General features: G+C 56.8%; 58 protein-coding genes and 3 tRNA genes. 20 read left to right on the top strand and 41 right to left on the bottom strand.

Annotation, left to right across the window (positions count from 1 at the left end; translation table 11 throughout):
• Positions 1-252: 252 nt before the first annotated feature.
• From EKM04_RS14210 to EKM04_RS14235, 6 genes are all read left to right on the top strand, one after another.
• Positions 253-2,016, top strand: coding sequence for a hypothetical protein (locus tag EKM04_RS14210; protein WP_183895665.1), 1,764 nt, complete (start codon positions 253-255; stop codon positions 2,014-2,016).
• Between the two features lie 212 nt (positions 2,017-2,228).
• Positions 2,229-2,513: a hypothetical protein gene (locus EKM04_RS14215; protein WP_183895663.1), complete on the top strand. Its 285-nt coding sequence runs from the start codon at positions 2,229-2,231 to the stop codon at positions 2,511-2,513.
• A complete protein-coding gene (locus EKM04_RS14220; protein ID WP_183895661.1) occupies positions 2,510-2,770 on the top strand; it encodes a hypothetical protein in 261 nt (86 codons plus the stop codon). The genes EKM04_RS14215 and EKM04_RS14220 overlap by 4 nt, the downstream gene beginning before the upstream one ends.
• 306 nt (positions 2,771-3,076) lie before the next feature.
• Positions 3,077-3,580, top strand: coding sequence for a hypothetical protein (locus tag EKM04_RS14225; protein WP_183895659.1), 504 nt, complete (start codon positions 3,077-3,079; stop codon positions 3,578-3,580).
• 2 nt (positions 3,581-3,582) lie between these two features.
• Entirely contained in the window at positions 3,583-3,747 is a 165-nt protein-coding gene (locus EKM04_RS14230; protein ID WP_183895657.1) for a hypothetical protein, read from the top strand.
• A 330-nt stretch (positions 3,748-4,077) separates the two neighbouring features.
• The gene (locus tag EKM04_RS14235) at positions 4,078-4,893 is read left to right on the top strand and encodes a site-specific integrase (protein ID WP_183895655.1); all 816 of its coding nucleotides are present in this window, start codon (positions 4,078-4,080) and stop codon (positions 4,891-4,893) included.
• 41 nt (positions 4,894-4,934) lie between these two features.
• Here EKM04_RS14235 and EKM04_RS14240 read toward each other — a convergent pair.
• Both EKM04_RS14240 and EKM04_RS14245 read right to left on the bottom strand, forming a co-directional pair.
• Positions 4,935-5,011 (bottom strand) — tRNA-Arg (locus EKM04_RS14240).
• 15 nt (positions 5,012-5,026) lie between these two features.
• Positions 5,027-5,332, bottom strand: a complete 306-nt coding sequence (locus EKM04_RS14245; RefSeq protein ID WP_183895653.1) for an ETC complex I subunit — start codon at positions 5,330-5,332, stop codon at positions 5,027-5,029.
• Between the two features lie 242 nt (positions 5,333-5,574).
• Here EKM04_RS14245 and EKM04_RS14250 point away from each other — a divergent pair, with 242 nt between their 5' ends.
• Complete coding sequence (locus tag EKM04_RS14250; RefSeq protein ID WP_174153322.1) at positions 5,575-5,721, top strand: hypothetical protein; 147 nt, start codon at positions 5,575-5,577, stop codon at positions 5,719-5,721.
• Positions 5,722-5,825: 104 nt separating this feature from the next.
• Here EKM04_RS14250 and EKM04_RS14255 read toward each other — a convergent pair.
• Positions 5,826-5,902: transfer RNA gene (locus tag EKM04_RS14255), tRNA-Pro, on the bottom strand.
• A gap of 271 nt (positions 5,903-6,173) precedes the next feature.
• Here EKM04_RS14255 and EKM04_RS14260 point away from each other — a divergent pair.
• From EKM04_RS14260 to EKM04_RS14280, 5 genes are all read left to right on the top strand, one after another.
• A complete protein-coding gene (locus EKM04_RS14260; protein WP_183895651.1) occupies positions 6,174-7,460 on the top strand; it encodes an efflux RND transporter periplasmic adaptor subunit in 1,287 nt (428 codons plus the stop codon).
• Positions 7,461-7,474: 14 nt separating this feature from the next.
• Positions 7,475-8,194, top strand: coding sequence for an ABC transporter ATP-binding protein (locus EKM04_RS14265; RefSeq protein ID WP_183895649.1), 720 nt, complete (start codon positions 7,475-7,477; stop codon positions 8,192-8,194).
• Positions 8,184-9,392 carry an ABC transporter permease gene (locus EKM04_RS14270; RefSeq protein WP_183895647.1) on the top strand — a complete coding sequence of 403 codons (1,209 nt, stop codon included), beginning with the start codon at positions 8,184-8,186 and terminating at the stop codon, positions 9,390-9,392. The genes EKM04_RS14265 and EKM04_RS14270 overlap by 11 nt, the downstream gene beginning before the upstream one ends.
• Before the next feature lie 64 nt (positions 9,393-9,456).
• Complete coding sequence (greA, locus tag EKM04_RS14275; protein ID WP_183895646.1) at positions 9,457-9,939, top strand: transcription elongation factor GreA; 483 nt, start codon at positions 9,457-9,459, stop codon at positions 9,937-9,939.
• 81 nt (positions 9,940-10,020) lie between these two features.
• Entirely contained in the window at positions 10,021-10,938 is a 918-nt protein-coding gene (locus EKM04_RS14280) for an MYG1 family protein (RefSeq protein WP_183895644.1), read from the top strand.
• A gap of 88 nt (positions 10,939-11,026) precedes the next feature.
• Here the strand turns inward: EKM04_RS14280 and sufA are convergent, their stop codons facing one another.
• From sufA to EKM04_RS14320, 8 genes are all read right to left on the bottom strand, one after another.
• Positions 11,027-11,416: a Fe-S cluster assembly scaffold SufA gene (gene sufA / locus EKM04_RS14285; RefSeq protein ID WP_174153328.1), complete on the bottom strand. Its 390-nt coding sequence runs from the start codon at positions 11,414-11,416 to the stop codon at positions 11,027-11,029.
• An 86-nt stretch (positions 11,417-11,502) separates the two neighbouring features.
• Positions 11,503-11,886, bottom strand: coding sequence for an SUF system Fe-S cluster assembly protein (locus EKM04_RS14290; RefSeq protein WP_174153329.1), 384 nt, complete (start codon positions 11,884-11,886; stop codon positions 11,503-11,505).
• Between the two features lie 12 nt (positions 11,887-11,898).
• Positions 11,899-13,149, bottom strand: coding sequence for a cysteine desulfurase (locus EKM04_RS14295; protein ID WP_183895642.1), 1,251 nt, complete (start codon positions 13,147-13,149; stop codon positions 11,899-11,901).
• A complete protein-coding gene (sufD, locus tag EKM04_RS14300; protein ID WP_183895640.1) occupies positions 13,142-14,413 on the bottom strand; it encodes a Fe-S cluster assembly protein SufD in 1,272 nt (423 codons plus the stop codon). Before sufD ends, EKM04_RS14295 begins: the two co-directional genes overlap by 8 nt.
• 21 nt (positions 14,414-14,434) lie before the next feature.
• Positions 14,435-15,190 (bottom strand): Fe-S cluster assembly ATPase SufC, encoded by a 756-nt coding sequence (gene sufC, locus EKM04_RS14305; protein ID WP_174153332.1) that lies wholly within the window; start codon positions 15,188-15,190, stop codon positions 14,435-14,437.
• Between the two features lie 12 nt (positions 15,191-15,202).
• Positions 15,203-15,832 carry a hypothetical protein gene (locus EKM04_RS14310; RefSeq protein ID WP_183895638.1) on the bottom strand — a complete coding sequence of 210 codons (630 nt, stop codon included), beginning with the start codon at positions 15,830-15,832 and terminating at the stop codon, positions 15,203-15,205.
• 53 nt (positions 15,833-15,885) lie between these two features.
• A complete protein-coding gene (sufB, locus tag EKM04_RS14315) occupies positions 15,886-17,355 on the bottom strand; it encodes a Fe-S cluster assembly protein SufB (protein WP_174153333.1) in 1,470 nt (489 codons plus the stop codon).
• 179 nt (positions 17,356-17,534) lie between these two features.
• Entirely contained in the window at positions 17,535-18,704 is a 1,170-nt protein-coding gene (locus tag EKM04_RS14320; protein WP_183895636.1) for a cysteine desulfurase family protein, read from the bottom strand.
• Positions 18,705-18,916: 212 nt separating this feature from the next.
• On the opposite strand from EKM04_RS14320, the gene EKM04_RS14325 reads away from it, so the two are divergent.
• The gene (locus EKM04_RS14325; RefSeq protein ID WP_174153335.1) at positions 18,917-19,594 is read left to right on the top strand and encodes an alpha/beta hydrolase; all 678 of its coding nucleotides are present in this window, start codon (positions 18,917-18,919) and stop codon (positions 19,592-19,594) included.
• A gap of 173 nt (positions 19,595-19,767) precedes the next feature.
• Here the strand turns inward: EKM04_RS14325 and EKM04_RS14330 are convergent, their stop codons facing one another.
• Positions 19,768-20,889, bottom strand: a complete 1,122-nt coding sequence (locus tag EKM04_RS14330; protein WP_183895635.1) for an anhydro-N-acetylmuramic acid kinase — start codon at positions 20,887-20,889, stop codon at positions 19,768-19,770.
• A 149-nt stretch (positions 20,890-21,038) separates the two neighbouring features.
• Here EKM04_RS14330 and tyrS point away from each other — a divergent pair, with 149 nt between their 5' ends.
• Entirely contained in the window at positions 21,039-22,292 is a 1,254-nt protein-coding gene (gene tyrS, locus EKM04_RS14335) for a tyrosine--tRNA ligase (RefSeq protein ID WP_183895633.1), read from the top strand.
• A gap of 76 nt (positions 22,293-22,368) precedes the next feature.
• On the opposite strand, the gene EKM04_RS14340 is transcribed toward tyrS, so the two are convergent.
• The 5 genes from EKM04_RS14340 to EKM04_RS14360 all read right to left on the bottom strand — a co-directional run bounded on the left by EKM04_RS14340 (position 22,369) and on the right by EKM04_RS14360 (position 28,485).
• The gene (locus tag EKM04_RS14340; RefSeq protein WP_174153338.1) at positions 22,369-23,130 is read right to left on the bottom strand and encodes an ABC transporter permease; all 762 of its coding nucleotides are present in this window, start codon (positions 23,128-23,130) and stop codon (positions 22,369-22,371) included.
• A complete protein-coding gene (locus EKM04_RS14345) occupies positions 23,127-24,065 on the bottom strand; it encodes an ABC transporter ATP-binding protein (protein WP_174153339.1) in 939 nt (312 codons plus the stop codon). The genes EKM04_RS14340 and EKM04_RS14345 overlap by 4 nt, the downstream gene beginning before the upstream one ends.
• Positions 24,066-24,177: 112 nt before the next feature.
• Positions 24,178-25,365, bottom strand: coding sequence for an extensin-like domain-containing protein (locus tag EKM04_RS14350; protein WP_183895631.1), 1,188 nt, complete (start codon positions 25,363-25,365; stop codon positions 24,178-24,180).
• 184 nt (positions 25,366-25,549) lie between these two features.
• A complete protein-coding gene (locus tag EKM04_RS14355) occupies positions 25,550-26,479 on the bottom strand; it encodes a hypothetical protein (protein WP_234910918.1) in 930 nt (309 codons plus the stop codon).
• A gap of 188 nt (positions 26,480-26,667) precedes the next feature.
• Positions 26,668-28,485: a methyl-accepting chemotaxis protein gene (locus tag EKM04_RS14360; protein ID WP_183895629.1), complete on the bottom strand. Its 1,818-nt coding sequence runs from the start codon at positions 28,483-28,485 to the stop codon at positions 26,668-26,670.
• A gap of 317 nt (positions 28,486-28,802) precedes the next feature.
• On the opposite strand from EKM04_RS14360, the gene EKM04_RS14365 reads away from it, so the two are divergent.
• A complete protein-coding gene (locus EKM04_RS14365; RefSeq protein ID WP_183895627.1) occupies positions 28,803-29,126 on the top strand; it encodes a DUF1883 domain-containing protein in 324 nt (107 codons plus the stop codon).
• Positions 29,127-29,133: 7 nt separating this feature from the next.
• Here EKM04_RS14365 and EKM04_RS14370 read toward each other — a convergent pair whose 3' ends face one another.
• A complete protein-coding gene (locus EKM04_RS14370; protein WP_183895625.1) occupies positions 29,134-30,450 on the bottom strand; it encodes a replication-associated recombination protein A in 1,317 nt (438 codons plus the stop codon).
• Positions 30,447-31,853, bottom strand: a complete 1,407-nt coding sequence (locus EKM04_RS14375; protein WP_183895623.1) for a DegQ family serine endoprotease — start codon at positions 31,851-31,853, stop codon at positions 30,447-30,449. The genes EKM04_RS14370 and EKM04_RS14375 overlap by 4 nt, the downstream gene beginning before the upstream one ends.
• Positions 31,854-32,018: 165 nt before the next feature.
• Here EKM04_RS14375 and EKM04_RS14380 point away from each other — a divergent pair, with 165 nt between their 5' ends.
• Positions 32,019-32,372 carry a lysozyme inhibitor LprI family protein gene (locus EKM04_RS14380; RefSeq protein WP_183895621.1) on the top strand — a complete coding sequence of 118 codons (354 nt, stop codon included), beginning with the start codon at positions 32,019-32,021 and terminating at the stop codon, positions 32,370-32,372.
• On the opposite strand, the gene EKM04_RS14385 is transcribed toward EKM04_RS14380, so the two are convergent.
• Both EKM04_RS14385 and EKM04_RS14390 read right to left on the bottom strand, forming a co-directional pair.
• Positions 32,369-33,361 carry a serine hydrolase domain-containing protein gene (locus EKM04_RS14385; protein ID WP_183895619.1) on the bottom strand — a complete coding sequence of 331 codons (993 nt, stop codon included), beginning with the start codon at positions 33,359-33,361 and terminating at the stop codon, positions 32,369-32,371. The genes EKM04_RS14380 and EKM04_RS14385 overlap by 4 nt on opposite strands.
• A gap of 146 nt (positions 33,362-33,507) precedes the next feature.
• Positions 33,508-34,185, bottom strand: coding sequence for an SDR family NAD(P)-dependent oxidoreductase (locus EKM04_RS14390; RefSeq protein ID WP_183895617.1), 678 nt, complete (start codon positions 34,183-34,185; stop codon positions 33,508-33,510).
• A 132-nt stretch (positions 34,186-34,317) separates the two neighbouring features.
• On the opposite strand from EKM04_RS14390, the gene EKM04_RS14395 reads away from it, so the two are divergent.
• Positions 34,318-34,803 carry a GNAT family N-acetyltransferase gene (locus tag EKM04_RS14395; protein WP_210290066.1) on the top strand — a complete coding sequence of 162 codons (486 nt, stop codon included), beginning with the start codon at positions 34,318-34,320 and terminating at the stop codon, positions 34,801-34,803.
• A gap of 66 nt (positions 34,804-34,869) precedes the next feature.
• Here the strand turns inward: EKM04_RS14395 and ilvD are convergent, their stop codons facing one another.
• Positions 34,870-36,705, bottom strand: a complete 1,836-nt coding sequence (gene ilvD / locus EKM04_RS14400) for a dihydroxy-acid dehydratase (RefSeq protein ID WP_183895614.1) — start codon at positions 36,703-36,705, stop codon at positions 34,870-34,872.
• 148 nt (positions 36,706-36,853) lie between these two features.
• Positions 36,854-37,822 (bottom strand): LysR family transcriptional regulator, encoded by a 969-nt coding sequence (locus tag EKM04_RS14405; protein WP_183895612.1) that lies wholly within the window; start codon positions 37,820-37,822, stop codon positions 36,854-36,856.
• A gap of 134 nt (positions 37,823-37,956) precedes the next feature.
• Here EKM04_RS14405 and EKM04_RS14410 point away from each other — a divergent pair, with 134 nt between their 5' ends.
• Positions 37,957-38,571, top strand: a complete 615-nt coding sequence (locus EKM04_RS14410; protein ID WP_174153351.1) for an FMN-dependent NADH-azoreductase — start codon at positions 37,957-37,959, stop codon at positions 38,569-38,571.
• Positions 38,572-38,640: 69 nt separating this feature from the next.
• Here the strand turns inward: EKM04_RS14410 and EKM04_RS14415 are convergent, their stop codons facing one another.
• Both EKM04_RS14415 and ilvA read right to left on the bottom strand, forming a co-directional pair.
• Complete coding sequence (locus EKM04_RS14415) at positions 38,641-38,952, bottom strand: HlyU family transcriptional regulator (protein ID WP_183895610.1); 312 nt, start codon at positions 38,950-38,952, stop codon at positions 38,641-38,643.
• 68 nt (positions 38,953-39,020) lie between these two features.
• Positions 39,021-40,271 carry a threonine ammonia-lyase gene (gene ilvA, locus EKM04_RS14420; RefSeq protein WP_183895609.1) on the bottom strand — a complete coding sequence of 417 codons (1,251 nt, stop codon included), beginning with the start codon at positions 40,269-40,271 and terminating at the stop codon, positions 39,021-39,023.
• Positions 40,272-40,384: 113 nt separating this feature from the next.
• Between ilvA and EKM04_RS14425 the strand changes: the two genes are divergently transcribed.
• Positions 40,385-41,845, top strand: a complete 1,461-nt coding sequence (locus tag EKM04_RS14425; RefSeq protein ID WP_183895607.1) for a TrkH family potassium uptake protein — start codon at positions 40,385-40,387, stop codon at positions 41,843-41,845.
• A gap of 6 nt (positions 41,846-41,851) precedes the next feature.
• Here EKM04_RS14425 and EKM04_RS14430 read toward each other — a convergent pair.
• From EKM04_RS14430 to EKM04_RS14465, 8 genes are all read right to left on the bottom strand, one after another.
• Positions 41,852-41,937 (bottom strand) — tRNA-Leu (locus tag EKM04_RS14430).
• Positions 41,938-42,003: 66 nt separating this feature from the next.
• A complete protein-coding gene (locus tag EKM04_RS14435; RefSeq protein WP_183895605.1) occupies positions 42,004-42,711 on the bottom strand; it encodes a nuclease in 708 nt (235 codons plus the stop codon).
• Positions 42,712-42,919: 208 nt separating this feature from the next.
• A complete protein-coding gene (locus tag EKM04_RS14440; RefSeq protein WP_174153424.1) occupies positions 42,920-43,450 on the bottom strand; it encodes a MerR family transcriptional regulator in 531 nt (176 codons plus the stop codon).
• 161 nt (positions 43,451-43,611) lie between these two features.
• Entirely contained in the window at positions 43,612-43,950 is a 339-nt protein-coding gene (locus EKM04_RS14445; protein ID WP_174153425.1) for an integration host factor subunit alpha, read from the bottom strand.
• Between the two features lie 144 nt (positions 43,951-44,094).
• Complete coding sequence (locus EKM04_RS14450; protein ID WP_174153426.1) at positions 44,095-45,066, bottom strand: beta-ketoacyl-ACP synthase III; 972 nt, start codon at positions 45,064-45,066, stop codon at positions 44,095-44,097.
• Positions 45,067-46,131: a phosphate acyltransferase PlsX gene (gene plsX, locus EKM04_RS14455; protein WP_174153427.1), complete on the bottom strand. Its 1,065-nt coding sequence runs from the start codon at positions 46,129-46,131 to the stop codon at positions 45,067-45,069.
• 100 nt (positions 46,132-46,231) lie between these two features.
• Positions 46,232-46,795 carry a YceD family protein gene (locus EKM04_RS14460; protein WP_183895603.1) on the bottom strand — a complete coding sequence of 188 codons (564 nt, stop codon included), beginning with the start codon at positions 46,793-46,795 and terminating at the stop codon, positions 46,232-46,234.
• 10 nt (positions 46,796-46,805) lie between these two features.
• Positions 46,806-47,342 (bottom strand): ubiquinol-cytochrome C chaperone family protein, encoded by a 537-nt coding sequence (locus tag EKM04_RS14465; RefSeq protein ID WP_234910926.1) that lies wholly within the window; start codon positions 47,340-47,342, stop codon positions 46,806-46,808.
• A gap of 228 nt (positions 47,343-47,570) precedes the next feature.
• Between EKM04_RS14465 and EKM04_RS14470 the strand changes: the two genes are divergently transcribed.
• On the top strand, positions 47,571-48,110 hold the full coding sequence (locus tag EKM04_RS14470; protein WP_174153429.1) for an outer membrane protein assembly factor BamE: 540 nt from the start codon (positions 47,571-47,573) through the stop codon (positions 48,108-48,110).
• A gap of 70 nt (positions 48,111-48,180) precedes the next feature.
• On the opposite strand, the gene EKM04_RS14475 is transcribed toward EKM04_RS14470, so the two are convergent.
• The 8 genes from EKM04_RS14475 to glyA form a co-directional block, all read right to left on the bottom strand.
• Positions 48,181-50,319 carry a sodium-translocating pyrophosphatase gene (locus EKM04_RS14475; protein ID WP_183895601.1) on the bottom strand — a complete coding sequence of 713 codons (2,139 nt, stop codon included), beginning with the start codon at positions 50,317-50,319 and terminating at the stop codon, positions 48,181-48,183.
• A 200-nt stretch (positions 50,320-50,519) separates the two neighbouring features.
• Positions 50,520-51,743 carry an MFS transporter gene (locus tag EKM04_RS14480; protein WP_183895599.1) on the bottom strand — a complete coding sequence of 408 codons (1,224 nt, stop codon included), beginning with the start codon at positions 51,741-51,743 and terminating at the stop codon, positions 50,520-50,522.
• 15 nt (positions 51,744-51,758) lie between these two features.
• Positions 51,759-52,259, bottom strand: coding sequence for a transcription antitermination factor NusB (gene nusB, locus EKM04_RS14485; RefSeq protein WP_183895597.1), 501 nt, complete (start codon positions 52,257-52,259; stop codon positions 51,759-51,761).
• Positions 52,260-52,263: 4 nt separating this feature from the next.
• The gene (gene ribH, locus EKM04_RS14490) at positions 52,264-52,710 is read right to left on the bottom strand and encodes a 6,7-dimethyl-8-ribityllumazine synthase (RefSeq protein ID WP_113492760.1); all 447 of its coding nucleotides are present in this window, start codon (positions 52,708-52,710) and stop codon (positions 52,264-52,266) included.
• Positions 52,711-52,858: 148 nt separating this feature from the next.
• Positions 52,859-53,476: a riboflavin synthase gene (locus EKM04_RS14495; protein WP_183895596.1), complete on the bottom strand. Its 618-nt coding sequence runs from the start codon at positions 53,474-53,476 to the stop codon at positions 52,859-52,861.
• The gene (gene ribD, locus EKM04_RS14500; protein ID WP_183895694.1) at positions 53,476-54,564 is read right to left on the bottom strand and encodes a bifunctional diaminohydroxyphosphoribosylaminopyrimidine deaminase/5-amino-6-(5-phosphoribosylamino)uracil reductase RibD; all 1,089 of its coding nucleotides are present in this window, start codon (positions 54,562-54,564) and stop codon (positions 53,476-53,478) included. Before ribD ends, EKM04_RS14495 begins: the two co-directional genes overlap by 1 nt.
• Before the next feature lie 4 nt (positions 54,565-54,568).
• Entirely contained in the window at positions 54,569-55,048 is a 480-nt protein-coding gene (gene nrdR / locus EKM04_RS14505; RefSeq protein ID WP_045228943.1) for a transcriptional regulator NrdR, read from the bottom strand.
• Positions 55,049-55,062: 14 nt separating this feature from the next.
• Positions 55,063-56,352 carry a serine hydroxymethyltransferase gene (gene glyA, locus EKM04_RS14510; RefSeq protein WP_183895594.1) on the bottom strand — a complete coding sequence of 430 codons (1,290 nt, stop codon included), beginning with the start codon at positions 56,350-56,352 and terminating at the stop codon, positions 55,063-55,065.
• Positions 56,353-56,440 lie beyond the last annotated feature (88 nt).

The following is a 56,440-nucleotide window of genomic DNA, read 5'->3' on the forward strand; positions in this document are numbered from 1 at the left end:
TGAACCTGGCCCATAGTGCATCCTTCCATTCACTGGAAAATATCGCACCATCAAATGCCGGGATCAAACACCTAGAGCCATTTTACCTGCGCACCGATATCGTTGATTGTGCCGATCGGGCAAAGAAAAAAACAAACACGCGAGCGGCGTTAGTTAGCAGTTGGCAATTACACGTTGCGCTGGTAGTGGGGGCGTATGCTAACATCCCTACTCTTCGTGGCTCCTGCCATCGTCATGCTTGCGATAAAGTTGATGGCGATTACCCTCTACTCACGTCCGCTTGTAAAAATTGCGGGCAACCCTTCAGCCGCTTGGTTGATGGCGTGGGTTTTTCTCCAAGCCGTTTTGATCATCTTTGTTCTTGTTGCGTCCGCTTTCGACGCCCTGACAACAACCACCGTTTGGATCGCATTGCTGGTCATTGTCGCGACTTCGTTACGATGGTCAAAGCCGCGCATCGAACTCGGGAAAACTGTCACGTTTGGATCGGTACTTTTCTCGGCATTCTTTGCGTTTCAGCTTTTTAAGTGCGTCTTTTTCCAAGAGTTTACATTGGATGCGCAAACCTATGGGCTACCGCGCCTGGGCCTCTGGATGAACTACCAGTCGGTACTAATCCACATGCCGACAGAGCAAATCAATATCTTCTCGAACGAATGGAATGGTGAGATAAACGCCCTTCTCTACGGCATCGCGGCTGGAAATGTTCAAGGCCTTATGTTTGGCAACTTAGAGATTTTTCTGGTTGCCTTTTTGTCGATTTGCCTTCTTTCGAGGCAACTTGGTGCTAGTCGTCAGTGGTCGGCAATGGTGGCTGCTGTGCTTTCAACTGCGCCGGTCTGCCTTGGGGTCGCAGGAACTTTGAAGGGTGATCTCCTCGCTGTTCCTGCTGTCGCAATGGCAGCGTCTTGGATTGTCATCTACTGCCGGAAGCAAACGGCGGTGTCTGCCGCAATGGTGATCGCCTGTTGCGCCTTGGCAGTTGGCGCTAAGATAACAGCTGTGTTTCCAGCAGCGATGATCAGCATCATTCTTGTCTATCTCTCTATCAGAGGCAGAAGCTTTCTAACGCTCGTCAATGGGGCGCTTCTTAGCCTCGTTATCTCCCTGGCGTTTATGAGTCGATACATCGCCAACATCTTCGTCTACGGCACCCCTCTTAAAAGGACCGCCAATGAGACAGTGCAGGCCGGGGTAGCCACTTTCCTTGATAGCTCACGGTTTGTCGCAAGAATGTTCATTCGAAGCAGCCCCGATAGTGGACAACAGTTCGGTTGGCTGTTGGCCGGCGGCTTTGGCTTTTCGGGTATTCTTTGCGCTGGTCTCTTGATTTATCAGGTCAAGGGAAAATGGATCGACGGCATGCGAACCGCGCTTGCACTTGGCGCGCTGGCTGCGCTCGGTATGGCGTGCTTCATGATTCCAGCGCCGCCTTGGTCATTCAGGTACTTCGTTCCATCTGTGATCATAGGCGTCACTGCGATCGCATCAATTTCATTCAGATCAAAGATCGCGGCGATAGTGTTATCTGTCGGCGCGGTCTTAGTGATTTTCATGAACTCACAATATCTGATACGCGTGGGTGAAATTAACGCCAACTCGTCATTTGGAAAGAGTCTGCAAAGAGCAAAACATACATCGCCTGTCGAAAGGATATTCTTAAGCTACCCACCCCTTCGGAAAGAGTTCGGTTTCGGAAAGATTGACATCGACGGAGAAACTCCGCTTACGATCGCTGTTCACGCGTTTCTCAACCGACCATCAGGCGCACTAGTCGGGTCAAGAGCGCAGAACAGGCTCATCTATTTTTCAACAGAACGAGACCTGTTTGAGGCTGTGAAAGCTCAATGTTTTGACGTCATTGCGCTCACAAAATTTAAGCCGATACCTTTAGAGAATACGGCGCGTTCAGCTTTACTGGAAAATGGCTATTCAATCATAACCGATGGAGAGCTTGTTTCTGTGTCCAAACGCAACGTGTCTTGCGCGGTCTCAACTACAACCGAGCGATCTTGACCTTCCCGGCTACTGATCGGATTTGCATATCAACATATCCACCAGCCGAAGTTGGGGTGAATGCCAAGTTTACGCGTGCGCCGTAACTCGTCCCCACCACAGAGATCGAGAAAAAGCCAGCCGTATCTGGGTTTCTCGTCTGCTCAAGCCGCGGCCGAACTCCGGGCCATCGAGGAGCACTATGCATCCCTTATGTCCCAGGGCGGTGACGCATGAGCAGTCAAACCCCAATCAGCCCAGCGATGTACAGCAAACTAACCGAGCGCGAATGGATCGGCCGCAACGTGATGACGCTTGCTGACATCACAACTGCTGGAGGCATCGTTTACCCAAATGGAAGCCTAGCGAAGGTGACGCGCAAGTTTGGAGGCCTTCATATCGAGGGCGAGAAATGCTTGTGCTGCGGCGTCAAACTTTTGATCCGGCAAATTTCGCCAAGCAAATTGTCACTCGTTGATGATGCACCCTTGCTGCCTCAGGAAGGCGGTGAAGCATGAGCATCCGTCACACCATCAACGAACTGCAGAAAGTCGCCAGCGTGCAGGATGAGCTTATGCGCCAACTGGAGGACGATCTGCGCGAATTGCAGGCCGCACGCGACGAGATCGACACCTATCTCCACAAGGCCATCGCCGTGGGTGCCGACCGTACCGCCATGATGGTGGAAGCACAGGCAATTCTCAAGGAGGCGCATTCGAAAGGTGGCGTTTTCCGCTTCCCCTCTGCCGTGCCGCGTTTGAGGGTTGTGCAATGACCACCACTCAGCTCGCGCTGACGATCGGCTCCATCCTGTTTGCTCAGGCCGTCACCTTCTACCTTTTCTGGCGCACCTACCGCCGCAAGTGATTGCTTCGTGCCAGCCGCCCTGGCCGTAAGCAGACGGAGCGGAAAGAGTATTGACCTCCTCTTTCCGCTCCAAACCATCCCCACGGCTCCAAAGCTCCCTGGAGCCGTTCCCGGCAAGTAGCAACGGATCAGCACGCCGATGCGAATACCGGGCTTGCCTGGCGGTCTTTGTTTCGCGTGACCGCCGGGCTTTTTCATTTCAGAGGATCCAGCCATGGGCACCATTACAGCCGAACTCTACGTCCACCCCAAACTCAAATGCTTTCGGGCACGCGTCGGCAGCGTTTCAAACACGGGCCACCACATCACGGAAGACAGCGGACGGTTCACCGTCAAGAGCATCATCACCAAAGATGCTTGGCTTTGCCGAGACAACACGCGCGCCGACGCGGAAGACGAGATCGCTCGTGAGTGGGCCGACCTTGTCAGCCGGCACACGCCACAAACCTCACGCGAGCACGAGCAATCCGATTTCGAAGCCACGAGCATCGAGCAGCGCGTGGCCCTCAGCCAATTGCGCAATCATCTCGCCGACGTCGCCTTGCGACCGCTCCTCAAGCCAGGCGATCGCATCCGCGCAACGAAGGCAGAGTGCTGCGCCCACGAGGCCAACTTCACTTATTCTCATTTTTACGGCGGCTGGATCATATCCAACGGTGGAGCCAGCATCGCTCCCGGCTCCGTCTACTCCATCAACGGCAAAGTGTTTCGAGTATAGCCATGAAAAAACCTCAACCAAAAATTCCCTACATCACATGGCGCAATGGCCGCCCACGTTTCGAACCGTCGAAGACGCTGCGCGATCGCGGGTATAAGGGGCAGGATCTCCGCAACGAGACGGACCAAAGCTGGATGACGGCAGGCCAGGCAATGGACTGGTCGTAGCAATTCGCGCGCCAGCTCGAGGCGGACAAGCGGGAACAGGCACGAGCAAAGCCGAAGGCCGCAGCACCAAAGCCGCACCAGGTCGCGCAGATCCTGCCAACCTATCCGCTCGAGCGCCTTTATGAAGACTGGCTGCATCCGGAGAAAAACCCGGCCGTCGCGGATCTCTCTGCAAAAACTCGCTATGATTATCGGCTGAACGGCAAATCTATCGAAAAGCACATGCCCGACGTCTAGAGCGCCGAGGCTGCCGCTCTGACCAAGCCGATCTGCATGGGCATGTATGACCTGCTACGGATCAAGAGCGGCATATCGCAGGCCTCGGCGACCATGCGCCAGCTTGGCACGGCCCTGCAATGGGCGATGGATCGCGGCAAGCTTCCGGAGCTGCACGTCAACCCGGCTCACAAACTGCGCATGAAGGTTCCGCCTCCCCGGATCCGCGCCGGCACGCCGGCCGAGATCGAGCAGATGATTAAGGCTGCCGACGCGATCGGCCTCGAGGAGATCGGCGACATGATCGCCCTGGGCGTCTGGACAGGCCAGCGCCAGAACGATCGGCTGTTATTCACCTTCCTCGGCCGGGACAGGGGCAGCGTCGATTTTCGCCAGATGAAAACCGGCGCCATCGTTTCCATTCCGGAAGCGCCGGAGCTGACAAGCCGTATCAAATTGATGCAGGAGCGCCGCAAGAAGGCACAGATCGTTTCTCCGCACGTCGTCCTCGATGAGCGCAGCTGGTCCCAGTTCGACAAGTTCAGCTATTACAAGCGCTATAAGTTGGTGCAGATGGCAGCAACCAAGGGCATGCCGAGCCAGGGAAGCCGAACAGAGATCCAACCCATGCCAAGCTGCGCGGATCTCCGCGACCAGGACTTACGCGATACAGCGGTCACCTGGCTGGCAAGAGCGGGCTGCACCATTCCCGAGATCTGCGCCATCACAGGCCACAACTTCAACAGCGCAAACGAAATCCTGAAACACTATCTCGCAATGCACCAGGAGCTAGCATACAGCGCCATGCGCAAAATGATCAGCTGGCACGAAACCGATGGGAAAACCTATGATCAGGCACAGGATGACGGAAGCCGTATGACGAGCAATGTCGGACGAATGTCGGAAGTGTCGGACGGAAGTCGGAAATAAGTCGGACGGAAAATCTAAGTAATTGATTTTAAACGGGAAAGTGGCGACCCCTGCAGGACTCGAACCTGCGACCTACTGCTTAGAAGGCAGTTGCTCTATCCAGTTGAGCTAAGGGGCCTTCGGTCTAACCGAATTAGTGTGTCCACGGCTGCGTGCGGTTGTATTTGAAGTTGTCCGTGTAGGAAACAACCTTGCGGCTTGCCTCCTGCGGAGGGATGACGCGGTATTCGATGCCCTTGCGCTGAGCGTAGGCTTCAGCCTGCTCTTGCGTTTCGAAGAAAAGCTTCACCTGCTGGTTCATATCGGACGACGACGTGTAGCCCATGATGGGGTCGATTTTGCGAGGAACTTCGGCATCGAATTCGAGCACCCAAAGATTCGTCTTGGCCTTGCCGGATTGCATGGCAGTCTTTGCTGGACGATAGATTTTTGCAGACATCTCAAACTGCTCCGGTCTTGCGATCACGCTGCTTCCGTTTATCCTGCTTGTCGCACATCATAGATTGATAACAACGCGATAGCAAAACTCAATTGGACCGACTCACTCTCGAAGTCAAGCCGCCCGCAGCGCCCATATTGCGGAAACCATAAAACCCATAGATCAGGAAAACACCTATCGACATCTTGCACCTTGCAAGCGAAGCATATTTTATCGGCTCGCAACGCAATTGGATGTCACACATGAACGAAAACGTCATAAAATTCCGCAAACCGGAACCACCAAAGCAGCCACGCAAACCCAATCCGCAACTGCGCAAACTCGCCATCGTCATCGGCGTCATCGCATTTTTCGCCGCAGCCTGGGCCTACTTCCAGTATCTGGGATAATTGCGAACAACACAGGGCGCCGAAGCATTGCGCACGGCACCTAAGATTTGAACTTATTTATGAGGGAAACTGTAGAAGTCATTGGAAAAATTGACTTCTGAAAGTGGTCGGAGTGGAGAGATTCGAACTCCCGACCCTCTGGTCCCAAACCAGATGCGCTACCAGACTGCGCTACACTCCGTCTTTCGATGGTGGGGAGATACACGGTTCACCCGTGACCTGCAACAGATAAAATCATCTTTCTTTCTTTTTTTCCACGGGGCTGCATTCGCGATGGAATGGCGTGAACCCGTACCCCAACGGGGACAATATTACGAAGTTTTCACTTCACCCCGTGCAAAACCTATGCGAAGCCGGACCGGAGAGACGGATACAGCGCCAAAAACCTCAATGACCCGCAAAAACTATTTTTGCAGGCATAAGCCACGGCGTTGTCTTGATAGGTAAACAGAATGAACTCCGGAAACGACCTGAAGCAGCCATCAGAGCAACCCGATCTGCGTGATATTCTGGTTTCGGCCAAAACCGGTAAAAAGAAGTCCCGCCGATTTCTCTATACGACGGTGGTGATCTTTGTGTTGCTGGGCTCGGGTGCCTATTATTACGTCGCTGGCAAATCCGGTGTCGCTTACACCTACACAACACAGGATGCCAAGAAGGGCGACCTCGCGGTTATCGTCACCTCAACAGGCTCAGTGCAGCCAACCGATCAGGTCGATATATCGAGCGAGCTTTCCGGCACCATTCGCAAGGTCAACGTCACCTATAACAGCCCAGTCAAAGCGGGTGACATATTGGCAGAACTGGATACCAACAAGCTGGAGGCCGATGTTCAGAGCGCCCGGGCCAAGCTTGCATCCGCCAAAGCCAGCGTCCTGAAGGCGAAAGCCGATCTGGGTTCCGCCAAATCATCGATGGACCGATTGAGGTCGCTGGTTCAAAGCAAGGTTTCCAGCCAGCAGGATCTGGAGGTGGCACAGTTCACCTATGATGCAGCCGCCGCAACGCTCGAAGTCAACAGTGCGTCGGTTCTCTCGTCAGAGGCCGATCTGCGGCTTGCGGAACTCAATCTCGGCAAGGCCAGGATCATCTCGCCCATCAATGGCGTGGTTCTGACGCGTGATGTTGACCCGGGCGCAACGGTTGCGTCCTCCCTGAATGCACCAGTCCTGTTCACCATCGCTGGTGATTTACGGCATATGGAGCTGCAGGTCGCCATCGACGAGGCCGATGTCGGCAAGGTGGATACCGGGCAGACGGCAACGTTCAACGTCGACGCCTATCCCGAAAAAAGTTTCCCAGCCACCATTGAAACGGTCCGTTTTGCTTCCGAAACCGTTTCGAACGTCGTGACCTACAAGGGTATCCTGACGGTGGACAATGCCGAACTGCTGTTGCGGCCCGGCATGACGGCAACAGCCAACATTGTCGTTGAAGAGGTAAAGGACGCGATCCTCGTTCCCAATGCTGCCCTTCGCTATACGCCTCCGCGCGAATCAGCCTCCCGTGGTGGCGGGTTGATGGGACTGTTTCGCCCGCCCCGCATGGGGCGTCAGCGCGGCGGCAGCGGTGGTGAACCAGAAACGACGAAACGCAGCATCTGGGTATTGCGCGACAATGCCCCTGTTGCCGTGCCGGTCGAAACGGGTGCGACCGATGGCCAGTTTACGGCCATCAAATCCGGCGAGATCAAGCCCGACGATCAGATCATCACTGACGCCAACCAACGCAGCAGTTGAGGCGGGAAACGCGCATGGCAGGTCAACCACTCATCGAATTTCGCACTGTCGTCAAACAATATGGCATCGGTGAAGCAAAGATTCGCGCACTGAACGGCGTCAGCCTGTCGATCCACGAAGGGGAGTTCGTCGCCATCATGGGCCCATCCGGCTCCGGCAAATCGACTTCTATGAACATCATCGGCTGCCTCGATACCCCAACGGCGGGGGAATATCTGTTTCAGGGCGTGGCGACGAGCGGATTTGAGAGTGCACAACTGACGCTTCTGCGTCGGCATATGCTCGGCTTCGTGTTTCAGGGCTTCAATCTCTTGCCGCGCACCTCGGCAGTCGAAAATGTCGAGTTGCCCCTGATCTATCGAGGCATGAAAACAGCGGAGCGGCGACCTCGTGCCATGGAAGCATTGGCGCAGGTGGGCTTGGCCGGACGTGAACACCACACCACGCAGGAACTATCCGGCGGCCAGCAACAGCGCGTAGCCATTGCCCGCGCCATCGTGACCCGCCCTGCCCTGCTCCTGGCCGATGAGCCGACCGGTAACCTGGACACAAGGACCAGCACGGAAATCATGGAGTTGATCACATCGCTCAACCGCGACAAGGGCATCACAGTGGTCATGGTCACGCATGAAGAAGACATCGCGGCCTACGGGAACCGGCTGCTGCGGTTCAAAGATGGGCATCTCGAATCAGATAGTGCCACCGAGCGACAGGAGGCGGCAGATGTTTCTTGAAACTGCGCGTCTTGCCCTGCGCGCCATCAGCCGCAACATCCTGCGCTCATTTCTGACCGTTCTTGGCGTCGTGATCGGCGTTGCCGCCGTGATCGCCATGGTGACGATCGGCAACGGCACGACAGCACAGGTGAAATCCGAGCTGTCGCGCCTTGGCACCAACATGCTGTTCGTGCGACCCGGCCAGTTCGGCCCCGGGCGGGCGAGCACCGAGGCCAAACGTTTCAACGACCATGATGTTGAGGCCATGCGAGACCAGCTTGGCGGCATCAGAGCTGTCGCTCCCGTCAACAGAAGCTCAGCCGCCACCGTCATTTATGGTGGCAAGAACCATTCGACCAGCGTCGTGGGTACAACCAACGATTATCTGGTCACTCAGGACTGGACATTGGCGCAGGGCCGCTCATTCCTTCCGGCGGAGGATCGCGGTGGCCAGATTGGCTGCATCATCGGCGAGACCGTGCGTCAAGAATTGTTCGGCGCCGCCAATCCGGTCGGCCAGACCATTCGCGTCAGCAATATTTCCTGCCCTGTTATTGCCGTTCTGGCCCGCAAGGGACAATCCGGCCTGGGCGACGATCAGGACGACACCATCATCATGCCGCTGAAAATCCACCAGCGGCGTATCGGGGGCACCACCACCATTTCCAGCATCATGGTGTCGGCGCAGGACGGCGTATCGACCGCGAAGGTTCAATCCGACATCGAGAACCTGCTGCGCGAGCGTCGTCGCATTGCGCTCGGTCGCGATGACGATTTCACCGTCAACGACATGGCCCAGATTGCTTCGGCCATGACGGGCACGACAACGCTGCTGACCGGCCTGCTGGGTGCTGTGGCAGCCGTTAGCCTGCTGGTGGGCGGTATTGGGATCATGAACATCATGCTGGTATCGGTCACGGAGCGCACGAGAGAAATCGGCATAAGGCTGGCCATCGGCGCGCTGGAAAAGCAGGTCCTCACGCAGTTTCTGGTAGAAGCGGTGATGCTGTCTGCCTTCGGCGGCGTGGCAGGCATATTGTTCGGCCTTGGGCTTGCCTACAGCGTCGTCAGTTTTCTGGGTGTTCCCTTCGTCACCAGTCCCGCCATCATTGCGCTCGCCTTTGCGTTTTCCGCCGCCATCGGCGTCATCTTCGGCTACTTCCCGGCACGAAGGGCGGCAAGTCTCAGCCCCATAGAAGCGTTGCGGCACGAGTAGGCCGCTCATTGCCATTGCTCCATCCCTTCTCCATATAAGGAAGATGTGAAAGAGGAGTTTTGAAGTGAGCGTCGCATTTGTCAAAGAAGAGAGTGCCGAAACCGCAGCAGAAACACAGCTGCCGGATCGCCCTGTTTCACCACATCCGAACCTTGTCACCGAGGCTGGGCTGAAAGCTCTTGCGGCACACGTAGAAAAAGCCCGAAAAGCCATCGATGAGGCAAGCACCATCGATGACATCAACGAGCGCAGACGCGTGGCCGCACCGCATATGCGCGACCTTCGCTATTTTTCCGAGAGGCTTCACACGGCCCAGCCCATGCCAGCCCCCGAAAACAATGATACCGTCGCATTCGGCAGCACTGTGACCTTCGAGAGAGATGACGGGCGGGTGCAAACATTCCGTATCGTCGGAGAAGATGAAGCGGACCCTAAAGCAGGGTCGATGTCCCATGTCTCACCTGTCGCCCGCGCCCTTTTGGGCAAGGCAGTGGGAGACCTCGTGCAAGTTGGCGATCAGGAGCTGGAAATCACCGTAATCGCCTGATTGGCGGGTTGCAGCACTGCCGCACACACGGTATCTGAGCGATCAAACACGCTCTTTCCGAACAATAAGGCCGGTCCTCCCATGTCAGTGGATTTTCTCGTCACCCATTCCGGTGGCTTCCATGCCGATGAACTGTTGTCCAGCGTCATCCTCACCCGGCTGTTTCCCGACGCGCAGATTGTTCGCAGTCGCGCGCCGGAGTGGATCACCCCAGGCGAGGATCGCATCATTTACGATGTTGGCGGTGCCTATGATGCCGATATCAGCATTTTCGACCACCACCAGCGCGGCGCACCACTTCGCGAAGACGGCCAGCCTTACAGCTCTTTCGGGCTGATCTGGAAGCATTACGGCCACGAGTATCTCGCCGCCTATGGCGTTCCGCACGACCACATCGACACAATCCATCTGTCGTTCGACAAAGGCTTCGTCCTGCCCATCGACCTTACGGATAATGGTGCTCTCAGCCCATCGATAGCCGGTCCACTTGCGGGCCTGACCCTACCGTCGTTGCTGGAAACACTGAAACCCACCTTCGACAATGAAGACCCAAAAGCGGACGATCTCGCGTTCCATACAGCCCTTTCGATCGCCCGCAGCTTCGTCGAAGCCAGCATTGAGAAAAAGGCTGCGAAGTTGCGCGCGGAAACGCAGGTCCTCCGTTCCATCGAGATTGCAGGCCAAAGCCGCGTTCTGGAACTTACCCGCGGCATGCCGTTCCGTCCCGCCATCATCAAGGCAGGTGCAGACCACCTGCTCTTCGTGGTCCACCCCCGCGACAAGGACTGGTGCGTTACCGGCATCCGCCGCGCCGATGAGGGTTTTGAGCTCCGTGCCGATCTGCCAGCCGCATGGGCCGGTTTGACGAATGGCGATCTGGAGACGGCATCCGGCGTTGAAGGCGCGACCTTCTGTCACAACGGACGATTTATTGCTGCCGCGAAGACACGAGAAGCAGCATTGGCCTTGGCTGAGATTGCTGTGCGGGAAGCCGTCTAATACGACAGAAGGACATTATTAAACGCCCAGCGCTTCACTCGTTCGTCATCCTCGGGCTTGTCCCGAGGATCTGCTCACGTGGCGAGTCCTAAGCCCCGACCGCCTCTTGGCGCTGCTTGGCCAGCACGGCCAGATCAGCAGGCTTCAACTCGACCGACTCCCCGCAACCGCAGGCCGACGTCTGGTTCGGGTTGGTGAATATAAACCCGGCGCGCATTTTCGTGGTCTCGAAATCCATCTGTGTACCAAGCAGATAAAGCACGGCGGAAGGTTCGATCCAGACCTTGGCATCCTGGAACTCGATGAGATCGTCCTTGGCGGATGGTTCTGTCACCAAGTCGATGGTGTATTCCATCCCCGCGCAGCCGCCTTTTTTGATACCAACACGAAGGCCCTTGGCGTCCGGCCCGGAATTCCCGACGATTTCATTGACGCGTGAAGCGGCTGCCTCTGTCATCGTCATCACTGCAAAGCCCATGGGCCTATTCTCCTTCGACAAGCGGGTTCAAGGCCCGATGCTTTCATGGATTCAAATCTAGTCTCATCGTTCGCCGGTATCAAGGCTTAGTACCAGCCGACAGCAACCTGCGCTTCTTCCGACATGCGGTCCGGCGTCCATGGCGGGTCGAAGGTCATTTCGACGGTCACGCCGGACACACCTTCGACGGCACCTACCGCGTTTTCCACCCATCCCGGCATTTCGCCAGCAACGGGGCAACCGGGCGCTGTCAGCGTCATCATGATTTTGACCATGCGGTCATCTTCGACATCGATCTTGTAGATCAGGCCCAGCTCGAAAATATCCGCTGGAATTTCCGGGTCGTAGACAGTTTTCAACGCCGCGATCACGTCATCGCTGATGCGCGCCAGTTCGTCCGGCGCGATGGTCGAAGACGTCGCGACGACGGCGCTTACATCAGTATTCGGTTCAGTTGTCTCGGTTGTCATGGTCCTGATCCTTCAGGCAAAAAATGTGCGGGCGTAATCGAGAGCTTCGACCAGGGCGTCCACTTCCGCGCGCGTGTTGTAAAGGCCGAATGATGCACGGCATGTGGAGGTCACGCCGAAGCGTTTCAAGAGCGGCATCGCGCAATGGGTGCCAGCGCGCACGGCTATGCCGCGCCGGTCGATCACCATCGAGACGTCATGGGCATGGATGCCTTCGAGCTCGAACGAGAAAATCCCGCCCTTACCGGGTGCATTGCCGATGATGCGCAGCGAGTTGATGTCGCGCAGACGCTCCGCAGCGTATGCCGCCAGATCCGCCTCATGGGCAGCAATCGCAGCACGTCCCACGCCTTCCATATAGTCCAGCGCGTAACCGAGGCCGATAGCCTGCACGATGGGCGGTGTGCCCGCCTCGAACCGGTGCGGTGGCTCGTTGTAGGTAATCTCGTCTTCGGACACGTCGAGGATCATCTCCCCACCGCCCTGAAACGGGCGCATGTCCTTCAACCGGTCGGCCTTGCCGTAGAGCACGCCGATACCCGACGGGCCGTAAAGCTTGTGGCCGGTCATCACATACCAGTCGCAGTCGATATCGCGAACATCGACCGGCATGTGAACAGCAGCCTGAGAGCCATCGACAAGCACCGGAATGCCACGCTCATGCGCGATGCGGCAGATTTCCTTGACGGGGACCACAGTGCCGAGCGCATTGGACATATGCGTGATGGCAACCAGCTTGGTCTTTTCCGTCAGGCTTTTTTCAAAATCCTCGATGTGAAACGCACCGTCATCATCCACCGGCACCCAGACGAGCTTCGCACCCTGCCGTTCACGGATGAAATGCCATGGAACGATATTGGAATGGTGTTCCATGATCGAAAGGACGATCTCGTCGCCCTCGCCGATCTTCGGCATGCCATAGCCGTAAGCCACGGTATTGATCGCCTCGGTCGAGGATTTCGTGAAGACGATCTCGTCCACCGAACCTGCGTTCAGGAAGCGGCGCACCTTTTCACGCGACGCCTCATAAGCATCGGTTGCGGCATTCGAGAGAAAATGCAGGCCGCGGTGGACGTTGGCATACTCGTTTGCGTAAGCATTCGAAATAGCGTCGATGACCACCTGCGGCTTTTGTGCGGACGCGCCGTTGTCCAGATAAACCAGCGGCTTGCCATAGACTTCGCGCGAAAGGATGGGGAAATCCTTCCGAACGGCTTCTACGTCATAAGGGGCAGCCAATACGGCGCGTTCGCTATCAGGCATGACGGTCCAACCAGTCGGCAATGATGCCCTCGAGCGCTTCTACCAGATGTTCGTCTTCCAGTTCTTCCACGATCTCATCGACAAAAGCATTAACGAGCATCGCCCGCGCCTTCGCCCGTGGCACGCCACGCGCCATCAGGTAGTAAAGATGGTTGTCGCTGATATCGGCAACGGTCGCACCATGGCCACACTGCACGTCATCGGCAAAGATTTCCAGTTCCGGCTTGGCCGAGAACTCGCCATCATCAGACATGAGCAACGTATTGCAGGCCATCTTGGCATCGGTCTTCTGCGCATCGGGCGCAACCCGGATCATGCCCTGGAAAATGCCCTTGGCGCGGTCGAACACCACGTTGCGGAAGACTTCCGTCGACGTCGTGTTCGGCACGTTATGGCCAAGAACCATGGTGACATCGGTATGTGTTTCGCCACCCAGCAGGTTGACACCACGGATCGACAGGTCGGAACCCTCACCCTCGACATCGACGCGCAATTCCTGCCGAACCAGCTTGCCACCGGCATTGATGACGAACAGGCGCAGATGGGCGTCCGCACCGATCTTGATCCGCAACTGGCCCAGATGCGTATCGGCGGCACCCTGCGTTTGCAAAATGATGTATGTCGCCTGCGCACCGTCATCGACAGTGATGTCACTGACGGAAGACACGAACGCAGCCTCATCCGTCACAGACAGATGGCGCTCGATGACCGTAGCCTTCGCGCCTTTTCCGAAGTGCACCGGGAAACGGGTGTGAACCTGCCCTGCTCCATGGATGACCTGAAGCTCCAGCGGCGTTTCAAGTTGTGCCTCATCCGGAACGACGACAGAAACGCCATCGCGAACGAAGCTGCCATTGATGCGACCAATGGCATCGTCCTTGCTGGCGGCAACCAGAGCGGAGGCGGCGGTGCCGTCCAGAAGGTTGTCGGCATAGCTGGCGATATCGAAGCCTTCGACCTCGCTATCGATTGCCTTGCCGTGCAGCACATAGGCCACCGGCGAGCCGGCAACGAGTGTCGCACGCTTTTCGATCATCGGTGCTGGCGCATCTTCGGGGATGGCACGCAGCAGGGTCTTCAGATCGGTATAATGCCAAGCTTCGACGCGGCGCGTCGGAAGACCGCCGGTTTTCAGATCGTCGAACAGCACATCACGTGCGGCAACCACGTTGCCATCACCCGGCAGTTCGCCAAACTTTTTCGTAAAGGCTTCGGCCAGCGCTGTTTCCGCTGGGGTCTGCCGGTTGGTTGTTTGCATGTTCATCACATCACCCTTCCCAGCCAATCAGGCTGCTTCACCGATGATGTCGGCGTAACCGTTGGATTCCAGTTCCAGTGCCAGAGCCTTGTCACCGGAACGGATGATCTTGCCCTTGTAGAGGACATGAACGCTATCCGGCACGATGTAGTCGAGCAGACGCTGGTAGTGGGTGATGACGATGGTCGCACGATCGGGAGACTTCAGCGCGTTGACCCCATCGGCCACGATCTTCAGCGCGTCGATATCGAGACCAGAGTCCGTTTCATCGAGAACGCAAAGCTTTGGCTCAAGCAGCGCCATCTGCAGGATTTCCGCACGCTTCTTTTCACCACCGGAAAAACCGACATTCAGCGGACGCTTCAGCATATCCATGTCGATCTTCAGATCGCCAGCGGCTTCCTTGACCTTTTTGATGAAGTCAGGCGTCGTCAGTTCAGCTTCGCCACGTGCCTTGCGCTGCTCGTTCATGGCAACCTTCAGGAACTGCATGGTAGCAACGCCGGGAATCTCGACAGGATACTGGAAGGCAAGGAAGATGCCCTTGGCCGCGCGCTCGGCAGCGTCCAGTTCCAGAATGCTTTCGCCGTTATAGAGAATGTCACCGGAGGTGACTTCGTAATCTTCACGGCCCGACAGAATGTAGGACAGCGTGGACTTGCCAGAGCCATTGGGCCCCATGATAGCCGCCACTTCACCAGCCGCAACCTTCAGGTTCAAGCCCTTGATGATCTGCGTGTCGGTATCGGCGATCTTTGCGTGCAGGTCGATGATTTCAAGCATGTTGTGATCTCTCTATTCTTCAAGATTTTCTGGTGGCGGAAGCAATTTCTGCTCCTCATCGCTTTTCGGGAGACCGCGCATCTCGCGACTTCCAAGACCAACCGCTTTCATTACCCGCTCAAATAAATCGACAGCGGGACCAAGCTTCTCTGCGGCCTCTCCGACACTACCGCTTACTTGAACAAATGCTGCCATAAGTGCTGTCAGCTTCGTTCGCTCGTTATCTAATTCTTTCAGAAAGAGGTTGAGCTTAATAAACAGACTTTCCTGCTTTTGAGTACCTAGATCCGCACTATCAATACGTACTTTTATTTTGTTCACTAGATTGCGGATACTGTCTTTGTAGTCATCCCTGATAACCACGGTATCAAAGACGGCAGATGTCCTACTTCTCGAATCCGCCAACATTTTGAAATCAAATAGCCCATCAATCGAAGACAAATACTCTCGTGCTTCAGCAAACGAACTTAAGGTGCCACCACCGTTGATGGTGTCAATTATTAACGGCGTTAAATCAAACGTCTTAGATGCCTGTATCAAACGACCTCGATAAAGACGCACATCCTCGACCTGCGGGTCACCGTCGTTATCATATCTTACAAGTTTGGATCGTAACCTGCCGCTGTAGATAACGAACGCCATTTCGTCATCCTCAGGCAAATCGTCGTATACGCTCGCGTCATTCGTAAAAGTCATCAACCCACGCTACCTTCCAGCGAAATTCCGATCAGCTTCTGCGCTTCAACCGCAAACTCCATCGGCAGTTGCTGAATGACGTCCTTCACAAAGCCGTTGACGATCAGCGCGATGGCTGCCTCTTCGGGAATGCCGCGTTGCAGGCAGTAAAACAGCTGGTCCTCAGAAATCTTCGAGGTCGTTGCTTCATGCTCGAACTGGCAGGACGAATTCTTTGCTTCGATGTAAGGCACGGTATGGGCGCCGCACTTGTCGCCGATCAAAAGCGAGTCGCACTGCGTGAAGTTGCGCGTATTGGTCGCCTTGCGGTGAGCCGACACCTGGCCGCGATAGACGTTTTCCGAGAAACCGGCAGCGATGCCCTTGGCGATGATGCGGCTCGACGTGTTCTTGCCGAGGTGGATCATCTTGGTGCCGCTGTCGATCTGCTGATGACCGTTGGATACGGCGATCGAGTAGAACTCGCCACGGCTGTCATCCCCGCGCAGAATGCAGGACGGATACTTCCACGTAATGGCAGAGCCGGTTTCGACCTGTGTCCACGAAATCTTCGAACGGTGGCCACGGCAATCGCCGCGCTTGGTTACGAAGTTGTAGATACCGCCCTTGCCGTCCTTGTCACCAGGATACCAGTTCTGGACGGTAGAATATTTGATTTCGGCATCATCCAGCGCCACAAGCTCAACGACCGCAGCATGAAGCTGGTTTTCATCGCGTTGGGGGGCGGTGCAGCCCTCGAGATAGGACACGTAAGCGCCCTCTTCTGCGATGATCAACGTGCGCTCGAACTGGCCGGTGTTCTTCTCGTTGATGCGGAAATAGGTGGACAATTCCATCGGGCAACGAACGCCTTTTGGCACGAACACGAAGGAGCCATCAGTAAAGACAGCCGAGTTCAGCGTTGCGTAGTAATTGTCCGTCGTTGGAACGACCGAGCCGATATATTGCTTGACCAGCTCAGGATATTCACGAATGGCCTCCGAAATCGACATGAAAATCACGCCGGCCTTCATCAGCTCTTTCTTGAACGTGGTCACGACCGACACGCTGTCAAACACGGCATCCACGGCCACGCGGCGGTTTTCGACGCCAGCCAGAATTTCCTGTTCCATCAGCGGAATGCCGAGCTTTTCGTAAACCTTCAACAGCTCGGGATCGACATCCTCGAGCGACTTCGGGCCGGGCGTGCTTTTTGGCGCGGCATAATAATAGAGATCGTTGAAATCGATCTTGGGATAATTGACGCGCGCCCATGTGGGCTCTTCCATCGTCAACCAGCGCTGGTAGGCCTCAAGACGCCATGCAAGCATCCATTCAGGCTCTTCCTTCTTGGCGGAAATGAAACGGATCACCTCTTCCGACAGGCCTTTCGGGGCCTTGTCGACTTCGATCTCGGTTTCAAAACCGTATTTGTACTGGTCCACATCGATCTGGCGGACCTGATCGATCGTTTCCTGAACCGCTGCCATAGTCGTTCTCCAATCTCGCCGGATCCAAGGTCCGGTGGCTTGTCAACGTATCAAGACGGAAGGTCCGCCTTCATTCGTGTCGCGCATAACTTTTATCGTTATGCCTTATTTAGTGTTCGGATGGCGCTTTTCACACTCTCCGGCAAGCGGAAATTTGACTTTCCGTATTTGTTTTGGCGTCAAGCCGCCTGCACGGCCAGCTTTCGCCGCCCTGCGATTTTGGCAAACGCACAAATGGCTTTGTCGATGTCAGCCTCGGTTGTCGCCGCTCCGAGCGAAATACGAAGCGCGCCAAGTTTCGGATCATGCCCCATGGCTGTCAGCACATGGCTCTCGCCCACCTTGCCGGATGAGCACGCAGCACCCGCAGAAAGCGCGATGCCCTCGATATCGAAGGCGATCTGCCCCGTCTCGGACTTCAGACCCGGCACGGTGAAAAACGTGGTGTTTGAAACACGCGCGGCATCGGCACCGTGGATGATGACATCGGGTGCAGCGACGCGCATCGCATCTTCCAACATCGTGCGCAGCACATTCAAACGCTGCACTTCCGCGTCAAGATGACGGGCGGCCTCGGAGGCTGCCGTGCCAAAACCGATGATGGCAGAGGTGTTTTCCGTGCCGGACCGATGACCCTTTTCCTGCCCGCCACCGTGGATCAACGGTTTCGGCATCATCACCTCGCCGCGGGAGATCAAAGCGCCCATGCCCTTGGGTCCGCCGATCTTGTGAGAAGACACGATCAGAAAATCAGCGCCAAGCGCTTCGATATCAACCGCGATCCGGCCAACGGCCTGCACGGCATCCACCACCAGCAATCCGCCGGCAGCATGAACAAGGCCCGCCGCGTCCGCTACAGGTTGAATAATCCCGGTTTCGTTGTTGACCAGCATCAGCGCGACCATAGGAAGACCTCTGGAGGCATCGTGAGACGACAGTGCAGCTTCAAGCTTTGCGAGGTCAAGAATGCCGTCAGCCGTAACGGCTATTTCGCTGACATTACTCTTTTCGAACCGTCCACCCTCGCGAACGGCTGGATGCTCGATGGCCGAAACATAGAGATGGCCGATGGACAGCGCTGAGCGCCCCATCCTGAAGGCGGGCGAAAGTACAAGATTGGCAGCTTCCGTCGCACCACTGGTAAAGATGGCATGTGAAGCCTGCGCACCGACCAGCGCTGCCACATCACGGCGCGCAGATTCGATTGCGGCACGCACCGCACGACCTTCCTTGTGAACCGACGAGGGATTGCCGTGCATATCGAGAGCGGAGACAAACGCATCCCTTACGGCGGGCAGCAAAGGTGCCGTCGCGTTCCAGTCGAGATATGTGCGCGTCATCGTGCTCATGGGGAAACTGTTCTGTCTAATCTATGATTGATCGCCGAAGCGCATTTTCCTTGAAATTTCCGCTCTGCTTGCCTTATGACACATTCAACAGTGCAGACAGCACACGAAGTTTCGAATAATTCTAAACTGGGTTTTAGAAAAGCTGACCATCCGCGTCAAGTCTTCTTGCGCATGGAAAGGGTCAGAAACAGAAAAACACGACCGGAGTCCATATGCCCGAAGTCATTTTCAACGGCCCTGCGGGTCGCCTCGAAGGCCGTTACCAGCCCTCAAAGGAAAAAAGCGCCCCGATTGCCATCATCCTGCACCCTCACCCGCAGTTCGGCGGCACGATGAACAACCAGATCGTCTACCAACTGTTCTACCTGTTCCAGAAGCGCGGCTTCACGACTTTGCGGTTCAACTTCCGTTCCATCGGCCGCAGCCAGGGCGAGTTCGACCACGGTGCTGGCGAGCTCTCGGATGCCGCGTCGGCACTGGATTGGGTACAGAGCCTACATCCCGACTCAAAGAGCTGTTGGGTGGCCGGTTACTCCTTCGGTTCTTGGATCGGCATGCAGCTTCTGATGCGCCGCCCTGAGATCGAAGGCTTCATGTCCATCGCTCCGCAGCCGAATACCTACGATTTCTCGTTCCTGGCACCATGCCCGTCCTCCGGCCTCATCATCAATGGTGATGCGGATAAGGTCGCGCCTGAAAAGGACGTCAACGTTCTGGTGGAGAAGCTGAAGACCCAAAAGGGCATTCTCATCACCCACCGCACCCTTCCCGGTGCAAACCACTTCTTCAGTGGTCAGGTCGATACCCTGATGGCTGAATGCGAGGATTATCTGGACCGCCGCCTCAACGGCGAACTGGTGCCGGAGCCTGCCGCGAAGCGGATTCGCTGAAACTTCGAGAAGACCAAGCGAAACCGCGGTTTCTTGTTTGCCGTCATCCTCGGGCTTGTCCCGAGGATCTACTCACGGTTCCAAAATTGCGACGTCGCAGATGCTCGGGACAAACCCTGATATGACGAACGTGGCGAGCGCTCTTTTCACCGGCACGACAGCCACCGCCCCCCCTAAACCCTCGCCAAAACCCCACCCGTGACCGGCTCGGTCACGCCCGTCGTACCGGGATATGTCAGCGGCAAGCCTCTCAGCGACCGGACGGCCAGATAAGCCCAGGCTTCCGCCTCCATGGCCCCGCCATCGAAACCCGCCTGCTCTGCTGCAATAACCTTTGCCCCTTGTTTTGCGGCCTGCTCTGCGAATTCACGCATGATCACGGGATTCAGACGCCCGCCACCGCAAACGACGTAGGTTTTCACCGCTTCCGGCAAATAGCTCGCGGACTTCAAGATCGCGGCCCCCGTGAGATGCGCCAGTGTCCGCGCGCCATCTTCAAGCGACACCTCACCCTTCACGGGCGGCAGGAAATCGGAGCGGTCCAGCGAGCGACGGATATTGGCAGAGAAGAACGGGCTTTCCATGTAACGTGACACCAGCGACGGAACGACCGCCCCTCGGGCCGCGGTCTCCCCGCCCTTATCATACGCCTTGCCGGTATGCGCTTCGATCCACTGGTCGATCAGCATGTTGCCGGGGCCGCTGTCGAAAGCCGCCAGCGTGCCATCGTCTCCCACAAAGGTCAGGTTGGAAATGCCACCGATATTGACAAGGACGGCAGGTGTGTCGAACTGTGCCGGAAGGTTGGCGGCAAGTGCTGCGTGATAAACTGGAATGAGCGGCGCGCCCTGCCCGCCATGCGCCATGTCATTGGCGCGCATGTCATAGACAACATCGATACCTGTCTCCTGCGCCAGCAATGTGCCGTTGCCGATCTGCACCGTCAAGGCATCGTCCGGCCGATGCAGCACGGTCTGGCCGTGGAAGCCGATGAGATCGATATTGGTCGATTGGAGTTTATGGCGCAGCAGGAAGGATTTCAACGCCGCTGCATGACACAGGGTCAGCTTGCGCTCGGCATCTGCCAAATCGCCGGGGCGCTCATCGCGCTGCTTGATGGCTTTCGCAGTGATGAGCGCTTTCTTCCATGTCTCGCGAAGTTGGGTATCATACGGAAAATACCCGCTCGGCCCGTGGTGGACGACGCTTTCGCCGTCTGTGCGCAAGAGCGCGATGTCTATGCCATCCATGGACGTGCCGCTCATCAGCCCTATCGCCGTTCTGACTTCGCCCATATCAGTTCTCCTGCCTGCTGGAATCAACTCATACCAGATTGCCGATATTCATGGCGCAAACGGGTGCACTTTTCAAAAAATGATGCTAAAGGCGCGGCATTCACTGGCATTTCAGTGATGCAGAAGACCCAACCAGAAAGAAAAAGGTTATGTCCAGGTTCAAGTCCGATTTCCTCCGCACACTCGATGAGCGCGGCTTCATTCACCAGATCTCCGATGAGGCAGGTCTCGATGAACTTTTCGCCAAGGAAACCGTGACTGCCTATATCGGCTTTGATCCGACCGCGCCCAGCCTCCACGCTGGCGGTCTGATCCAGATCATGATGCTGCACTGGATGCAGAAGACCGGCCACCAGCCTATCTCCCTCATGGGTGGCGGCACCGGCATGGTTGGGGATCCCTCGTTCAAGGACGATGCGCGTCAGTTGATGACGATCGATACGATCGAGAGCAACATCGCATCGATTAAACGCGTGTTCGCCAACTACCTCGATTACGACGCAGCGACCGCGCCTGCCTTGATGATCAACAATGGCGACTGGCTGCGCGATATCAACTATCTCGAATTCCTGCGGGATGTCGGCCGCCATTTCTCGGTCAACCGCATGCTGTCCTTCGAAAGCGTCAAGACGCGTCTCGACCGCGAGCAGTCCCTTTCGTTCCTCGAATTCAACTACATGATCCTTCAGGCCTACGACTTCGTGGAACTGAACAAGCGCACCGGTTGCCGGCTGCAAATGGGCGGTTCGGACCAGTGGGGCAATATCATCAACGGTATCGACCTCGGTCACCGCATGGGCACGCCACAGCTTTACGCCCTGACATCGCCGCTTCTGACCACCTCTTCGGGTTCGAAGATGGGCAAGTCGATGAATGGTGCCGTCTGGCTGAACCCGGACATGCTGTCGGCCTATGATTTCTGGCAATACTGGCGCAATACGGAAGATGCCGATGTATCGCGCTTCCTCAAGCTCTACACGACGTTGCCAATGGACGAGATTGCACGGCTCTCGGCGCTGGGGGGCTCTGAGATCAACGAGGTCAAGAAGATCCTCGCGACCGAAATCACCGCCATGCTGCATGGTCGTGACAATGCGGAGCAGGCAGCAGACACGGCACGCAAGACCTTCGAAGAGGGCGCGCTTGCCGACAACCTGCCGTCGATCGATGTGCCAAAAGCCGAGCTTGAAGCAGGCATCGGCCTTCTCTCGCTCATCGTCCGTGCCGGTCTGGCCGCCTCCAACGGCGAAGCGCGTCGCCACGTTCAGGGCGGTGCGGTCAAGATCAACGACCGGAACATGGCCGATGAACGTCAGGTCATCGGTACAGGCGAAGTCACAGCAGATGGTGTGATCAAACTGTCCTTGGGCAAGAAGAAGCACATTCTGGTGCGTCCAGCGTAGGGTTTCGCGGTCTCACAAAAACAAAAAGGCAGCGTTCGCGCTGCCTTTTTTTGTTTTTGCACGTTTATGAAAGGTATCAGTTTCTCAGCTTGTATCCGGTCTTGAACATCCAGCCGATAACCCCGAGGCAAGCCGCCAGGAATAGGGTAACCATGCCCAGACTGAGAAGCGGATTGACGTCCGAAATCTCATAGAAGCTCCACCTGAAACCGCTGATGAGATAGAGGACCGGATTGAAATGGCTGACCGTCTGCCAGAAGGGCGGCAGCATGCTGATGGAATAGAAGCTCCCGCCAAGGAACGTCAGCGGTGGCACGACCAGCATGGGAATGAGATTGAGCTGCTCGAAATTCGAGGCCCACATGCCGATGATAAAGCCAAAGAGACTGAAGCTGATGGCCGTAAGGACAAAGAACAGCAGCATCACGAACGGATGAGCAATCGACACATCGACAAAAAACGACGCGGTGATGAGGATGATCGTGCCGATCAACAGTCCCTTGGTCGCGGCGGCCCCCACATAGCCGGCCAGAATTTCCGTCATGGCAACGGGCGCGGACAGGATTTCGTAGATGGTGCCGGTGAATTTCGGGAAATAGATGCCGAAAGCGCCGTTGCTGATGCACTGAGTCAGCAGTGTCAGCATGATGAGGCCCGGCGTGATGAACGCGCCATAGGAGACGCCATCGACTTCCTGAATGCGCGACCCGATGGCCGTGCCGAACACGATGAAATAGAGCGAGGTGGAAATGACCGGTGATACCACGCTCTGCAACAGGGTGCGGCGTGTGCGGGCCATTTCGAAGAGATAGATGGATTTGATGGCCTCGAAGTTCATTTTTGACCTCCCACCAGCGCTACGAAAATATCTTCGAGAGAGCTCTGGCGTGTCGAAATATCTTTGAAGTGAATACCCGCAGCAGACAGCGCCGCCAGCAGATCGGCGATCCGGCCCTGTTCGCCGCTGCCTTCATATTCGTAGGTGAGGCAGGTGCCATCGTCAGACAGCGTCAGCTTGAAGCCGGACAGACTATCCGGCAAGACGGTCACCGGCTCGGTCAATTCCAGCGAAAGCTGCTTGCGACCAAGCTTTTGCATCAGGGCGGTCTTGTCTTCAACCAGCAGCAACTCACCGCTATTGATGACGCCGACACGGTCGGCAATCTCTTCGGCTTCTTCGATGTAGTGGGTGGTGAGAATGATGGTGACGCCGGTTGCGCGAAGGTCAGCCACAACCTTCCACATATCCCGTCGCAAGGCCACATCGACGCCCGCTGTCGGTTCGTCCAGAAACAGGATCTGCGGCTCGTGCGCCAGCGCCTTGGCAATCAGCACACGCCGCTTCATGCCACCAGACAGCTCACGCAGCATGTTGTCCTTCTTGTCGAAGAGTGACAGCGACTTGAGAATATTTTCGATCAGCTCCGGGTTCTTCTTCTTCCCGTGCAGGCCCCGTGAGAATGACACCGTGTTTAAAACGGTTTCGAACTGGTCGGTCGTCAATTCCTGCGGCACGAGACCGATGAGCTCGCGCGTCTTGCGAAAATCACCGACGACATCGTGGCCACCCACCAGCACGCGACCATTACCGGGATTGACCAGACCGCAGATGATGGAAATCAGCGTTGTTTTACCCGCACCGTTCGGCCCGAGAAGCGCAAGGATTTCACCTTTGTAGATATCAAGCGTAACACCCTTGAGGGCCTGAAAGCCGTTGGCGTAGGACTTCGTCAGGTTCTGGATGGAAACGATTGGCGTTTGGGGAGAGTTCATCAGACATCTTTCAACACAATCTTGCTGGACAGCATATAGGTTCCAGATTGCTTAAAAGCCATCCCCGCCGCGATATCATACCTTAATTTAAGCGTTGCTTAGCCGATCATACTCAACTGCAGTGGCGATAGCCTGATTTGCGGGTGCGAAGATCGAAATGGAAGTGGTTCCAGTGGCTAGGGTCACTGCCGGGACCAAGCACCGTGGAGAAATATTTGCAGCTGTCGCTGCGCACCGCTTTCAGAAGACCCTTTTCGCGGAAGGCGAAGAAGTTCTTTGAACGCACATCGATTTCCTTGCCGTTCTTCAGCGTGATGGTTCCGATATCGATAGCATTCCCGCGCGCGTGTTCAGACCATGGGTTGCTGGAGCGCGAGTTCATCTTGCGGCAGGAATAACCACCCATCGGTGTGATCCGCTCCACGCCGGAGAGGTAGCGGAAGCGCGAAGACGGCACGAGTTCGAACTTCACCCATTTGGCAAAGGCCAGCGTGACCTGGCAATTGAGTTTCACCGCAGGCCGGATCGCCACACCGCTGGCAAGGCCCGATAGCTCGATGGGATAATCGATGCCACAGGTCGGACCATCGGACACGCGCGCAACGTCACGAAACGCAACACCCAGCCTGCGCAGTTCAGAGCGGCACGACACTTCAGATTGCGGCATCATGCCCGGCGGTGACGACATGCGACGTTCCTGAGCAGGGTTTTCCGGCATCAGCATCGCGACGTCCTGCACCGGCTGGCGCTGGCCCTCCCCCGGTGGTGGAATGAGACGGGACTGGCTGACCGACTGTCTGCGTGGAGCGGGAGACATTGGCATCTGGCTCTCCGCCTCATCGAGCATGGGCTGGTGCGCCTGACCACCGGAAACATCCAGGTCCTGCTCTTCGGCTAGGCCGCGGACCGGTGCGACGCCCAGGCCGTCATCCATGTTGACGCCACCCTCGCCTTCCGCCATCTCGCTCGATGGCTGCGGGCTTTCTCCGCCAAGGCGCTGTTGCTGCGCATCCAACGTCGAATACTGCTCACCCGCCCCCGCCTGCAACAGTGGATCGCGCGAAGCAGGTTGCTCGGGCATAGGCTGGGATAACGGTGCGTCATCGCTTTCGGGCTGGGTCGTGGCGACCCTTGCAGGCGGTGCGCTGTAGCTTTGCTGGTGCGTTGAGCGAATGGAGCTCACGCGTGTCGAACCGTCTACCTCGGCGGGCGGCACGAGCCCCTCTGCCGAACAGGACACCATCACCGTGGAGATCATCAGCAACGTCACGATGCGACGCGGAAGGGAAACATACGCCATACCAGAACCCGTACCTTCAGCGGCCGCAAAGCGCGGCAATCGAATCGAATCTTAAACAAATTTGGTAAACGAACCGTATGTGCGAGCGCACGGATACTCATGGACGATTGCTTGGATGCAAAAAGCCGGACGACCTTTGGGTTGCCCGGCTCTTGTCAACGATGCGTTCTCTGAAGGGTGCCGCTCAGGGCAGCTTGAACTTGAAGGTCAACATATACTCGGTTCCCCTTTCGCGATCCCGGGTGCGTGAGACTTCCAGCGTCACATCGTCAAGACGGTGTTCCAGCCGTTCCGTCACCTTGCCGTCAGCGGTCTTTTCGTGGAAAATTGATGTTCGGTCGTAACCGAGGCTGATCTTTCGCGTCTGCGCGTCACCCATCAACGTTTTGGCAATGGAGGCGGTGGCTTTGCCGTTTTGCAAAGTCGCTTCGAAACCGCGCGACGTCAAATCCTGAAACGCGCTTGCCGAAACTGCTTGGTCCATCTGCCGCAGACTGCCGCCCGCACTGAGCTTGGACACGCGACGGCCGTCAGACTCAACAGACAGATTGTGCGTGGCCTCGAAATCCGCTGGACCGCTGCTGTGGAAACCATCCGCAAACCGATTGTTGTAGCTGAAGACGTAACGCTCGCTGCGCGCATTGTATTGGAAGCCGTAGGTCGAATTGCCGTTGCGAAGCTGAATGCCGGGGGCAGGCTCATTTCCCAGAATGGGGGAAACATTGCTGGCAAAATTGAACAAAGGTGCCGTCACCTGTTCGAACTGTGCGTTTGTTAACTCGACTGGCTTTCCATCACAATCGAAGCCGCCAACGGCGAGGCATGGTCGACGGTCTATAACACTTTTCAGTGCGAAAACGGTGCAACCGTCCGACGTGGTACCAGCGATGGCGGCATGAACGGAGTTTCGCAGCGTGTAGCTTCCGCAGCACGAGAAGGCGTCATTATCGGGGCGCGCATCTCTGGTGAAGCCCGTAAAGACGACCCCGCTTGCCCCGCGTGAAAGGCTGGCATCGCCAAAATGAGGGCCGCTTTTGAGCGGAAAAAGCTGCAGCGCGTTGTCTTGTGCCATGGCGCGTGAGCCTGAAAGCTCGGATAACGGCGTGGATGGCATTCCTATCTCCTCATCACAAAAGTCGTATCGAACAAGAAAGACAAAACTAATGCGAGCGCAAATAGGGCGAAATTAAAGCTTTTGGATGAAATGATGTGGCGATTTTCGAAATGCCTGAAGACGTGTTTGTTTGAGCGGAACAAAAAAAGGCGCCCGCAGCGGGCGCCCTTGCGTGGTAAAGCAGGGGATCAAGCCGCACGTGACATACGCTGGCCTGCGGTTTCACCCTCGAGTTGGAACCGTGACAGAAGCGAACGAAGCTGGTGGCTTTCTTCTGCCAGTGTCTGGCTGGCTGCCGTCGTTTCTTCCACCATTGCCGCATTCTGCTGCGTCATCTGGTCCATGTGGTTGACGGAGGTGTTGATCTCCTGGAGACCGGTTGCCTGTTCGCGCGCCGCCGTTGCAATCGTGTTGACGTGACCATCGACGCGATTGACCAGAACCATGATTTCATCCAGTGCATCACCGGTGGAGCGGACAAGCGACACGCCACTACCGACATGCTCGGCCGAGCTGTTGATGAGCGACTTGATCTCCTTGGCGGCGTTGGCGGAACGCTGAGCAAGCTCACGCACCTCCTGTGCAACAACCGCAAAACCGCGACCGGCCTCGCCTGCTCTTGCAGCTTCGACACCGGCATTGAGGGCCAGAAGATTGGTCTGGAAAGCGATTTCGTCGATGACGCTGATAATCTGACCGATCTTCTTGGAGGAGTCCTCGATGCGGTTCATCGCATCCACCGCATTGCGGACGATATCACCGGAGCGACCAGCACTGCTCTTCGTCTCCGTCACCATCTGGCGCGCTTCGTTGGCACGATCAGACGCTGTGCGAACGGTCGATGTGATCTCATCCAGCGCAGCGGCTGTTTCTTCCAGAGCAGCCGCCTGCTGTTCCGTGCGCTTGGAAAGGTTGCCGGTGGCCTGGCTGATATCGGAGGCGCTGTCGTTAACGACATGGCTGGTCTTGGCAATAGCACCAATAACGGTGTGCAATTCGCCCACTGCGCTGTTGAAGTCAGTCCGCAGCTTTTCATATTCGTGGCCGATGGAACCAACCTGAACGGTGAGATCACCCTTTGCGAGGCGCTCAAGCGCCTGTGCGAGTTCAGCCATGGCACGCGCTTGCTGATGGGACGCAGCGTGGACGGCTTCCTCGTTGCTGCGGCGGCTCTCTTCGAGCGCGCGTTGTTGTTCGGCCTCACGGACCTGCAACTGGGTGCGTTCGTTAACGGAGTCGCGAAGAACCAGAAGTGTTTTCGCCATGGCACCGATTTCGTTTCGGCGATCGGTGAAGGGCACCTGCGCGTTCCCGTCGCCATCGGCGATGCTACCCATGCTTTGCTTGAGGCGTGCAATCGGCCGCGTCACGCCGCCCACGACAAAGGTCGCAGCAACAAGAACGATGATAGCGCTGAATATGCACAGTCCCGCAACCCAAAGCGCCTCTCCCCAAAACGCAGCCTTCAGGTCATCCACATAAACGCCGGTACCTACAATCCAGCCCCAGGGCGCAAAGCCGGCAACGTGTGAAAACTTCTCAACCGGATCGGGAGAACCGGGTTTGGGCCAGTAGTAATCGACAAAGCCTTTACCACCCGCCTTGACGGTATTGACGAATTCTACGAACAGAAACTTCCCGTTCGGGTCCTTGTTCGTCGAAAGGTCTTTTCCATTCAGCTCGGGCTTGACCGGGTGCATGACCATCGTCGGACCCATGTCGTTGATCCAGAAATAACCACTGCCATTCTCATAGCGCATCGACGCAATGATAGCCTTGGCCTGCTGTTGCGCCGCCTCCCGTGTCAGTGCACCGCTTTGCTCAAGCTTGTAATATTGGTCAAGAATACCGACACCCGTCTGGGTCATTGATTCAAGTCCTGCTTTCCGCTCTCGCTCCATTCCCTGGTAATTACCAAACAAACTGGATGTAAGAGCGGCGACCATGATGACAAGAAACATCGCAACGAGCGCGTAAAGACGCATCGAAATTGTCAGGTGCTTCATGCTGTTCGCCTCCTCATTTGTTATAATATGAAATATGATAATTGATAAATATTGATGATGAATAAACCAGGATCAGATGGAACTTAAAGATTGAAAGCCGACGGGCTCTTTTCGTGCGCCTTCTCGATCTTATCGGCTAAGCCAAATACGGGCTAACGTCTGATTGAAAGTCTCGTGATAAATACATCAGCAAACATTTTTCATCACCATTTTTTATGGAGATACTCTGTAACTGGCTGTGGCGGGGAATGTCGAAAGGAAGCGTTAATTATAGAGGCGTAACTTAATGGGACGCTTCTATACAGACGGGTTAATCCATGGTCGTGCCTGCTTTTCCCTTCACCCATTATGACCTGAAAGAGTTGCGCACAGGCGCGATCATCGAGGTATCGCTGAACGCGGTGAACAATGTTAGACTGATGACATCGGGTGATTATCAGCGCTTCATCGAAATGCTGGATTTCAACTATCTGGGTGGCGTGGCCAAAAGGTCTCCCCTACGGGTGACAATTCCCGAAACATCCCACTGGCACCTGATTGTGGACTGCGAAGGCCATCACACGCTAGCGGAATCTGCTGTCAAGATTTTGCCGCCGAGTGCCATGACGCCCGTTCGCGAAAAAGCTGAAGCAATGGGCTAGTGACGCCCTATTGACCGTTTCGCTCGCGGCGCAACTTCGCCCACCAATCCAGACGTTTGCGAATATCCCGCTCGAAACCGCGATCCGGCGGATCATAGAAGGTTTTGCGTCCCATTTTCTCCGGGAAATAATCCTGCCCTGAAAAAGCATCCGGCTCGTCGTGGTCGTAACGATAGCCATCGCCGTAAGCTTCGCTTTTCATCAGTTTGGTCGGCGCATTGAGAATATGCTTCGGCGGCAGCAGCGACCCGTTTTCCTTGGCCGCCCGCATAGCCGCTTTGTAGGCCGTATAAACGGCGTTGGATTTGGGTGCTGTTGCGAGATAGACGCAGGCCTGCGCCAGCGCCAGTTCGCCCTCGGGAGAACCGAGATAATCATAGGCATCCTTGGCGGCGTTGCAGATGACCAGCGCTTGCGGGTCGGCAAGCCCGACGTCCTCTACAGCCATGCGCACCAGTCGGCGCCCCAGATAAAGCGGGTCTTCGCCCGCATCGAGCATGCGCGACAGGTAATAAAGTGCCGCATCGGGATCGGAACCGCGCACGGATTTATGCAGCGCTGAGATGAGGTTGTAGTGGCCGTCCTGAGCCTTGTCGTAAACTGGCGCCCGACGCTGCACGATGTGAGTGAGGCCTTCCGTGTCGAAGATCTCGTCCTTGCGCACAGCGCGCCAGACCTCTTCCGCCAACGTCAGAACTGCCCGACCGTCTCCATCTGCCATGCGGATCAGCGAGGCGCGGGCATCGTTGGTCAGCGGCAGCGGTTTTTCCTCGACGCTTTCGGCGCGGGTCAGGAGTTCAGACAGACTTTCCTCGTCATGCGATTTGAATGTCAGGACACGCGCGCGCGACAGGAGAGCCGCGTTGAGCTCGAAGGATGGGTTTTCGGTCGTCGCACCGACGAGAATGATGGTACCATCTTCCATAACAGGCAGGAAACTGTCCTGCTGGGCGCGGTTGAAGCGATGGATTTCGTCCACGAACAGCAATGTCTGCCGCCCGTTCATGCGCCGGGTGCGCGCACTCTCAAACACCTTCTTGAGATCGGCAACGCCGGAAAAGATGGCGGATATCTGCTCGAAGGCCAGTCCCGCCTCGCCTGAGAGAAGCCTTGCAACCGTCGTCTTGCCGGTGCCGGGAGGGCCCCAGAAAATCATCGAGCCCAGTGAGCCGCTCTCGATCATCCGGCGCAGAACGCCCTCTTCCCCCGTCAGATGCTGCTGCCCCGTAACCTCTGCAAGCGTTGTCGGGCGCAAACGGTCCGCCAGAGGCCGCCGATTGGCGACCTCTGCTGGGATCTGTGGGGCGAAGAGATCGCCACTCATCGCAGGAATTGCCGGATACGCTGACCATCGCGAACGATTTCCAGACGCCAGAAGCCCGGATTGTCCTCCAGCGCTTTTTCGACATTGGCAGTAGACGTCATATCCGCACCATTCAGCGAGACGATAATGTCCTTGGGCTGAAAACCGACGCGAGATGCGGGCGAATTGCGCTTCACATCCATGATGACAACACCTGTGGTGCTGGTCGGCATGCGCAACTCATCGGCAAGCTTGGGCGAAAGATTGGCGACTGTCGCACCAGCAAAGGGATTGCGTCCCTCCAGCAGACGTTCATCGCGCGGTGCCGTTTCCGGCGCCGCGTCGAGCGCGATGGTGACGTTTCTTTCTTTGCCTTTGTCGATCACAGTGATGGTCGCAGACTTGCCGATTCCAGCCGTGGTGAGGCGGTAGCCCAGCGCATCCGGATGTTCCACCGCAATTCCGTTGACAGCCGTCACCACCTGCCCTGGCTCGATACCTGCCTTTTCGGCAGGCCCGTCCTTGACCACTCCGACGACAAGCGCCCCTCGGGCACGCTTGAGGCCCAGCGCTTCGGCCACTTCCGACGTCACGGGATCGAAGGTTGCACCGACATAGGGACGCTGGAAAGTGGTATCGCCCTTTTCGGCTGCTGCGAGGAAGACGCGTACCAGATTGGCCGGAATGGCAAAGCCGATACCGTTGGAGCCCCCACCGCGCGAGAAGATGGCCGTGTTGATGCCGATCAACTCACCCGCCATGTTCATGAGGGCACCGCCAGAATTACCTGGGTTGATCGACGCATCCGTTTGGATGAAGAAGCCGAAATCGCCCTGGGTCACTTGGTTGCGTGCGAGGGCCGAAACAATACCGCTGGTCACCGTCTGCCCGACGCCAAAGGGATTGCCGATGGCCAGCACGAGATCACCGACTTCTGTTGCATCGGAATTGCCGAGCGCCAGAACGGGGAACTCCTCCTTGGCATCGATCTGCAGAACGGCAAGGTCGAGGCGATCATCCTTCAACAAAACTTTTGAAGGGAATTCACGACCATCGGCAAGCGCCACCTTGATATCATCGGCGCCCTCGATGACGTGATTGTTGGTCACCACAAGTCCGCTTGCGGTCGCAACGACGCCGGAGCCAAGCGAAGACTGCTTTTCGGTCCGGTTCGGTGATTGCTGACCGAAAAACTGCTCGAAGAACGGATCGCCCGCAAAGGGCGAGGCCCGTTTTTGAACAAGCCGTTCTGCGTACACGTTGACCACAGCGCCAGCCGTTCGCTTGACCAGCGGTGCAAAGGATAGCTGCATTTCGGTGGTGTTCGCAGGCACGGTTTTATTGTCCTGCGCGTGCACCGGAACCGGTAGAACGAGCATCGTCGCCAGCAGTCCGGTTGTTAAATAGTTCAACATGCTCGGCATGTGATTCCTCATCCTCATCAATATGATGGAGTTATAACGCTTGAGCCTATAAATCAAAGGGCGGCAAGATCATGACGGACTGTGGCTTAAACGACGGAATGGAACAAGTTGCCACGTTTGCTGCTTTAGACGTTCTATAAGCCCGATCATGGAAAAGAGATCCACATGCATTTCAGGAAACATAGTCTTGCTGCTCTGATTGTTATCGCCTCATACTCTCATGGATCGCCCGTGGGCGCCGCAAGCTTTGATTGCGCAAAGGCAGACCTCGCCGCAGATGAAAAGGCGATTTGTGAAAACCGGGCACTGAACGATCAGGACGTTCGCATGGCGACGACCTTCGATATCCTGACACAATTGATGGCCATGGGCGCGCGCGATGAACTAAAGACCCAGCAGAGTGAATGGCTGAAACAGCGCCAGACCTGCGCCGCTGATGTCGCCTGCCTCACCACCGCTTATGATGAGCGCATGAAGAAACTCGGCGAAGCTTTTCTCAACATCAACAGACCGCTTTAAACCGCTGAAATGATTCCACCCATCAGCCCGTGCAACTGGTCGCGATATCCGGTACGGGCAGATGGTGCGTCATCGCGCGATGTCATGACGACCGACAGTTTCTTCGAAGGTACGATGTAGAGCATCTGGCCACCATAGCCCCACGCGTAATAAACCATTTCGCCAGCCATTTCCTTGATGAACCAGCAGTAGCCGTAACCATCCCCATTGAAGACAGAATTTGTACGCCGGACCCAGGACTGATCGATCCAGTTTTGCGAAACGATCTGCTCTCCATCCTGCGTGACACCACCCCTGCGGTAGAGCTCACCAAATGCCAGGAGAGACCGAGCCGTCATCGCCATCTGGTTTCCACCCAGATAGATGCCCTGAGGGTCACGCTCCCATGAGCCAATGGAGAAGCCGTCAAGCGGCGAGAACCAGTCCCGCGCCAGGGCCAGCGTCGATTTGCCTGACGCTTTCGTCAGGATGGCCGAAAGCAAATGCGTAGACCCTGTGGAATACAACATCCCTCCGCCGGGCTCGCCTGCAAAACCGGAACCGAGCGCCATGCGCACCCAGTTTCGGCTGGAAACCCAGCGACCGTAATTTGGCCCCGACATTCTTTCCAGACCAGATTGCATGGACAAGAGATTGCCAATGGTCACCTGCTCCAGGCGAGGATCGGGGCTGGGCGGAAAATCCGTTCGCAACACGGAGGCGATCGGCTGGTCAACGCCTTCCAATATTTTTCGATCGATCGCAATGCCTACAAGCGCAGACACAATGGATTTTGACGCCGACTTGATGTTGGTCGAGCCATTCAAAGACGCGCCTTTGAATCCGCGGCTAGCGACCTCCCGGCCATCGATGCTGACGATGACCGTCTTCAAACTATCCAGCGCATCGGCATTTTCGAGTAGCTTCGGTACACCATCCCGCGTCTGCGCGCGCACGACTGAAGCGAGTGGAAGAGAAGCGATGAGGGCAAGTGCTGTGCGGCGTTTCATGATGCCTTAGTTAATGCCTTTCGAAAGAAGCAGAAGGCCCCTCACTCATTTGTGACTTCTTTAACACATGACAAGGCGTACGCGAACAACGACTTCCAACGCTTTATTGAATCAGTCTGGTAACGCATTGAATCATTTTCGAGCGGCTATTCTTCGTAAATCATCTTCTTCGTCATGCCTCCGTCCAGCACCAGCACCTGCCCGGTCATGAAGCCAGCACCAGCAAGGTAGACAACGGCATCTGCGACGTCCTGCGGGCGGCCTACCCTGCCCACCGGGTGTTGCTCGTTGTCTTTTTTACGCAGATCGGCCTCACCGGTGATCCAGCCCGGCGCGATGGCGTTGACGCGAATGTTCGGGCCGAGGCTGACCGCCAATGCGTGGGTCAGCGCCACCAATCCGCCCTTGGATGCCGCATAGGCTTCCGTCTCCGGCTCCGACATGAAGGCGCGCGTGGACGCCATGTTGACGATACCGGCGCCCTCACCCATCAACGGAACCGCCGACCTGGTCATCAGAAACGCACCGGTCAGATGGCTGTCGGTCACCTTGCGCCAGTCAGAGAGCGACAATTCGTGGATCGGTCCAGTGTTGGGTCCGGCGATACCTGCATTGTTGACGAGAAGCTCCAGTCCGTTCCAGCCGAGCTGCCGGAAGGCCTGCAGGACGGACGCCTCGTCGCCCACATCACACTGGATGTGCTGCGCCTTCGTCCTGCTCTCCCTGATATCGAAAGAAGCGACAGTCCAGCCATCTTTTAAAAGAGCTTCGATAATACTGGTTCCGATCAAACCGGCACCGCCGGTCACGATTGCACGTTTCATTGGTTTTCAAATCCTGTTTTCTCACTGTCTGGCAACGTGGTTGCAAAGATGCGGTTCCCCCGTTCGAAAACAAGGTTGGCATCAGCAGCCGAATTGTCCATGCTGAGACACATGCGATCACTGGACCAACAAGTGCCCCGGTTGAAGTCGGACCGTCTCGTTCTTCGACCGTTCGACATAACCGATGCGCCTCAACTGGCGCGGATCACCAATGATCCACTGGTGCTGCGCAATCTCCTGCGCACGTCATATCCCTTCACCATCAACGATGCGCGAAGGTTGATTTTGCGATTGCGCAATAAGAAGTTGCCCGTCTGGGCCATCGACAATGGTCGCTTGATTGGTCTCATCGGTTTATCCGGTGAATTCGGCCTATGGCTTGGCCGCAGCGCATGGCGCCAAGGCTATGGTCGAGAAGCCAGCCAGCTCGTCATACACCATGCCTTTGCGCACATGAAGATAACCACGCTTCATGCAAACCCGATCAGCGACAACAGGGGATCATGCCATCTGATGGAGAAGCTTGGATTTAGCGATGTCGGGCGAACGCAGTCATTCTGCAAGCAACGCAACAAGATGGTGGCGCTGCGCTGCTACGAGTTAAAAGCCGTTGGGTGAAGACAGTATAGGTCCCTTGCACGTCATGCTCGGGACAAGCCCGAGGATGACGTGCAAGGGTAAACCTTATTCAGGCAGAATACGCACGGCGCCCTTATCCGCGCTGGACGCGAAAGCAGCGTAGGCTTTGAGAGCCGTTGTCACGTTGCGCTTGCGCTGTTCGGCTGGCTTCCAGCCCAACTGATCCTGCTCTGCACGACGAGACGCCATTTCGGCATCGGGAACCTTGAGGTTGATCGTGCGGTTGGGGATGTCGATCTCGATGGCGTCACCGTTGCGCACAAGGCCGATAGCGCCGCCCTGCGCCGCTTCAGGCGACGCATGGCCGATGGAGAGCCCCGATGTGCCGCCGGAGAAGCGACCATCGGTGATCAAAGCACAGGCTTTGCCAAGACCCTTGGACTTGAGGTAGCTGGTGGGATAGAGCATTTCCTGCATGCCCGGACCGCCCTTGGGGCCTTCGTAGCGGATAACAACGACATCGCCTGCCTTCACTTCGTTGGACAGAATGCCCTTCACCGCAGCGTCCTGGCTTTCGTAAACAACAGCAACGCCATTGAATTTCAGGATCGACTCGTCAACGCCTGCCGTCTTCACAATGCAGCCATCCAAAGCGATATTGCCGTAAAGCACAGCCAGACCGCCATCCTTGGAAAACGGCTTTTCGACGGAGCGAATGACGCCGTTGTCGCTGTCGGTATCCAGCTCATCCCAGCGCGAGGACTGGCTGAAGGCAACCTGCGTCGGCACGCCACCGGGGGCGGCCTTGAAGAACTGGCGCACGGTCTCGCTGTTGGTGCGGGTAATGTCCCACCGGTCGATGGCATCGCCCAGCGTCGGTTCATGCACGGTGTAGCAATCGCGGTTGATGAGGCCACCGCGGTCCAGCTCACCCAGAATACGCATGATGCCCCCTGCGCGGTGGACGTCTTCCATATGCACATCGCTCTTGGCAGGCGCGACCTTGGACAGGCATGGCACCCGGCGCGACATGCGGTCGATGTCTTCCATGGTAAAGTCGACTCCGCCCTCATGGGCCGCGGCCAGGATATGCAACACGGTATTGGTGGAGCCACCCATGGCAATATCCAGCGCGATGGCGTTCTCGAATGCTGCCTTGGTCGCGATGGAGCGCGGCAGGACGGTATAGTCATCCTGCTCGTAATGGCGGCGGGCCAGATCGACAATCAGGTGACCGGCCTCAACGAACAGGCGCTTGCGGTCCGAGTGTGTGGCGAGCGTGGAACCGTTGCCGGGCAAAGCCAGGCCCAGTGCTTCCGTCAAACAGTTCATGGAATTGGCAGTGAACATGCCGGAGCATGAGCCACAGGTCGGACAGGCAGCGCGCTCGATGGTATCGACTTCCTCATCAGTCATCTTGTCGTCGGCTGCTGCGACCATCGCGTCCACCAGATCGAGCGCAACGGTCTTGCCATGCAGAACCACCTTGCCCGCTTCCATCGGTCCACCGGATACGAAAACCGCAGGGATATTGAGGCGCATGGCGGCACTCAGCATGCCAGGAGTGATCTTGTCGCAATTGGAGATGCAGACCATCGCGTCGGCGCAGTGCGCATTGACCATGTATTCGACGCTGTCGGAAATGATTTCACGCGATGGCAGCGAATAAAGCATCCCATCATGGCCCATGGCGATGCCGTCATCGACCGCAATGGTGTTGAATTCCTTGGCAACACCACCAGCAGCTTCGATTTCGCGCGCCACCAGTTGACCGAGGTCCTTCAGGTGGACGTGGCCGGGCACGAACTGCGTGAACGAGTTGACCACCGCGATAATCGGCTTGCCGAAATCGCCATCCTTCATACCGGTGGCGCGCCAAAGGCCGCGCGCACCGGCCATGTTGCGGCCGTGGGTTGTCGTTCTGGAGCGATAAACTGGCATCTGCTTATTCCTCGATTTTTCTCACACGAAGGTTTTGTCCTGTAAGGCAATCAGCCCCACTCTTCGCTTTTGCAAGGCTTCTACCCCAAAGCCGCCCACCTGTCACTGTCACCTTGCGGCAAAACAGTACGGTCCGGTACGGTACGGTTTACTCCGCTGCGTCACGAAGACCGGCCCCTCGGCTCAGTGTAAGCTGCGCGAGAAATTTTTGATTGTCAGGGCACTGGGACAGGCGTTGCTGAAACGCATCCACCAGCCATGTCGCCGCCGGGCCACAGGGCGTGTCAGCTTTGCGCAGAGCATAAAGCGGGTATTCGCCGCCTTCATAGGAATCGAGCTCCAGCGCTTTCAGATCACCATTGATGATATCATCACGAACCACAGAGGCCGGAAGCCCACCCCAGCCGAGACCACCTTTGATCAACTGATATTTGGTTGCGATATCGCTGACGCGCCACTTCTTGTAGGACAGAACGTTGAAGTCCTTGCCTTTGGTCAGGCCCGACGCGTCGGTCACCACGAGTTGCACTTCCTCACGCACATCCACAAGCGTCAACGGCCGGTTCAAAAGCACCAGAGGATGATCAGCGGCTGCAACCGGGATCATAAAGGAGTGACCCACCTTGTCGATAACCAGTCCGTCATCCTGATGGAACATGGCACCACCGATGCCGATGCCCGCCTTGCGGTTCAGCACCATCTCCATGACCATGCCCAGTTCGCCGACACTCAGATTCAGCGCGACAGTGGGAAATTGCTCCCTGAAATCGCGAAGCACCGCCACCACGGCCTCCGCAGGCACCATGGTGCTGATGGCAAGCGTCACTTCCGCTTCCAGCCCCTGCTTCAAACCTTTGGCGCGGGCTCTCAAATCCTGAAGACCGGCGACGATGCGGCGCGCATGTTCCAGCATCGCCGCCCCTTCTTCGGTCAGCTTCGGCTGGCGAACGCCGTTGCGCTCGAAAAGGGTAACCTCGAGCTGTGTCTCGAGATTGGCGATGCTGTAGCTGACGACCGATTGCGCCCGGTTCAAGGCCCGAGACGCCGCCGAAAAGCTGCCCGTTTCGGCAACGGAAAGAAACACCTGCAATTGGTCCAGCGTCGGGTTGGCTTCCATGGTCCATCCAGTTTTTCGATAGGTAGCTTCCATATTATCACGGTTTTCTAGATGACAACATTGGACGATACAAGCTTCAACGATCGGTTTCCCCTGCCCCATCCGACCTTCAGAATTGATATAGGATATTTCAAATGTCGAAAATTCTTCTCATTACCTCTAGCCCACGCGCTGACGAGTCGCTGTCCAACAAGTTTGCTGGCGACCTCGCAGCCAAACTTCAGGAACAGACGAACGGCACGATCACCCACCTCGATCTCGGCCAGAACCCGATCAAACATCTCGACACAGTGACCACCGCGGCCATTCGCAAGGCACCAGCTGATCGCAACGCGGAAGAGGCAGAAGCTGCCAGAAATTCCGAGGAGCGCGTCGCAGAACTGCTCGAAGCCGACACGATCGTGATTGGTACTGGCCTCATCAACTTCAACATCTATTCCGGCCTGAAGGCTTGGATCGACGTCGTTGCGCGGGCTGGCCTGACCTTCACCTACACGGAGTCTGGCCCTGTCGGCCTTGCAACCGGCAAGAAGGTTTACATCGTTCTGGCGTCTGCTGGCGTCTACTCCGAAGGTCCAGCAGCACCGCTGGAGCACGCTGTTCCTTACCTCAAGACCGTTTTGGGCTTTATGGGCATGACCGACGTTGAAGTCGTTCGCATCGAAGGTCTGGCCTTCGGTCCGGAAGCCGCGGAAAAAGCGCTTGCCGCTGCTTCCGCCAAGGTCGAAGAACTGGCCAAGGCTGCGTGATAAAAAGCGGCGCTTTCGCAGCGCCGCCGTCATCACTGTCTCATAACGGTCGCGAATTTCTCGCGGCCGTTATTTTTTATCCGCAAACAGCGTCGCACCACTCTGATCGATGATCAGCTGTGCCTTGCGCACTGCAAAATCGACAGCATCTTGATGGCTGGTGAAGACATCGGCACGCACAAATTCATGCACCAGGGTTTCGTCGCCCACCGTCTTTTCGATTCGTCCCGCAAGGCGGAATTGCCCGCCCTCTTTCATCGGCGTCGCGCAGATGATGAAATCCTTGTAAGGATGCCCCTCTGACGGTTCGGTCTTCTTTTGCGCGTCATCCGATGGAGACGAGCCGAACGCGGAAAAAAGTTTCGAGAAGAATGAAGCCATGGTCTACCTTCCTGGTTTCCTGTCCGCAGCATAGTTCAAAAACCACCCTGCCTGATCATTTACCGCCATCAGATGATGAGATTGGCGAGGATGTCGTTTTCGGTGATATCCTCATATCCCAGCCCGGCCTCTTCGAGACGCTCAAACAGACCGCTGAAATTCTCGGGCTGCGTGGTTTCGATGCCGATCAGAATAGAGCCGAAGTTGCGTGCGGACTTCTTGAGATATTCAAAACGCGCCACGTCATCATCGGGTCCCAGAAGATTGAGGAAATCGCGCAGGGCGCCGGGGCGCTGCGGCAGGCGCAGAATGAAGTATTTCTTCACGCCGGTGTAACGCATGGCCCGTTCTTTCACGTCCGGCAGACGCTCGAAATCGAAATTGCCGCCTGACACAACGCAGATCACGCGCTTGCCCTCCAGCTTCTCCCGACCGAGCTGTTCCAGCGCGGCAATCGAAAGCGCACCGGCAGGCTCCAGCACCAGACCTTCAAGATTGAGCATCTCGATCATCGTCACGCAGATGGCATTTTCCGGAACGAGTTCGACCTGATCCGCGGGGAAATGCTGCAACGCCTCGAAATTGAGATCGCCAATGCGCGCTACGGCGGCACCGTCCACGAAGTTATCGACGTTGGCGACCGTGACGGCGTGACCCACCTCAAGGCTTTTCTTGAGGCTTGGCGCGCCGACCGGCTCGCAGAAAATGAAGTTTTCGCTGGCCACCTTCCCAGTCAGGAAACCCGTCATGCCGGAGGCAAGGCCGCCGCCGCCAACGGGCATGATGACCATGTCAGGCGCGACATCGTCCGGCAACTGATCGACGATCTCGGCAGCAACCGTCGCCTGCCCTTCGATGATGTCCTTATGGTCAAACGGCGAGACCATGTAGCCATTGGTCTCTTCGACATGCTTGCGGGCCGCCGCGTAGCATTGGTCGAATATATCGCCGATCAGCCTGATCTTGATGAACTCGCCACCGAAGATGCGGGTCTTGTCGATCTTCTGTTGCGGTGTCGTCACTGGCATGAAGACAACGCCATGCACACCGAAATGGCGGCATGCGAAGGCAAAACCCTGCGCGTGGTTGCCAGCCGACGCGCACACGAAAATCCTGTCTTTGCCCGTGGTGGCGACGGCCTTGCGGAGAAAATTGAACGCGCCTCTGATCTTGTAGGAACGAACAGGCGTGAGATCTTCACGCTTCAGCCAGATCTCGGCTCCATACCGGCGGCTCAGATGTTCATTCAACTGCAACGGCGTTTCGGGAAACAATTCCCGAACTTCCCGCCTTGCGGCCTCTACAAGCACTTTATCCACGATTTTCAATCCATTGAATTTCACGATGGCACCCGCTATGCCATAGGAAAACGCATGTTACAAAGACTCTTTGCGCAACTTCGGTACGCTTCCCTCAATCAAGGTTCCATTTATTGAACAGCAACCTTTTGCGCGCAGTCCTCTATATCGCGTCGATCTTCGGGCTCTACATGGCGACGGCGATGTTTGTGCCCGCCATGACCGATCTCTATTACGGAAACAATGACTGGGCAGTCTTTGCCATATCCGGCTTCATGTGCGGCGGGCTGGCGCTTGCCTGCGCGTTTGCCACCCGTGCGCCGATGCCGACCTTCAACAAAAGGTTCGGTTTTCTACTGGTCAACGTTCTCTGGCTCGTCTTCTCGCTGATTGGCGCCGTGCCACTCTATCTCTCCGAACTCGGGCTGACATTTGCACAAGCGCTGTTCGAATCGATCTCGGCCATCACCACCACCGGTTCGACAGTCATTTCCGGGCTGGACAATGCACCCCAGGGCATTCTCATCTGGCGTTCGCTGCTGTGCTGGCTTGGCGGTATCGGTATCGTTGCGCTTGGCCTCTTCATTTTGCCGCTGTTGCGCGTCGGCGGCATGACGTTTTTCCGCATGGAATCATCCGACACCGCGAATGACCGGCCCTTTGCGCGGCTGGCCAGTTTCACCAAAGCCTTCGTCGGCATTTATGTGGTGATGACGCTTGCGTGCACTATCGCTTTCGATTTCGCTGGCATGACGCATTTCGACGCCCTGAACCACGCGATGTCTGCCATCGCCACCGGCGGCTTTTCCACTCATGATGCATCTTTCGCCTTTTTCGGCGATAACGTCGCGCTGCTGTGGATCGCGACCTTCTTCCTCATTCTCGGAAGCCTGCCCTTTTCAGTCATGATCCTGCTGGCGATCCGTGGTCGGCTGGACATTCTTCACGATCCGCAAATCCGCGTGTTCATCGGCTACCTCTGCGCAATCTCGCTCGCGGTCGGCATCTATCACCACGTGACCAATGGCGTGCCGCTCGACATCGCGCTCAGCCATTCCTTCTTCAACATGACATCGATCCTGTCCACCGGCGGCTTTGCCAGCGACGATTACACGCTGTGGGGACCCTTCGTGGTGGTCGTCGCTTTCTTTGCCACCTTTATGGGCGGCTGTTCCGGCTCCACCGCAGGCGGTATCAAGGCCTACCGATTCGTCATCGTGTTCAACGTGGTCAAAACCGGCTTGAAAAAGCTGCTCTACCCCGACGCCGTCTATTCCGTTCGCTACGGAAACCAAATCATGGATGCCGAAACCATCCGCAACGTGTTTCTGTTCATCAGTTGCTTCATCGCGCTGTGGATCGGCGGCAGCCTCGCCATGAGCGCGATGGGCTACGACTTCCTGACAGCAACCTCCGCCGTCGCCACCGCGCTCGGCAATGTCGGCCCCGGGATCGGCCCCATCATTGGTCCCGCAGGCAACTTCTCCACCATCAGTGACCCTGCGCTCTACCTGCTATCGGTGATGATGCTGCTTGGACGTCTGGAAATATTGACCGTGCTTGTGCTGCTGATGCCGTTGTTCTGGAAGGGTTGAGAAAACTGGTGCGGACGGCGGGACTTGAACCCGCAAGACCATGGGCCGGCAGATTTTAAGTCTGCTGCGTATACCGATTCCGCCACGTCCGCTTGCGGTTTTATCTACACAGCGCAGGCGGCTGTGGTCAACCGGGGGTGATGAGCTCGATTGTGATTTCAGCCACACCAGGACTGGCTTGCAGCACCGGCCCGACGCGCCAGACCCTCGCGAACGAGTTGGTCGGCGAATGACACCCCTGATCTGGACAAGGTGGACGCGCCGCCTGCAGATGCGACCTGGAAGCCGCCAGCATTGAGCATGTCGCGCAAGCGCACCTTGGCGGTGAACCCCTTCTGACGTTCCTCAAGGCAGCGAGCCTGATCGGTGTTCGGCACATCGATGCCCGAAAGCTTCATCTTTACCCCCTTCATCCAGAAGGTGTTGCCATCAGCCACACAATTATTAAGGCCGGAGCGGCCGCAAAACGCGAATGTGCCCGGCTTCTCCGTCAAAGACACGGTCTGCACCTGTGGGCGCGGCGCAGGCAGGGTCGCGGATGCCATCTGCGTTGCCGATGAACCCGATGGCATGGCAATAGCGCGAGGTGGAATAGGAGCCCCACTGGCAGGAAGCGCGACGGTCTGCGTCGGTGCTGCTTTCGGCCGCTCAGAGGCAACTTCGCGTGTTGCGGGTCTGGAAGTTGGTGAAATCGTCTTAGAGACGGAGGCCACTGTCCCTTTGAGTTGCGGCAGAAGACTATCGCGGTGCTCGTAGACCTGAATTCCGCCAATCGCAACGCCGAAAAGCAACATCCAGGACCATACGCCTGAACCGCCGGATTTGGCGGAAGAGCGGCGGCGGGTGGTGGGTTTTCTCTTGCTCATGGCGAAACTCCTTGGTCTACGACACGCTGCGGACATGGTTGCGCAACGGGCCTTGAATTCGCTTTTTAACGCATGACTTCTCGTAAACCGCACTGCGGCTCACGAAACGTGCCTGGAAGCGCATTATCGGCCCAAGGAGTTTCTGAAAGGTTGGCATTTGAAATAATTGCGGATCAAAGCTCGGTTATCCACAAGCGCTAGGCGAACGTCAACGCACCTGATCGAGCAACCGCTTGCATTCCAGCAAATCAAACAGAGCTTCTTGCAGAAGTGCGCGGTCATCCTTGCTGATGCTGGACTTGCCGATGGAGATTTCCGGGGTGTCGTCTCCGGCACCGCCAAAGCCGAAAAAGCGGCCGCTCGGCTTTGCCTTGGGACGGCCGACAACCTCGTCGTCCTCTGCACCCGCAACACGTGGCTCCGCAGTCTCCCCGCTTGCGGCCATAATGGCTTCCATCGTCGCCATATCGCCCGATGCAATCGCCGAAACGAAGCGGTTGCCATTCGTCTTCAACAGCTTCTGTACGCCCTTGATCGTATAGCCATGGTCGTAAAGAAGATGGCGAATACCTTTCAGCAAGTCGACATCATCAGGGCGATAATAGCGCCGGCCACCGCCGCGCTTCATGGGCTTGATCTGCGGAAAACGCGTTTCCCAAAAGCGCAGGACGTGTTGCGGCAGATCAAGATCGTCTGCAACTTCACTAATCGTTCGAAACGCGTCGGGGCTTTTATCCAAGATCAACTCCAATCCAAACCAAAGTCAGGATTCAAAAACACGATGCACGGTATGATGCGAATCGGCCTTATTTCAACGGCTTGCCGGTTGAAATTCAACTGTTTTCACAAGAAGATGGGAATCTGTGCGTTTGGAACGTCCGCGGGAACACAAGTGAAAATTTAGGCGCCGGGTTTTTGAGGCTTCTGTTTGGCCTTGCGGGCTGCGTGCGCCTTGAGAATGCGCTGCTTGAGCACATTGGACGCCTTGAACGTCATGACACGGCGAGGAGAAATCGGCACCTCTTCGCCCGTCTTAGGGTTGCGGCCGATGCGCTCGTTCTTTTCGCGGATCTGAAACGTTGCGAAGGAAGAGAGCTTTACAACCTCACCACGCGTGATCGCGTTGCAGATTTCGTCGATGACAGTTTCAACCAGTTCGGCGGATTCGGTTCGGGACAGCCCCACTTTTCGAAACACAGACTCGGCTAGATCCGCACGTGTCACTGTTTTCCCGGCCATATTTCCCCGCACCGCTCTCTTTTATTTTGCTGAACCGCTCAGAGATTATTGCCCTTGTTGCAACCGGTCAAGCAAAGTTTCCGGAATCGTTTAGGCATTTCCATTAATAGTGGCAATGGTTTACCGGCCTTCATAAACCAAACTTTACCAGCGCAGCAGAACGGCGCCCCAGGTGAAACCACCACCCATGGCTTCCAGCATAACCAGATCGCCCTTTTTGATGCGGCCATCTGACGCCGCCGCGGCCAGCGCGAGCGGAATGGAAGCCGCTGACGTGTTGCCATGCTGATCGACTGTTATGACGACTTTTTCGTTGGGAATGCCGAGCTTTTTCGCCGAACCGTCGATGATGCGGCGGTTTGCCTGATGCGGCACCAGCCAGTCGAGGTCATCCGCAGTTGTGCCGGTCGCTTCGAATGCAGCCTCAATCACATCCGTGATCATGCCGACAGCGTGTTTGAAAACCTCGCGGCCCTCCATGCGCAGGTGGCCGACAGTGCCTGTCGTGGACGGCCCGCCATCGACATAGAGCTTGTCCTTGTGGGAACCGTCAGAACGCAGGTTGGAGGTCAGAATACCACGATCAGAGGTCTTGCCCTCGCCCTCACCCGCTTCAAGGACGACGGCCCCCGCACCATCGCCGAACAGGACGCAGGTCGTGCGGTCGGTCCAATCGAGAATGCGAGAGAAGGTTTCAGCGCCAATGACCAGAACGCGCCTTGCCATGCCGCCGCGAATATAAAGGTCTGCCGTTGCCATGGCATAGACGAAACCGGAACAGACGGCCTGAACATCAAACGCAAAGCCGCTGGTAATACCGAGACGGTTCTGGATGTTGACCGCAGTGGCCGGAAACGTATTGTCCGGCGTCGATGTCGCCACGATGATGAGATCGATTTCGTCCGGCTGGATACCGGCGTTCTCAAGGGCTGCACGCGCTGCAAGTTCGCCAAGTGACGATGTCGTCTCGCCCTCGCCTGCGATGTAACGCTGCTTGATGCCGGTGCGCTGGACGATCCACTCATCGGTAGTCTCGACGATCGCTTCAATGTCCTGGTTCGTCATGACGCGCTTCGGCAGCGCTGCACCGTAACCTCGTATAATCGAGCGGATCATCTAAATTTCCTCATCAACCACGAGCGCTTCGGGTGCCGGAGGCGGCAGACGTCTTGCGTGGTATGCTTTCAAATCATTTTCTATTTTAGCCGTCAGACCATTATGGGCCATATCGTAACCGACATCGATCGCAGAGGCGAAGCCCATCGCATCCGTACTGCCATGGCTCTTGATCACAATGCCGTTCAATCCAAGGAACACGCCGCCATTGACCTTCCTTGGGTCCATCTTGTCGCGCAGCGCATCAAATGCGCTTTTTGCGAGAATGTAGCCGATCTTGGCGATGAAGCTGCGGGAAATCGCTTCGCGGAGCAGCGTGTTGATCTGCCGGGCTGTGCCTTCGGCCGCCTTCAAGGCAATGTTGCCCGTAAAGCCTTCGGTCACCACCACATCGACCGTACCCTTGCCAATGTCGTTGCCTTCTACAAAGCCGCGATAGTCGATGGTGCCGAGATCGGCTTCACGGATCAGGCGGCCCGCCTCGCGGACTTCTTCCTGACCCTTCACCTCTTCGGTCCCAACATTAAGAAGGCCAACCGTCGGACGGTCGATATCGAAAAGTGCACGGGCCATGGCGCCGCCCATGATCGCGAAGTCGAGCAGTTGCTGTGAGTCCGCACCAATCGTTGCGCCCACGTCGAGAACGATGCTTTCGCCCCGTGTCGTGGGCCATATGCCGGCAATGGCAGGACGCTCGACCCGAGCCATGGTGCGAAGGCAGAATTTCGCCATGGCCATCAGAGCACCGGTGTTGCCGGCAGACACGACGACATCGGCCTCACCGACCTTCACAGCTTCGATGGCGCGCCACATGCTCGACACGTAACGGCCCCGGCGCAAAGCCTGGCTAGGCTTCTCGTCCATGGTGACAGACACTTCACAATCGAAAAATTGCGATCTGTCCCGAAGCGTAGGAAATTGCGCGAGAATAGGTTCACATATGGCCTTCTGCCCATAGAGCAGAACGGCGACATCGGTATGCCGCTCCAGTGCCTTGGCAGCACCCGGGATGGCAACATCAGGGCCAAAATCTCCGCCCATGACGTCAATTGCTATTCTGATCACTCGTCCCTGATCCTTCTTACCGCTGCGCGGTGGAATTTTGCGCGAAAATACCGTTTCCGCGCTCTCTTACAACTGAATTATTGGACATATCCAACCGGATTCAGTCTTTTTTCCAATCCTTCAGCACTGCGAAGGGCGATGGCTTTTTGTCGTCCACAAGCTTATCGTCTCCAAATTGTGCAAAATCCACATCCGGTTTGCGCGGGTAAGGATCGATGGCAAGCGCTGCGAACTCTGCAACCACGACGCCGACATCGATCGTGTCGCCAGTGAACTGGTCTGGAATATCCGGGCCATCTGGATCAAGAACGATTTCACCCTTATCGTCGGTTAACATCCGCGCAAGCTTGGAACCCTCAGGCACAAATATCTGATCAATCTTCTCATTGATAACACCCGCAACCGGCTCCAGTGTGACAACGCATGCCTGCGTCAAAGCCACATGCACATCACCGGTGATCTTCAAGCCGTCCCTTTTCCAACGGGTGACCTGCAATTCGCTTTTCAACGTTTCGACGGATACGACATCCCACAATCTGGCGAGCCCCAAAAGTTCTTCAGGACTTGCCGTGAGACCAATCCTGACGGGATTGGCGGAAATATGACCTACCTTAACGAGATAGGAAAAAGGAACGTCGTCATTAGCCGGGTGTTGCGAATTCATTAAAACCTCTTCAAATCGGGGCAGGCAGCGTAACGCGTCCAGTCGCGATCATTTCTTCCGATTGCTCAGCCAGTGCATCGGCGGCCGCCATCATCCAATTGGCAAGTCCCCGCATGTCGGGCGAGGACGCTTCAGCTTGGGGGTATATATTGCGCACAAGGGCTGCGGCAAGGGCTGTTGCATCTGAAGTATCAAGCGCTGCAGCGTATGCTTCGAGTCGTCCATAGAACATACCGGCGAACTTCTTCATGCGTTTGGGGACGCCTTGGTCACCAATACCAAGCTCACGCATGGAATGATCGAGGTCTTGAAAAAAGGCGTCGATGATCTCTTGCGCAATCTCCTGCCCGCTGGTGGTGGCAGTCTTCATCCGCCGAAAATACAGAATCATGACGATGGCCAGAAGCTCGAAACGTCCCATGACCGTATCGGGCACACCAAGGTGAAGATAAAAATCGGGATGGCGCGCTGCCGTCGTCAAGGTCGTGTATTGCCTGTCGACGATGGCCTGATTGTTGTTTTTCTTTTTGAAAAGGCCGAACACCATCGAAATTTCCGAATATTGATCGACGAAATCGCGTCTCGCCCATTGCACTTGTTGCATGATTGCCAAAGCTGGTTTACCGAAGCATCCGAGAATTGCAATGCCGTTCAGATCACGTTGATCATCGGCCAACCATTGCATTCCTTTGGAAAACGGGGAATTCCTGTCCCCGGATTGACATAATCGTGTGTACAGAAACGGTGCAACACGCAATGCCGGAAGGTGCCATTCATGATCGCAGTCGGGGAAACGCAGGTGAGTAAGCAGAAATCCGGAACGCAGGCCAAGTTTCTCAGCAAGACCGCCGTTGCGATCATCGTCGCATCCAGCCTTCTGACGGCCTGCTCCAGCACCACCGACGTTTTCCATAACGGTTATGTGGCCGACGAGCAGTCGCTCCAGCTTATTCCTGTGGGATCCAGCCGCGAACAGGTTTTGCTGACGATGGGCACGCCCTCCACGACAGCGACTTTCGGCAATGAGGTGTTTTACTACATCTCCCAGAAACGCGTTCGCAAGGCGGCCTTCATGAAGCCGAAGCTGGTCGAGCAGAGCATTCTCGCGATCTACTTCGATAAGAACGGCGTCGTTTCACAAAAGGCAAACTACACGCTTCAGGACGGCAAGGTTTTCGATACGATTTCCCGCACAACACCGACGGGTGGCAAGGACCTCACCTTCCTGCAACAGCTTCTGTCTGGCGGAACAGCCGGTGCCGGCATTGCAAAGAGCATTCTGGGCCAGAGCGGCGACAGCGGCAGCGGTTTCTGATCTCAGAGACAAACCAAATGCAAAAAAGCCCGCGAGATTTATTCTCGCGGGCTTTTTCGTTTGATCCTGTTCAGTGAGCCAGAACAGCCAGCAGCAGCAATGCCACGATGTTGGTGATCTTGATGGCCGGGTTCACGGCGGGACCGGCTGTATCCTTGTAGGGATCGCCAACCGTATCGCCGGTAACCGACGCCTTGTGCGCCTCAGAACCCTTGAGATGCGTTACCCCGTCCTTGTCGATGAAGCCGTCTTCGAAGCTCTTCTTGGCATTGTCCCAGGCACCACCACCCGATGTCATGGAGATGGCAACGAAGAGGCCGTTGATGATCACGCCCAGCAGAGACGCGCCGAGAGCGGCAAAGGCCGACGCCTTGGAGCCTGAAATCAGCAACACACCAAAGTAGACGACGAGCGGCGCCAAAACAGGCAGCAGCGAAGGAATGACCATCTCCCGGATCGCCGCTTTGGTAAGAATATCCACGGCACGGCCGTAATCGGGCTTTTCCGTGCCCTCCATGATACCCGGCTTTTCGCGGAACTGGCGGCGCACTTCTTCGACGATAGAGCCTGCCGCCTTGCCGACGGCGGTCATGGCGATGCCGCCGAAGAGATAGGGAATCATACCACCGAAGATCAAACCTGCGACCACGTAGGGATTGGCGAGGCTGAACGAGATGTCCCCGATGTCCTTGAAGTACGGATAGAGATCGCCATTGGCGGCAAAATAGGAGAGGTCATTGGAGTAGGCGGCAAACAGCACGAGCGCACCCAACCCCGCCGATCCGATAGCGTAACCCTTTGTGACGGCCTTGGTCGTATTGCCAACCGCATCCAGCGCGTCGGTGGCCTTGCGCACATCGGGATCGAGCCCCGCCATTTCGGCAATGCCGCCCGCATTATCCGTAACAGGACCAAACGCATCGAGCGCAACGATCATGCCGGCGATACCGATCATGGCCGTGACGGCGATGCCGGTTCCGAAGAGGCCGGCGAGTTGATACGTCGAGATGATCCCGCCCACGATGACGATGGCAGGCAGGGCGGTCGATTCCAGCGAAACGGCAAGCCCCTGAATGACGTTGGTGCCATGACCCGTGACGGAAGCTTGCGCGATGGAATTGACCGGGCGCTTGTTGGTCCCGGTGTAATACTCGGTAATCACCACGATCAGAGCGGTGACGAGCAAACCGACGATGCCGCACAGAAACAGGTTGACGCCGGTGATGTCCCGACCGGCCACGGTGCCAATGGAGCCCCAGCCGATGGTCAGCGATGTGGCAATGGCAAGACCACCGACGGAGAAGACGCCCGTCGCGATCAGCCCCTTATAGAGCGCACCCATGATGGAATTGTTGGTGCCGAGCTTGACGAAGAACGTGCCTGCAATCGAGGTCAGGGCGCAAACCGCGCAGATCGCCAAGGGGTAGAGCATGGCGCTTTCGAGCACTGGCGCACCGGCAAAGAAGATAGCCGCAAGAACCATGGTGGCAACCACGGACACGGCATAGGTCTCGAACAGGTCTGCTGCCATCCCTGCGCAATCGCCGACATTGTCGCCGACATTGTCGGCGATGGTGGCGGGGTTGCGCGGGTCGTCTTCGGGAATACCCGCTTCGACCTTGCCGACAAGATCACCGCCGACATCAGCGCCCTTTGTGAAGATACCACCGCCCAAACGGGCAAAGATGGAAATCAGCGATGCACCGAAACCCAGTGAAACGAGGGCGTCGATGACTTGGCGCGAACCGGTTGCGTGGCCAAGCCCTGCCGTCAGCACGAGGTAGTAGATGGAAACGCCCAGCAGAGCAAGACCCGCCACCAGCATGCCGGTGATGGCACCGGACTTGAACGCGATGTCGAGGCCTGCAGCCAGACTATGAGAGGCAGCCTGCGCAGTCCTCAGATTGGCGCGCACCGAGACATGCATGCCGATGAAGCCTGCAACGCCGGACAGAACAGCGCCTATGATGAAACCGATAGAAGCTTCCGGCGACAGAAAGAACCAGACCGCCGCTGCAACGATGATACCGACGATTGCGATGGTAAAATATTGACGGGTGAGATACGCCTGCGCGCCCTCACGGATATAGCCTGCGATTTCCTGCATGCGTTCGCTGCCCTGATCGGCATCCAGAACGCTTTTCGTTGCCCATACCGCGTATATCACGGACAGGACACCGCATAAAATTACCAATGCAATGACGGTCATTCGCACTTACCTCCAATGTGCCGGGCTCTCTCCCTTCCCGGCGAGCGAAACCATGCGGGGCGCAAGGAAGTTTGATCCTTACGCCAAGGTAAGCCGCCTATTCCCCTCCAAGGATAAACGGCTTGCATTGCGAGGATGCGTTGGCGAAACACGTCGCGTCAAGCCCGAAGATGATTGCGGGAAATCTTAATCACACTGATTCAGAGCGGTTTTTGCTTTTGTTTTAGCAAAAGGAAAAGAATGAGCAGGAGGCAGGTGGCGGAGACCGGCCAGATGACGAGGTTCATGACTGACCAGCCCCACGCCGTAAACACCTGACCAGAGGCGAAGGAGGACAGAGCCACCGTGCCGAACAGCACGATATCGTGGAAGCCCTGGACCTTGTCTGCTTCGTGCGGGCGATAGCTGGATGAAACGATGGATGTCGCGCCGATGAAACCGAAATTCCATCCCATTCCCAGAAGAATGAGCGCCACCCAGAAATTCCAGAGCTCCACGCCCATATGCGCGACCACGGCGCAGGCCATGAGAACGAGAAGTCCGGCTGCAACGATTTTCTCAGCGCCGAAACGGGAAATCAGCATGCCGGTGAAAAAGCTGGGGCCGAACATGGCCAGCACGTGCCATTGGATGCCAAGCGTAGCCAACTCACTGGGAAAGCCACAGCCAATGACCATGGCAAGCGGCGCGCCTGTCATCATGAATGTCATCAGAGCGTAAGTGCCGATGCCGCACATCATACCGGTGACGAATCGATGTGTGGTGACGATCTCTCTCAACGGCCTTGCCGGCTTATCCGCGACCGAGGTGCTGCGCAGTTCAGGCAGCTTCAGAAATGAAAAAATCCCCGCAGCAACGAGACCCAGAGGAATGAAGGCGATAAAAGCGCCAGCAAACGTGACCGGTGCCAGCAAGTCCTTGCCGAAGATCGCCAGCTGCGGTCCGACAATGGCGGAAATAACACCGCCCGCCAAAATCCACGAGATGGCTTTCGGTTTATAAAAGGAAGGCGAGGCATCCGCCGCCGCAAACCGGATCTTCTGGGTGAAGCCACCGGACACGCCGATCAGCATCAAACCCACGACAAACAGCCAAAATTCGGAGCGGAAGAGCGCCAGCGCTGCAATCCCTCCCCCAATGGAACAGAGAAGCGCGCCGACGATGAAACCAGCCTTGCGACCGAGAAAACGGGCGGCAAGAGCAACGGCGATGGCACCCAGCGCAACGCCGATGTTGAAACCTGTCAACGGTGCCGTCGCAAGCGACTTGTCTGCACCCAGAAGCTGGTAGCCTGCGAGCGCACCAACCGAAAAGCTGAGCGGCCCCGCAGAACCCATGATGGCCTGCGCCAAGGCAAGCAGGAAGACGTTGCGCTTGGCTTCCGTCAGCTGGCTCTCAAGTCCGGTAACGGAAACTGCGGTCATGTCATCCTCTGATGTTTACGCGCGCTTCGTTTCGCCTCGGACCTGCTTGGCAATACGGTCCAGAACCGCATTGACGAGTTTCGGCTCGTCATGTTCAAAAAACGCGCGGGCGATCTCGACATATTCGGTGACGATGACCGCAACGGGAACGTCTTTGCGCTCCATGATCTCAAACGTACCAGCGCGTAGAATTGCCCGGACGGTCGTGTCGAGACGCGACAGCGGCCAGTCTTCCTGAAGGGCAGAGCGCACCAGCGGATCGATCTTCGTCTGGTCGCGCACGACGCCTGCGACGATGGAGCGGAACCAGGATGCATCGGCCTTCAGATAGGTTTCGCCATCCACTTCCTGGCCCAGACGATGAGCCTCGTATTCAGCGACGACTTCCATGACACCGGTGCCGCCAACATCCATCTGATAGAGCGCCTGAACCGCCGCAAGACGTGCGGCGCCACGCTGGTTGACGGGCTTGGTAGACGGTGGACGAGGCTCGGAGCCGTTCTCGGTATTGCTCATGCGCTCAGCCACCCAGTTTTTTCTTCAGGTCAATCATGGTCAAGGCAGCACGAGCGGCAAAGCCGCCCTTGTCCTTGTCGGACCGGCGAACGCGCGCCCAAGCCTGATCTTCGTTCTCAACGGTCATGATGCCATTGCCGATGGCAAGCGATTCACTGACAGCCAGATCCATCAGCGCGCGCGACGATTCATTGGAAACGATGTCGAAGTGGTAGGTTTCACCACGAATGACCATGCCGAGCGCAACGAAACCGTCATATTCCGTGCCTTCATTATCGGCACCATCCAGTGCCATGGCAATGGCAGGTGGGATTTCCAGCGCGCCGGGAACGGTGATGATATCATAGGTCGCACCAGCTTCATCGAGCGCGAATTTCGCGCCATCCAGAAGTGCATCGGCCATATCGTCATAAAAACGTGCTTCCACGATGAGAAGATGAGGCTTGGACATGGGAATTTCCTGAAAAGCTGCGCCGGATCATCCCGGCTTTTGGCGCGGTCAAACCATGGCTTGCCAAAGTTGGCAAGCATTTTTAATGCAATGGTGGTGTTCAGCCCCGCGCAAACAGTGCGTTTACACTCCGAGCGATGCAAAGAGCCTATGTCGGGCTGGATGGAAACTCGGCCAATCTGGCCGCATAGCGCGCCATCGTATCGACCTCGAAATTGACGAAATCGCCCGGCTTGCGGTCACCCCATGTGGTGACGGACAGCGTGTGGCGGATGAGCAGGACGTCGAAATCCGTACCGTTGACCGCGTTGACGGTGAGCGACGTACCGTCCAGCGCAACCGAGCCTTTGGGCGCAACGAATTTCGCCAGATGGGACGGCGCGCGGAGGCGGATTCGGACCGCCTCGCCTTCCGGTTCGATGGACAGGATTTCCGCCTTGTCGTCCACATGACCGGAAACGATGTGACCGCCCAGTTCATCGCCGATCTTCAGAGCGCGCTCCAGATTGACGCGCGTGTCCTTGGTCCAGCTCGCAATCGTGGTCAGGCGTAGAGCCTCTTCCCATGCCTCGACCTCATACCAGCGCTCGTTGCTACCCTGCTCGGGAAGCTTCGTTACGGTCAGGCAGACGCCGCCATGGGAAATCGATGCGCCGATGTCGATTGTCTTGGGATCGTAACTGGTCGCGACACGCAGACGCACGCCTTCCGGCAGCGCCTCAAGTGCGGACACGGTTCCGACGTCGGTGACAATTCCGGTAAACATCAAAGCGGCCTTTCAAATTCAAAACAGCGATCTGGTCCATAAGCCGTTTCGCCGAAAAATGTAAATTCCTCCGGGATATCGGCACGTGTGATCGGGCTTTCAAGTCCGCCTTCGCCGATGATCACAGGACTTTCGAACAGCAGGATACGGTCTACAAGCCCGGCATCAAGGAAAGATTTTGCGATCCGAGCACCGCCTTCGACAAGAAGTTCGGACATTCCACGTTCTACGAGAATGGAAAGAAAATTCCGAATGTCGGATGTTTCAATGATTTCAACACCTGCGGCTTCGAGTTGCTTGCGTTTTTGGGTGGTGCTTTCCTCGCCTGCACTATCAATCACGCCAACCAAGGTCGCCACATCCCGCGCCGTCTGCACCAGCTTCGAACCCACCGGTAACGCCAGCCGCCGATCCATCACGATCCGAACCGGCGAACGATACTCCAGCCCCGCAATCCGCACCGTCAGTTCCGGATCATCGGTCATCGCGGTACCGATGCCGACAAGGATCGCATCGCAGTGAGCGCGCAACTCATGCACGGCCTGTCGCGATTCCGGGCCAGTAATCGCAACTTGCCCCTCACCGCGCCGACCGATCATACCATCAGAGGACACTGCAATTTTTAAAATGACATGCGGGCGGTTCTTTAACTGACGCGTGAGATATCCGGCCAGCGCCCGCTCGCTGTCCGCGCGCAGCAAACCAGTCTCAACCGCGATCCCGGCATCCCGCAAAATCTGATAACCGCGCCCGGACACCCGCTCATCGGGGTCATCGGCGGCAACGACCACACGGGCAACACCGAAGTCCACCAGCGCGTTTGCGCAGGGCGGTGTTCTGCCGAAATGGGAGCAAGGTTCGAGCGTGACATAGGCCGTCGCACCCCGCGCCGCTTCGCCTGCAATATCCAGAGCTTGACGCTCCGCATGCGGGCGACCGCCGATGGCGGTGACGGCTTCGGCAATGATCTCGCCATCTTTGACAAGAACGCAACCGACGGAAGGATTGGTATCGGTCAGGCCCAGATGGCGGCGGGAAATTTCGATTGCCCGTGCCATGAAACGCTCATCATCGGCGCGGGTGGTCACGGGTTTACGCTCCGGCGTCAGTGTCACGCGCGATCTTTGCGTTGATCTCAGCGATCACATTCTCGAAATCCTCGGCATGACTGAAGTCGCGATATACGGAAGCGTAACGAACGAACGCGACGTCATCGAGGCCCTTCAGCGCTTCCAGCACCTGCAAGCCGATTTCCTCTGATGGAATTTCCGTTTCGCCCGAGCTTTCCAAACGCCGCGCAATACCAGAAACGGCGCGCTCGATGCGGTCGCGATCCACGGGACGCTTGCGCAGGGCAATCTCGAACGACCGCACCAGCTTTTCGCGGTCGAAAGGCAGTTTACGACCACTTTTTTTGATGACCATCAACTCGCGCAACTGCACGCGCTCATAGGTCGTAAAGCGACCGCCGCAATCCGGGCAGATGCGCCGCCGGCGGATAGACGTGTTATCCTCCGCCGGACGCGAGTCCTTGACCTGCGTATCTTCCGAGCCGCAAAAAGGGCAGCGCATCGCTTAAATCCCTCTTACAGATAGGGGTACATCGGGAAACGATCCGTCAAAGCGACGACCTTTTCACGAATCGCAGCCTCGACCGACGCATTGCCTTCGTCGGAGTTGGCAGCCTTCAAACCATCCAGCGTTTCGACGATCAGCTTGCCGATTTCACGGAATTCCGCTTCCTTGAAGCCGCGTGTCGTACCGGCTGGTGTGCCGAGGCGCACGCCGGATGTGACGAACGGCTTTTCAGGGTCGAACGGAATGCCGTTCTTGTTGCAGGTGATGTAGGCACGGCCAAGTGCGGCCTCCGCCCGCTTGCCGGTGGCGTTCTTCTTGCGAAGATCGACCAGCATCAGATGGTTGTCGGTGCCGCCGGAAACGACGTCGAGGCCGCCTTCGATCAGGGTTTCGGCCAGCGCCTTGGCGTTCTTGACGACCTGTGCCGCATAATCCTTGAACTCGGGTTCCAGCGCTTCGCCAAAGGCAACGGCCTTGGCAGCGATGACGTGCATCAGCGGACCGCCCTGAAGGCCGGGGAAAACAGCCGAGTTGAACTTCTTGGCCAGATCCTCGTCATTGGTCAGGATCATGCCGCCGCGTGGGCCGCGCAGAGACTTGTGGGTGGTGGTCGTGGCAACATGGCAATGCGGGAATGGCGATGGATGCTGACCACCGGCGACCAGACCGGCGATATGCGCCATGTCGACCATCAGGTAAGCGCCAACCTCATCGGCAATCTCGCGGAAACGCTTCCAGTCCCAGGTGCGGGAATAGGCGGTGCCACCGGCGATGATCAGCTTCGGCTTTGTTTCTCTGGCCTTACGCTCGACTTCATCCATGTCGAGAAGGTTGTCGCCTTCACGAACGCCGTAGGACACGACGTTGAACCACTTGCCGGACATATTGACAGCCGAACCATGCGTCAGGTGACCGCCTGAATTCAGGTCGAGACCCATGAACGTATCGCCCGGCTGGAGCAGCGCGAAAAACACGGCCTGGTTCATCTGCGAACCGGAGTTTGGCTGAACGTTGGCGAAGTTGACACCGAACAGCTTCTTGGCGCGCTCGATGGCCAACTCTTCGGCAATATCGACAAACTGGCAGCCGCCATAGTAGCGCTTGCCCGGATATCCCTCTGCATATTTGTTCGTCATGATCGAACCCTGCGCTTCAAGCACGGCGCGGGAAACGATGTTTTCGGAGGCGATCAGCTCGATCTCGTGACGCTGACGGCCAAGCTCCTTTTCAATCGCGCCGAAGATTGTCGGATCGGCTTCGGCAAGCGGGCGGGAGAAGAAGGCATCTGTGTTCGTCATGATGATAGCTCCTGAAACAGTCATGCGATGGCGTCTTAGCGCCCTGCCCTTTCAAGAGCAAGACAGCCTGCGAGATTTGCCCGTCAAA

This window comes from Rhizobium skierniewicense Ch11, assembly GCF_023757665.1.
Classification (GTDB): domain Bacteria; phylum Pseudomonadota; class Alphaproteobacteria; order Rhizobiales; family Rhizobiaceae; genus Agrobacterium; species Agrobacterium skierniewicense.

Excerpts from the sequence above, each read along its gene's own strand:
- EKM04_RS14210 (WP_183895665.1), top strand. The coding sequence starts at position 253 with ATGGCGATTACCCTCTACTCACGTCCGCTTGTAAAAATTGCGGGCAAC.
- EKM04_RS14215 (WP_183895663.1), top strand. The coding sequence starts at position 2,229 with ATGAGCAGTCAAACCCCAATCAGCCCAGCGATGTACAGCAAACTAACC.
- EKM04_RS14220 (WP_183895661.1), top strand. The coding sequence starts at position 2,510 with ATGAGCATCCGTCACACCATCAACGAACTGCAGAAAGTCGCCAGCGTG.
- EKM04_RS14225 (WP_183895659.1), top strand. The coding sequence starts at position 3,077 with ATGGGCACCATTACAGCCGAACTCTACGTCCACCCCAAACTCAAATGC.
- EKM04_RS14230 (WP_183895657.1), top strand. The coding sequence starts at position 3,583 with ATGAAAAAACCTCAACCAAAAATTCCCTACATCACATGGCGCAATGGC.
- EKM04_RS14235 (WP_183895655.1), top strand. The coding sequence starts at position 4,078 with ATGCGCCAGCTTGGCACGGCCCTGCAATGGGCGATGGATCGCGGCAAG.
- EKM04_RS14245 (WP_183895653.1), bottom strand. The coding sequence starts at position 5,332 with ATGTCTGCAAAAATCTATCGTCCAGCAAAGACTGCCATGCAATCCGGC.
- EKM04_RS14250 (WP_174153322.1), top strand. The coding sequence starts at position 5,575 with ATGAACGAAAACGTCATAAAATTCCGCAAACCGGAACCACCAAAGCAG.
- EKM04_RS14260 (WP_183895651.1), top strand. The coding sequence starts at position 6,174 with ATGAACTCCGGAAACGACCTGAAGCAGCCATCAGAGCAACCCGATCTG.
- EKM04_RS14265 (WP_183895649.1), top strand. The coding sequence starts at position 7,475 with ATGGCAGGTCAACCACTCATCGAATTTCGCACTGTCGTCAAACAATAT.
- EKM04_RS14270 (WP_183895647.1), top strand. The coding sequence starts at position 8,184 with ATGTTTCTTGAAACTGCGCGTCTTGCCCTGCGCGCCATCAGCCGCAAC.
- EKM04_RS14280 (WP_183895644.1), top strand. The coding sequence starts at position 10,021 with ATGTCAGTGGATTTTCTCGTCACCCATTCCGGTGGCTTCCATGCCGAT.
- sufA (WP_174153328.1), bottom strand. The coding sequence starts at position 11,416 with ATGGGCTTTGCAGTGATGACGATGACAGAGGCAGCCGCTTCACGCGTC.
- EKM04_RS14290 (WP_174153329.1), bottom strand. The coding sequence starts at position 11,886 with ATGACAACCGAGACAACTGAACCGAATACTGATGTAAGCGCCGTCGTC.
- EKM04_RS14295 (WP_183895642.1), bottom strand. The coding sequence starts at position 13,149 with ATGCCTGATAGCGAACGCGCCGTATTGGCTGCCCCTTATGACGTAGAA.
- sufD (WP_183895640.1), bottom strand. The coding sequence starts at position 14,413 with ATGAACATGCAAACAACCAACCGGCAGACCCCAGCGGAAACAGCGCTG.
- sufC (WP_174153332.1), bottom strand. The coding sequence starts at position 15,190 with ATGCTTGAAATCATCGACCTGCACGCAAAGATCGCCGATACCGACACG.
- EKM04_RS14310 (WP_183895638.1), bottom strand. The coding sequence starts at position 15,832 with ATGGCGTTCGTTATCTACAGCGGCAGGTTACGATCCAAACTTGTAAGA.
- sufB (WP_174153333.1), bottom strand. The coding sequence starts at position 17,355 with ATGGCAGCGGTTCAGGAAACGATCGATCAGGTCCGCCAGATCGATGTG.
- EKM04_RS14320 (WP_183895636.1), bottom strand. The coding sequence starts at position 18,704 with ATGAGCACGATGACGCGCACATATCTCGACTGGAACGCGACGGCACCT.
- EKM04_RS14325 (WP_174153335.1), top strand. The coding sequence starts at position 18,917 with ATGCCCGAAGTCATTTTCAACGGCCCTGCGGGTCGCCTCGAAGGCCGT.
- EKM04_RS14330 (WP_183895635.1), bottom strand. The coding sequence starts at position 20,889 with ATGGGCGAAGTCAGAACGGCGATAGGGCTGATGAGCGGCACGTCCATG.
- tyrS (WP_183895633.1), top strand. The coding sequence starts at position 21,039 with ATGTCCAGGTTCAAGTCCGATTTCCTCCGCACACTCGATGAGCGCGGC.
- EKM04_RS14340 (WP_174153338.1), bottom strand. The coding sequence starts at position 23,130 with ATGAACTTCGAGGCCATCAAATCCATCTATCTCTTCGAAATGGCCCGC.
- EKM04_RS14345 (WP_174153339.1), bottom strand. The coding sequence starts at position 24,065 with ATGAACTCTCCCCAAACGCCAATCGTTTCCATCCAGAACCTGACGAAG.
- EKM04_RS14350 (WP_183895631.1), bottom strand. The coding sequence starts at position 25,365 with ATGGCGTATGTTTCCCTTCCGCGTCGCATCGTGACGTTGCTGATGATC.
- EKM04_RS14355 (WP_234910918.1), bottom strand. The coding sequence starts at position 26,479 with ATGCCATCCACGCCGTTATCCGAGCTTTCAGGCTCACGCGCCATGGCA.
- EKM04_RS14360 (WP_183895629.1), bottom strand. The coding sequence starts at position 28,485 with ATGAAGCACCTGACAATTTCGATGCGTCTTTACGCGCTCGTTGCGATG.
- EKM04_RS14365 (WP_183895627.1), top strand. The coding sequence starts at position 28,803 with ATGGTCGTGCCTGCTTTTCCCTTCACCCATTATGACCTGAAAGAGTTG.
- EKM04_RS14370 (WP_183895625.1), bottom strand. The coding sequence starts at position 30,450 with ATGAGTGGCGATCTCTTCGCCCCACAGATCCCAGCAGAGGTCGCCAAT.
- EKM04_RS14375 (WP_183895623.1), bottom strand. The coding sequence starts at position 31,853 with ATGCCGAGCATGTTGAACTATTTAACAACCGGACTGCTGGCGACGATG.
- EKM04_RS14380 (WP_183895621.1), top strand. The coding sequence starts at position 32,019 with ATGCATTTCAGGAAACATAGTCTTGCTGCTCTGATTGTTATCGCCTCA.
- EKM04_RS14385 (WP_183895619.1), bottom strand. The coding sequence starts at position 33,361 with ATGAAACGCCGCACAGCACTTGCCCTCATCGCTTCTCTTCCACTCGCT.
- EKM04_RS14390 (WP_183895617.1), bottom strand. The coding sequence starts at position 34,185 with ATGAAACGTGCAATCGTGACCGGCGGTGCCGGTTTGATCGGAACCAGT.
- ilvD (WP_183895614.1), bottom strand. The coding sequence starts at position 36,705 with ATGCCAGTTTATCGCTCCAGAACGACAACCCACGGCCGCAACATGGCC.
- EKM04_RS14405 (WP_183895612.1), bottom strand. The coding sequence starts at position 37,822 with ATGGAAGCCAACCCGACGCTGGACCAATTGCAGGTGTTTCTTTCCGTT.
- EKM04_RS14410 (WP_174153351.1), top strand. The coding sequence starts at position 37,957 with ATGTCGAAAATTCTTCTCATTACCTCTAGCCCACGCGCTGACGAGTCG.
- EKM04_RS14415 (WP_183895610.1), bottom strand. The coding sequence starts at position 38,952 with ATGGCTTCATTCTTCTCGAAACTTTTTTCCGCGTTCGGCTCGTCTCCA.
- EKM04_RS14435 (WP_183895605.1), bottom strand. The coding sequence starts at position 42,711 with ATGAGCAAGAGAAAACCCACCACCCGCCGCCGCTCTTCCGCCAAATCC.
- EKM04_RS14445 (WP_174153425.1), bottom strand. The coding sequence starts at position 43,950 with ATGGCCGGGAAAACAGTGACACGTGCGGATCTAGCCGAGTCTGTGTTT.
- EKM04_RS14450 (WP_174153426.1), bottom strand. The coding sequence starts at position 45,066 with ATGATCCGCTCGATTATACGAGGTTACGGTGCAGCGCTGCCGAAGCGC.
- EKM04_RS14460 (WP_183895603.1), bottom strand. The coding sequence starts at position 46,795 with ATGAATTCGCAACACCCGGCTAATGACGACGTTCCTTTTTCCTATCTC.
- EKM04_RS14465 (WP_234910926.1), bottom strand. The coding sequence starts at position 47,342 with ATGGTGTTCGGCCTTTTCAAAAAGAAAAACAACAATCAGGCCATCGTC.
- EKM04_RS14470 (WP_174153429.1), top strand. The coding sequence starts at position 47,571 with ATGATCGCAGTCGGGGAAACGCAGGTGAGTAAGCAGAAATCCGGAACG.
- EKM04_RS14475 (WP_183895601.1), bottom strand. The coding sequence starts at position 50,319 with ATGACCGTCATTGCATTGGTAATTTTATGCGGTGTCCTGTCCGTGATA.
- EKM04_RS14480 (WP_183895599.1), bottom strand. The coding sequence starts at position 51,743 with ATGACCGCAGTTTCCGTTACCGGACTTGAGAGCCAGCTGACGGAAGCC.
- nusB (WP_183895597.1), bottom strand. The coding sequence starts at position 52,259 with ATGAGCAATACCGAGAACGGCTCCGAGCCTCGTCCACCGTCTACCAAG.
- ribH (WP_113492760.1), bottom strand. The coding sequence starts at position 52,710 with ATGTCCAAGCCTCATCTTCTCATCGTGGAAGCACGTTTTTATGACGAT.
- EKM04_RS14495 (WP_183895596.1), bottom strand. The coding sequence starts at position 53,476 with ATGTTTACCGGAATTGTCACCGACGTCGGAACCGTGTCCGCACTTGAG.
- nrdR (WP_045228943.1), bottom strand. The coding sequence starts at position 55,048 with ATGCGCTGCCCTTTTTGCGGCTCGGAAGATACGCAGGTCAAGGACTCG.
- glyA (WP_183895594.1), bottom strand. The coding sequence starts at position 56,352 with ATGACGAACACAGATGCCTTCTTCTCCCGCCCGCTTGCCGAAGCCGAT.